The organism is Paenibacillus planticolens (assembly GCF_013141725.1).
GTDB classification, from domain to species: Bacteria; Bacillota; Bacilli; order Paenibacillales; family NBRC-103111; genus Paenibacillus_E; species Paenibacillus_E planticolens.
The window spans coordinates 1-56,422 of record NZ_WHNZ01000015.1 but is presented as its reverse complement, the minus strand read 5'-3'; the positions used below and the strand labels follow the sequence as shown (position 1 = coordinate 56,422).

The 56,422-nt window shown below is 48.5% G+C and carries 57 protein-coding genes, 16 tRNA genes and 2 riboswitches (1 of these 75 cut by a window edge); of the genes, 14 read left to right on the top strand and 59 right to left on the bottom strand.

Translation table 11 applies throughout. The features are described 5' to 3' along the window. The 4 genes in view from GC097_RS06510 to GC097_RS06495 are tightly spaced (at most 32 nt apart) and all read left to right on the top strand, a layout consistent with a single transcriptional unit that may run on beyond the window. Positions 1-1,012, top strand: partial view of a GerAB/ArcD/ProY family transporter gene (locus GC097_RS06510; RefSeq protein ID WP_171682522.1) — the 3' portion only. Its footprint begins 77 nt before the window's first position; 1,012 of the gene's 1,089 nt are visible here — the last part of the coding sequence; its start codon lies off the left edge, out of view; it ends in the stop codon at positions 1,010-1,012. Further along, positions 1,009-2,199, top strand: a complete 1,191-nt coding sequence (locus GC097_RS06505) for a Ger(x)C family spore germination protein (protein WP_171682521.1) — start codon at positions 1,009-1,011, stop codon at positions 2,197-2,199. The genes GC097_RS06510 and GC097_RS06505 overlap by 4 nt, the downstream gene beginning before the upstream one ends. After that, on the top strand, positions 2,196-2,432 hold the full coding sequence (locus GC097_RS06500) for a hypothetical protein (RefSeq protein WP_171682520.1): 237 nt from the start codon (positions 2,196-2,198) through the stop codon (positions 2,430-2,432). Before GC097_RS06505 ends, GC097_RS06500 begins: the two co-directional genes overlap by 4 nt. A 32-nt stretch (positions 2,433-2,464) precedes the next feature. Beyond that, complete coding sequence (locus tag GC097_RS06495) at positions 2,465-3,541, top strand: GerAB/ArcD/ProY family transporter (protein ID WP_171682519.1); 1,077 nt, start codon at positions 2,465-2,467, stop codon at positions 3,539-3,541. A 50-nt stretch (positions 3,542-3,591) separates the two neighbouring features. Here the strand turns inward: GC097_RS06495 and GC097_RS06490 are convergent, their stop codons facing one another. Continuing rightward, complete coding sequence (locus GC097_RS06490) at positions 3,592-4,248, bottom strand: CAP domain-containing protein (protein WP_171682518.1); 657 nt, start codon at positions 4,246-4,248, stop codon at positions 3,592-3,594. A 6-nt stretch (positions 4,249-4,254) separates the two neighbouring features. After that, positions 4,255-4,388: riboswitch (cyclic di-AMP (ydaO/yuaA leader) on the bottom strand. 301 nt (positions 4,389-4,689) lie between these two features. Here GC097_RS06490 and GC097_RS06485 point away from each other — a divergent pair. Next, a complete protein-coding gene (locus tag GC097_RS06485; protein WP_171682517.1) occupies positions 4,690-4,917 on the top strand; it encodes an alpha/beta-type small acid-soluble spore protein in 228 nt (75 codons plus the stop codon). Between the two features lie 83 nt (positions 4,918-5,000). On the opposite strand, the gene GC097_RS06480 is transcribed toward GC097_RS06485, so the two are convergent. Next, positions 5,001-5,837 carry an ATP-dependent DNA ligase gene (locus GC097_RS06480; RefSeq protein WP_171682861.1) on the bottom strand — a complete coding sequence of 279 codons (837 nt, stop codon included), beginning with the start codon at positions 5,835-5,837 and terminating at the stop codon, positions 5,001-5,003. Between the two features lie 198 nt (positions 5,838-6,035). On the opposite strand from GC097_RS06480, the gene GC097_RS06475 reads away from it, so the two are divergent. Beyond that, the gene (locus GC097_RS06475) at positions 6,036-6,206 is read left to right on the top strand and encodes a hypothetical protein (protein WP_171682516.1); all 171 of its coding nucleotides are present in this window, start codon (positions 6,036-6,038) and stop codon (positions 6,204-6,206) included. 23 nt (positions 6,207-6,229) lie between these two features. Here GC097_RS06475 and GC097_RS06470 read toward each other — a convergent pair whose 3' ends face one another. After that, a complete protein-coding gene (locus GC097_RS06470; RefSeq protein ID WP_171682515.1) occupies positions 6,230-6,541 on the bottom strand; it encodes a hypothetical protein in 312 nt (103 codons plus the stop codon). Positions 6,542-7,093: 552 nt separating this feature from the next. On the opposite strand from GC097_RS06470, the gene gdhA reads away from it, so the two are divergent. Continuing rightward, positions 7,094-8,464: an NADP-specific glutamate dehydrogenase gene (gene gdhA / locus GC097_RS06465; protein ID WP_171682514.1), complete on the top strand. Its 1,371-nt coding sequence runs from the start codon at positions 7,094-7,096 to the stop codon at positions 8,462-8,464. Between the two features lie 89 nt (positions 8,465-8,553). Here gdhA and GC097_RS06460 read toward each other — a convergent pair whose 3' ends face one another. From GC097_RS06460 to GC097_RS06410, 11 genes are all read right to left on the bottom strand, one after another. Then, entirely contained in the window at positions 8,554-9,960 is a 1,407-nt protein-coding gene (locus tag GC097_RS06460; protein WP_171682513.1) for an MATE family efflux transporter, read from the bottom strand. A gap of 178 nt (positions 9,961-10,138) precedes the next feature. Then, complete coding sequence (locus GC097_RS06455) at positions 10,139-10,960, bottom strand: undecaprenyl-diphosphate phosphatase (protein WP_171682512.1); 822 nt, start codon at positions 10,958-10,960, stop codon at positions 10,139-10,141. 13 nt (positions 10,961-10,973) lie between these two features. Further along, positions 10,974-12,311, bottom strand: a complete 1,338-nt coding sequence (gene mgtE, locus GC097_RS06450; protein ID WP_171682511.1) for a magnesium transporter — start codon at positions 12,309-12,311, stop codon at positions 10,974-10,976. Beyond that, complete coding sequence (gene ftsW / locus GC097_RS06445; protein WP_171682510.1) at positions 12,308-13,462, bottom strand: putative lipid II flippase FtsW; 1,155 nt, start codon at positions 13,460-13,462, stop codon at positions 12,308-12,310. The genes mgtE and ftsW overlap by 4 nt, the downstream gene beginning before the upstream one ends. Before the next feature lie 37 nt (positions 13,463-13,499). Beyond that, positions 13,500-13,940, bottom strand: a complete 441-nt coding sequence (locus tag GC097_RS06440; RefSeq protein ID WP_312875622.1) for a hypothetical protein — start codon at positions 13,938-13,940, stop codon at positions 13,500-13,502. 203 nt (positions 13,941-14,143) lie between these two features. Further along, positions 14,144-15,526 (bottom strand): sensor histidine kinase, encoded by a 1,383-nt coding sequence (locus GC097_RS34140; protein ID WP_171682508.1) that lies wholly within the window; start codon positions 15,524-15,526, stop codon positions 14,144-14,146. A 4-nt stretch (positions 15,527-15,530) separates the two neighbouring features. After that, positions 15,531-16,235, bottom strand: a complete 705-nt coding sequence (locus tag GC097_RS06430; RefSeq protein WP_171682507.1) for a response regulator transcription factor — start codon at positions 16,233-16,235, stop codon at positions 15,531-15,533. Positions 16,236-16,340: 105 nt separating this feature from the next. Continuing rightward, complete coding sequence (locus GC097_RS06425) at positions 16,341-16,751, bottom strand: MerR family transcriptional regulator (protein WP_171682506.1); 411 nt, start codon at positions 16,749-16,751, stop codon at positions 16,341-16,343. A 26-nt stretch (positions 16,752-16,777) separates the two neighbouring features. Next, on the bottom strand, positions 16,778-17,758 hold the full coding sequence (locus GC097_RS06420; protein WP_171682505.1) for an aldo/keto reductase: 981 nt from the start codon (positions 17,756-17,758) through the stop codon (positions 16,778-16,780). A gap of 375 nt (positions 17,759-18,133) precedes the next feature. Next, a complete protein-coding gene (locus tag GC097_RS06415) occupies positions 18,134-18,928 on the bottom strand; it encodes a TrmH family RNA methyltransferase (RefSeq protein WP_171682504.1) in 795 nt (264 codons plus the stop codon). An 8-nt stretch (positions 18,929-18,936) separates the two neighbouring features. Beyond that, on the bottom strand, positions 18,937-19,596 hold the full coding sequence (locus tag GC097_RS06410; protein ID WP_171682503.1) for a potassium channel family protein: 660 nt from the start codon (positions 19,594-19,596) through the stop codon (positions 18,937-18,939). 165 nt (positions 19,597-19,761) lie between these two features. On the opposite strand from GC097_RS06410, the gene sspI reads away from it, so the two are divergent. Further along, positions 19,762-19,965: a small acid-soluble spore protein SspI gene (sspI, locus tag GC097_RS06405; RefSeq protein WP_127453137.1), complete on the top strand. Its 204-nt coding sequence runs from the start codon at positions 19,762-19,764 to the stop codon at positions 19,963-19,965. A gap of 56 nt (positions 19,966-20,021) precedes the next feature. On the opposite strand, the gene GC097_RS06400 is transcribed toward sspI, so the two are convergent. From GC097_RS06400 to GC097_RS06380, 5 genes are all read right to left on the bottom strand, one after another. After that, the gene (locus tag GC097_RS06400) at positions 20,022-20,750 is read right to left on the bottom strand and encodes an MtnX-like HAD-IB family phosphatase (RefSeq protein WP_171682502.1); all 729 of its coding nucleotides are present in this window, start codon (positions 20,748-20,750) and stop codon (positions 20,022-20,024) included. A 72-nt stretch (positions 20,751-20,822) separates the two neighbouring features. Continuing rightward, a complete protein-coding gene (locus GC097_RS06395) occupies positions 20,823-21,917 on the bottom strand; it encodes a Gfo/Idh/MocA family protein (RefSeq protein ID WP_171682501.1) in 1,095 nt (364 codons plus the stop codon). A 21-nt stretch (positions 21,918-21,938) separates the two neighbouring features. Beyond that, a complete protein-coding gene (locus tag GC097_RS06390; RefSeq protein ID WP_171682500.1) occupies positions 21,939-22,568 on the bottom strand; it encodes a ThuA domain-containing protein in 630 nt (209 codons plus the stop codon). A gap of 36 nt (positions 22,569-22,604) precedes the next feature. Next, positions 22,605-23,765 (bottom strand): Gfo/Idh/MocA family protein, encoded by a 1,161-nt coding sequence (locus GC097_RS06385; protein ID WP_171682499.1) that lies wholly within the window; start codon positions 23,763-23,765, stop codon positions 22,605-22,607. Positions 23,766-23,820: 55 nt separating this feature from the next. After that, positions 23,821-24,852 carry a LacI family DNA-binding transcriptional regulator gene (locus tag GC097_RS06380; RefSeq protein ID WP_171682498.1) on the bottom strand — a complete coding sequence of 344 codons (1,032 nt, stop codon included), beginning with the start codon at positions 24,850-24,852 and terminating at the stop codon, positions 23,821-23,823. Between the two features lie 262 nt (positions 24,853-25,114). Here GC097_RS06380 and GC097_RS06375 point away from each other — a divergent pair, with 262 nt between their 5' ends. Beyond that, positions 25,115-26,467, top strand: a complete 1,353-nt coding sequence (locus GC097_RS06375) for a putative bifunctional diguanylate cyclase/phosphodiesterase (protein ID WP_171682497.1) — start codon at positions 25,115-25,117, stop codon at positions 26,465-26,467. Here the strand turns inward: GC097_RS06375 and GC097_RS06370 are convergent. From GC097_RS06370 to zwf, 4 genes are all read right to left on the bottom strand, one after another. Beyond that, positions 26,462-27,253 carry a YheC/YheD family protein gene (locus tag GC097_RS06370; RefSeq protein WP_246294002.1) on the bottom strand — a complete coding sequence of 264 codons (792 nt, stop codon included), beginning with the start codon at positions 27,251-27,253 and terminating at the stop codon, positions 26,462-26,464. The two genes, GC097_RS06375 and GC097_RS06370, sit on opposite strands and share 6 nt — an antisense overlap. 203 nt (positions 27,254-27,456) lie before the next feature. Further along, positions 27,457-29,040, bottom strand: coding sequence for a peptide chain release factor 3 (locus GC097_RS06365; protein WP_171682496.1), 1,584 nt, complete (start codon positions 29,038-29,040; stop codon positions 27,457-27,459). A gap of 57 nt (positions 29,041-29,097) precedes the next feature. Further along, positions 29,098-30,168: a metallophosphoesterase family protein gene (locus tag GC097_RS06360; protein WP_171682495.1), complete on the bottom strand. Its 1,071-nt coding sequence runs from the start codon at positions 30,166-30,168 to the stop codon at positions 29,098-29,100. Between the two features lie 104 nt (positions 30,169-30,272). Continuing rightward, positions 30,273-31,808 carry a glucose-6-phosphate dehydrogenase gene (gene zwf / locus GC097_RS06355; protein WP_171682494.1) on the bottom strand — a complete coding sequence of 512 codons (1,536 nt, stop codon included), beginning with the start codon at positions 31,806-31,808 and terminating at the stop codon, positions 30,273-30,275. Positions 31,809-31,999: 191 nt separating this feature from the next. Between zwf and GC097_RS06350 the strand changes: the two genes are divergently transcribed. Next, entirely contained in the window at positions 32,000-32,365 is a 366-nt protein-coding gene (locus GC097_RS06350; RefSeq protein WP_171682493.1) for a hypothetical protein, read from the top strand. 41 nt (positions 32,366-32,406) lie between these two features. Here GC097_RS06350 and GC097_RS06345 read toward each other — a convergent pair whose 3' ends face one another. Continuing rightward, positions 32,407-32,853: a GNAT family N-acetyltransferase gene (locus tag GC097_RS06345; protein WP_171682492.1), complete on the bottom strand. Its 447-nt coding sequence runs from the start codon at positions 32,851-32,853 to the stop codon at positions 32,407-32,409. Positions 32,854-33,007: 154 nt separating this feature from the next. Here GC097_RS06345 and GC097_RS06340 point away from each other — a divergent pair, with 154 nt between their 5' ends. Beyond that, complete coding sequence (locus tag GC097_RS06340) at positions 33,008-33,694, top strand: hypothetical protein (RefSeq protein WP_171682491.1); 687 nt, start codon at positions 33,008-33,010, stop codon at positions 33,692-33,694. Between the two features lie 78 nt (positions 33,695-33,772). On the opposite strand, the gene lepB is transcribed toward GC097_RS06340, so the two are convergent. The 6 genes from lepB to GC097_RS06310 form a co-directional block, all read right to left on the bottom strand. Further along, on the bottom strand, positions 33,773-34,321 hold the full coding sequence (lepB, locus tag GC097_RS06335) for a signal peptidase I (protein ID WP_171682490.1): 549 nt from the start codon (positions 34,319-34,321) through the stop codon (positions 33,773-33,775). 26 nt (positions 34,322-34,347) lie between these two features. Next, positions 34,348-34,995, bottom strand: coding sequence for a response regulator transcription factor (locus GC097_RS06330; protein ID WP_216625674.1), 648 nt, complete (start codon positions 34,993-34,995; stop codon positions 34,348-34,350). 53 nt (positions 34,996-35,048) lie between these two features. Beyond that, complete coding sequence (locus GC097_RS06325) at positions 35,049-36,110, bottom strand: sensor histidine kinase (RefSeq protein ID WP_171682489.1); 1,062 nt, start codon at positions 36,108-36,110, stop codon at positions 35,049-35,051. A 25-nt stretch (positions 36,111-36,135) separates the two neighbouring features. After that, on the bottom strand, positions 36,136-36,798 hold the full coding sequence (liaF, locus tag GC097_RS06320) for a cell wall-active antibiotics response protein LiaF (RefSeq protein WP_171682488.1): 663 nt from the start codon (positions 36,796-36,798) through the stop codon (positions 36,136-36,138). Between the two features lie 189 nt (positions 36,799-36,987). Continuing rightward, positions 36,988-37,620, bottom strand: a complete 633-nt coding sequence (locus GC097_RS06315) for a PspA/IM30 family protein (protein ID WP_171682487.1) — start codon at positions 37,618-37,620, stop codon at positions 36,988-36,990. 34 nt (positions 37,621-37,654) lie between these two features. Further along, positions 37,655-37,954, bottom strand: a complete 300-nt coding sequence (locus tag GC097_RS06310; RefSeq protein WP_171682486.1) for a LiaF transmembrane domain-containing protein — start codon at positions 37,952-37,954, stop codon at positions 37,655-37,657. Between the two features lie 164 nt (positions 37,955-38,118). Next, positions 38,119-38,271, top strand: a riboswitch (cyclic di-AMP (ydaO/yuaA leader). A 12-nt stretch (positions 38,272-38,283) separates the two neighbouring features. Here GC097_RS06310 and GC097_RS34660 point away from each other — a divergent pair. Then, positions 38,284-39,078, top strand: coding sequence for a stalk domain-containing protein (locus tag GC097_RS34660; protein ID WP_281364258.1), 795 nt, complete (start codon positions 38,284-38,286; stop codon positions 39,076-39,078). A 1,223-nt stretch (positions 39,079-40,301) separates the two neighbouring features. On the opposite strand, the gene GC097_RS06300 is transcribed toward GC097_RS34660, so the two are convergent. Then, on the bottom strand, positions 40,302-41,492 hold the full coding sequence (locus GC097_RS06300) for a GNAT family N-acetyltransferase (protein WP_171682485.1): 1,191 nt from the start codon (positions 41,490-41,492) through the stop codon (positions 40,302-40,304). A gap of 176 nt (positions 41,493-41,668) precedes the next feature. Between GC097_RS06300 and GC097_RS33860 the strand changes: the two genes are divergently transcribed. Further along, the gene (locus tag GC097_RS33860; RefSeq protein ID WP_216625673.1) at positions 41,669-41,794 is read left to right on the top strand and encodes a YjcZ family sporulation protein; all 126 of its coding nucleotides are present in this window, start codon (positions 41,669-41,671) and stop codon (positions 41,792-41,794) included. Positions 41,795-41,870: 76 nt separating this feature from the next. Here GC097_RS33860 and GC097_RS06295 read toward each other — a convergent pair whose 3' ends face one another. The 10 genes from GC097_RS06295 to GC097_RS06250 all read right to left on the bottom strand — a co-directional run bounded on the left by GC097_RS06295 (position 41,871) and on the right by GC097_RS06250 (position 51,574). Continuing rightward, positions 41,871-43,172 (bottom strand): molybdopterin molybdotransferase MoeA, encoded by a 1,302-nt coding sequence (locus GC097_RS06295; RefSeq protein WP_246294001.1) that lies wholly within the window; start codon positions 43,170-43,172, stop codon positions 41,871-41,873. Beyond that, a complete protein-coding gene (gene moaA / locus GC097_RS06290) occupies positions 43,162-44,166 on the bottom strand; it encodes a GTP 3',8-cyclase MoaA (protein WP_171682483.1) in 1,005 nt (334 codons plus the stop codon). Before moaA ends, GC097_RS06295 begins: the two co-directional genes overlap by 11 nt. An 88-nt stretch (positions 44,167-44,254) precedes the next feature. Beyond that, positions 44,255-44,869, bottom strand: a complete 615-nt coding sequence (gene mobA / locus GC097_RS06285; protein WP_171682482.1) for a molybdenum cofactor guanylyltransferase — start codon at positions 44,867-44,869, stop codon at positions 44,255-44,257. Next, entirely contained in the window at positions 44,863-45,525 is a 663-nt protein-coding gene (locus tag GC097_RS06280) for an MOSC domain-containing protein (RefSeq protein ID WP_171682481.1), read from the bottom strand. The genes mobA and GC097_RS06280 overlap by 7 nt, the downstream gene beginning before the upstream one ends. 80 nt (positions 45,526-45,605) lie before the next feature. Continuing rightward, complete coding sequence (locus GC097_RS06275; RefSeq protein ID WP_171682480.1) at positions 45,606-46,925, bottom strand: molybdopterin-dependent oxidoreductase; 1,320 nt, start codon at positions 46,923-46,925, stop codon at positions 45,606-45,608. Between the two features lie 455 nt (positions 46,926-47,380). Next, positions 47,381-47,851 (bottom strand): stalk domain-containing protein, encoded by a 471-nt coding sequence (locus GC097_RS06270; protein ID WP_171682479.1) that lies wholly within the window; start codon positions 47,849-47,851, stop codon positions 47,381-47,383. 122 nt (positions 47,852-47,973) lie between these two features. After that, positions 47,974-49,005 carry a sensor histidine kinase gene (locus tag GC097_RS06265; RefSeq protein ID WP_171682478.1) on the bottom strand — a complete coding sequence of 344 codons (1,032 nt, stop codon included), beginning with the start codon at positions 49,003-49,005 and terminating at the stop codon, positions 47,974-47,976. 8 nt (positions 49,006-49,013) lie between these two features. Then, positions 49,014-49,733 carry a response regulator transcription factor gene (locus GC097_RS06260; protein ID WP_171682477.1) on the bottom strand — a complete coding sequence of 240 codons (720 nt, stop codon included), beginning with the start codon at positions 49,731-49,733 and terminating at the stop codon, positions 49,014-49,016. A gap of 113 nt (positions 49,734-49,846) precedes the next feature. Next, positions 49,847-51,082: an MDR family MFS transporter gene (locus GC097_RS06255; RefSeq protein WP_171682476.1), complete on the bottom strand. Its 1,236-nt coding sequence runs from the start codon at positions 51,080-51,082 to the stop codon at positions 49,847-49,849. 108 nt (positions 51,083-51,190) lie between these two features. Next, positions 51,191-51,574 (bottom strand): hypothetical protein, encoded by a 384-nt coding sequence (locus GC097_RS06250; RefSeq protein WP_171682475.1) that lies wholly within the window; start codon positions 51,572-51,574, stop codon positions 51,191-51,193. A gap of 232 nt (positions 51,575-51,806) precedes the next feature. Between GC097_RS06250 and GC097_RS06245 the strand changes: the two genes are divergently transcribed. Further along, positions 51,807-52,601, top strand: a complete 795-nt coding sequence (locus GC097_RS06245) for an alpha/beta fold hydrolase (protein ID WP_171682474.1) — start codon at positions 51,807-51,809, stop codon at positions 52,599-52,601. Here the strand turns inward: GC097_RS06245 and GC097_RS06240 are convergent. The 18 genes from GC097_RS06240 to GC097_RS06155 all read right to left on the bottom strand — a co-directional run bounded on the left by GC097_RS06240 (position 52,591) and on the right by GC097_RS06155 (position 56,312). Beyond that, the gene (locus GC097_RS06240; protein WP_171682473.1) at positions 52,591-53,814 is read right to left on the bottom strand and encodes an ROK family protein; all 1,224 of its coding nucleotides are present in this window, start codon (positions 53,812-53,814) and stop codon (positions 52,591-52,593) included. The two genes, GC097_RS06245 and GC097_RS06240, sit on opposite strands and share 11 nt — an antisense overlap. Before the next feature lie 65 nt (positions 53,815-53,879). After that, positions 53,880-54,647, bottom strand: a complete 768-nt coding sequence (locus GC097_RS06235) for a class I SAM-dependent methyltransferase (RefSeq protein ID WP_246293998.1) — start codon at positions 54,645-54,647, stop codon at positions 53,880-53,882. A 138-nt stretch (positions 54,648-54,785) separates the two neighbouring features. Continuing rightward, positions 54,786-54,864 (bottom strand) — tRNA-Leu (locus GC097_RS06230). A 20-nt stretch (positions 54,865-54,884) separates the two neighbouring features. After that, positions 54,885-54,973: transfer RNA gene (locus GC097_RS06225), tRNA-Leu, on the bottom strand. Positions 54,974-54,984: 11 nt separating this feature from the next. Continuing rightward, positions 54,985-55,058: transfer RNA gene (locus GC097_RS06220), tRNA-Cys, on the bottom strand. Positions 55,059-55,068: 10 nt separating this feature from the next. Further along, a tRNA-Gly gene (locus tag GC097_RS06215) sits at positions 55,069-55,143 on the bottom strand. Positions 55,144-55,157: 14 nt separating this feature from the next. After that, a tRNA-Gln gene (locus tag GC097_RS06210) sits at positions 55,158-55,229 on the bottom strand. A 22-nt stretch (positions 55,230-55,251) separates the two neighbouring features. Further along, positions 55,252-55,324, bottom strand: a tRNA-His gene (locus GC097_RS06205). A gap of 25 nt (positions 55,325-55,349) precedes the next feature. After that, a tRNA-Trp gene (locus GC097_RS06200) sits at positions 55,350-55,423 on the bottom strand. 12 nt (positions 55,424-55,435) lie between these two features. Further along, a tRNA-Tyr gene (locus GC097_RS06195) sits at positions 55,436-55,517 on the bottom strand. Positions 55,518-55,554: 37 nt separating this feature from the next. Beyond that, positions 55,555-55,630 (bottom strand) — tRNA-Thr (locus GC097_RS06190). A gap of 17 nt (positions 55,631-55,647) precedes the next feature. Continuing rightward, positions 55,648-55,723 (bottom strand) — tRNA-Phe (locus tag GC097_RS06185). A gap of 20 nt (positions 55,724-55,743) precedes the next feature. After that, positions 55,744-55,820: transfer RNA gene (locus tag GC097_RS06180), tRNA-Asp, on the bottom strand. An 11-nt stretch (positions 55,821-55,831) separates the two neighbouring features. After that, positions 55,832-55,908: transfer RNA gene (locus GC097_RS06175), tRNA-Met, on the bottom strand. Between the two features lie 55 nt (positions 55,909-55,963). Then, positions 55,964-56,036, bottom strand: a tRNA-Val gene (locus tag GC097_RS06170). 15 nt (positions 56,037-56,051) lie between these two features. Then, positions 56,052-56,126 (bottom strand) — tRNA-Glu (locus tag GC097_RS06165). Between the two features lie 15 nt (positions 56,127-56,141). Then, positions 56,142-56,233 (bottom strand) — tRNA-Ser (locus GC097_RS06160). A gap of 3 nt (positions 56,234-56,236) precedes the next feature. Then, positions 56,237-56,312, bottom strand: a tRNA-Asn gene (locus tag GC097_RS06155). Between the last annotated feature and the right edge of the window lie 110 nt (positions 56,313-56,422).

Below are 56,422 nucleotides of genomic sequence, written 5' to 3'. Positions count from 1 at the left end.
ATCGGTTCCTTCTCTCACCATGAAAACCGCCGGCATCGATATGTGGATGACGCCTTTGCTTGCCTCGTTGGCAGGGCTTCTGACCGTTGTTGTCATGTACCGCCTGTATACAAAATTTCCGGGTTTGACCTTTATCCAATATACAGAGTCAATTCTGGGCGCGTACGCGGGGAAAGCTCTCTCCGGCTTATTCATCGTGTCCTTTATCTTTACGAATGGACTCATTCTGCGCGAATACGGGGAGTTCGTGATCGGCAGCTTTCTTCAAGAAACACCGATGGCTCTCGTCATTTTTTGTATGGTGGCTGTATGTGCTTATGCCTTGTATGAGGGAATTGAAGTAATCGCGAGAGTGTCGCAAATCCTTGTCCCTCCGGCCTTGTTCATTATTTTTATGATGGTCGTTTTGATGATACCCGATCTACGTCCCAAGGAAATGTTTCCTATTCTGGGAGATGGCCTGCTTCCGCCGCTCGTGGGGTCCATTGTGCCCTCATCTTGGTTTTCTCAGTTTTTTTTGATATCGTTTCTTTTTCCTGTTCTGAGCAAAAAGCAGCATACGCTGCAATGGTGTTTCATCAGTGTCGGCGTCGCGATGATCACTTTGCTCTTGATCAACCTGACCATCCTATTCATGTTCGGACCGCTTACCGTCCAATTTAATTATCCTTTTCTCAATGCTGTACGTTACATTTCCATCGCTGACTTTCTGGAACATGTGGAATCGCTGCTTATGGCCATTTGGATCATTGGCATGTTCATCAAAGTGGCTTTGGTTTACTATGCCATTGTCCTTGGAACAGCCCAACTGCTCAGCCTGCCTGATTACCGGCCCCTCATCGTCCCAGTAGGTTTTCTCATTTCTCTCTTCAGCTTTTGGGTATCCCCAAACTTCGAGGAGCTGATGCACGCTTTAGGCACCACTATCCCTTTTTTAGCTCTGATCACGCAGCTCGGCATTCCGTCTGTGCTTTTAATGGTTGCTGCATTCAGAAAGGGGCAGCCCGGATGAACGCTATAATCAAGCTGGCTTTAGCTTCCAGTCTCCTCCCTGTGATTTTGACAGGCTGCTGGGATCGGACGGAAGTCAACGATTTGGCGCTCATCACGGGCGCGGCCATTGATAAATATGACGATAAGTCGATCGAATTGACACTGCAGATTTTCATTCCACGGGGTCCCGGCGGCGGCGGAGGGGGATTAGAAAGCAGCAACAAGGGGGGAAGCATTCAAACCTCCCTCGTCAAATCCGCGATTGGCGTTAATATTGCTGATGCGGTCTCCAAACTCCAAGAGAAGATGCCCCGCAAAATTTTCTGGGGACATACGGAAATTATTATTTTCGGAGAAGCTGTCGCCCGGAGAGGCATTCGAGAGGATATCGATTATTTGTTGAGAGCGCCTCAGCCGAGAGAACGTGCATTTATGTATGTTTGCAAAGGAAGCGCGCGGCAGATCCTCGAGATGAACACAAGGATAGAGCGCAACTCCTCAGAGATCATGAGGGAGATTGGCAAGAGTAAAATCATTCTTAGTGTCACGTTGACGGACTTGGCACAAATGCTGATGAATCAATCCGGTGCCGCCGCGCTGCCCTTTCTTGAAATCTTGCAGCCAGACTCCGCTAATAATCGCGACAATACCGAAAGCTTCGTTAATAAAACGGCTGTGTTTAAAGATGATAAAATGGTCGGCAGCATCGATGATCCAACCTCGCGGGGTCTTCTTTGGCTAAGAAATGAGATCAAAACAGCGGTTGTCACCGTGACGCCCGCCGGTACCAGCGGAAATGTCTCCCTTCGGCTGCTGAAGAGCGAAACGAAGCTGAAGCCGTTGATAGAGAACGGCAAGTGGAAGATGAATGTCTGGATTCATACGGAGGACGATGCGCTGCAAAATACGACTGGGCTGGATCTCATTTCCGATTCCAAAGCCGTTGAAGCCGTAGAAGAAGCCATGAATGACGACATTGAGCAGAGGGTTGGCGATGCTTTACACATGGTGCAGCATATCTTGAAGGCGGATATTCTGGATTTCGCAGGAGAATTTCACCGCGCCTACCCGCAGGAATGGAGAAAAATGCAAGAGAACTGGAACGACATGTTCCCAAGCGTTGAGGTGACTGTACATTCTGATGCCAAAATGCTGCGTCCCGGGTTGTCCAACATCAAATCTTCGAAAGCAGAAGAGGAGAAATGAAAGGAAGAGGAATAGACGAAAATGACACCCAAGGATATTCCGATATACATGGCGGCATGCCTGCTCATCACGCTATTTCAGTGGTTTCGGTTGAAGACAGTATCGAAAAAAGAGCGGGCGGCTTACCTGTCTATCTTGGCCCTATGTTGGGTTCTGGCCATCTCATTAGTTATGAATCCTGGCCTGCCCGGCCCGACACAATTCGTGAATGTTATTTTCAAGCCGCTGGGTAAACTCTTAGATCATTAAAGGAGCTTTGGTAGACATGCGGATCAGCGGCAAACAACTATTCTGGATGATATTGACGATGCAGCTGGGCATGACCCTTTTGCTAACCATTAATCCAGCCATCCAGACAGCGAAACAGGACGCTTGGCTCTCAACTGCATGCGCAACTGGGATAGGCATATTCATTGCGTTTGTTTGCTCGCGGTTGAGCTTGCTTTACCCTGGGCAAACCCTGATTGATTTTTGCAGAAGCTTGTTTGGCCGATACATCGGATATCTGATCATTTTTCTTTATTTCCTCTTATGGTACAGCGTGCTTGCGATCATACTTAGGCAGTATTCGGAGTTCATTGCCGCGACGATTTTGCCGAAAACACCTATCCTCGTCCCGATTCTGGGCATGCTCCTCGTTGCCATATATGTGACCTTCTTAGGCATAGAGGCTATTGCCAGATGCTGTGAAATCCTAGGGCCTTTCACCTTGCTTGGCATTGCGATTCCGCTTCTGCTTAGCCTGAAAAATATTCATATCAACAACATCCTCCCCATCTACGTGGACTCCGGCGCTTTGACGATCTTGAAAGGAGCGCTGCCAACCTCAACGTTTCTTGGGGATTGCATCCTTCTTCTCGTCGTCATGGGCTTCGTTGCGAAGCCCAAAACCGGGGTGAAGCCAGCTATGTTCGGGGTAGCCTCAGCAGGCTTATTAACCAGCTTTTCGACTTTCTTAATCGTTTCCATCTTCGGACACCGCACTGCTTCAGGCCAAACCTATCCCTATTTCAATTTGGTTCGTTATATTTCCTATTTCGACTTTTTTCAAAACTTGGACTCCTTTGTTATCGCCATTTGGATCATCAGCGTTTTCACGAAAGTCTCACTCTACTTTTTCGTCTGTACGTATGGAACCGCTCAAGTCTTCGGCGTTCAAAAATGGCGGCGAATGATGTTGTTCGTCGCGCCGGTACTGGTGCTGCTTGCCTTGATTCCGCGGGACTTCATCGATAGTTCAGTATTTTTCCCGCAAAAAATCGCAATCCCTTTCTTGTTCCCTCTCCAAATGTTCAGCCTGCCGCTGCTGATGTGGGGGATCGCGAAGTGGAAACATAAATAAAGCCCTTAGAGTTCCAATCAGGGAAGACTAAGGGCTGCAAATGAATTAGGTTAGTTGCTGATGAACTCCTGTACCCATTCGCCGTTATAATAGGCAACACCGATCTTGGTGTAGTTCGGGCTAAGAATATTTTGACGGTGACCTGAACTGTTCATCCACGCATCCATAACAGCTTGAGGCGTAGGCTGACCTTTGGCAATATTCTCGCCGGCATAGGAATAACGAATGCCATAAGAGCTCATCATATCAAAAGGAGACCCATAGGTCGGCGACGTATGATCGAAGTAGCCATTATTGTACATATCTTTCGCCTTGTCCAAAGCCATGGCTGTCAGCGCGCTATCGCTCGTCAGTGCTTTAAGCCCTGCTTTTGCCCGTTCCTGGTTAACTAACGTAACGACTTGGCTGGCATAGGCCGATTGCGATGGCGCAGTCTGAGCTGGCGGAGTCGGTGCAGGTGCTTGGTAACCGCCGGTAGTGCCAGGTATGTTCAGCTTCATCCCCGACCAGATCACGTTTGGATTGGCAACCTGAGGATTTGCTTGAATTAGCGATGTGAGGCTCACGCCATACTTCTTAGAGATTAACCACATAGTATCATTGCCTGACACTGTATATGTTGCCGATGCGGCCATGGCAGCACTTGTGCCCATAAGGACGCTCAGTCCGATAGCGCCGGTAACCACTAGCTTTTTGTAACGTTTCATTAAAAAATCTCTCCTTTTTGCGGCCTGCGAGGTTAGCTGTCGGATTCGGGTCAAAGAGTAATCACCCGGCCGCTTCATGCGGCTTCACCCCAAAGAATGGGTCCCCCGTGCCTCCAAAGAGGCTTCGGCCTTCTGAGTTTTTTGATCCTGTAAAGGTTCCTCCCGATTGTAACACGTGAAAATGCTGAAAACATGGCTCAAATTTTTCCACCCCTTATAGAATGCGGATGAAAGCGTATTCATTTTTAAGGTGCCACACGCCCCCTTCAGCAACTCGCAACTGTTTATTCTGCGGCGGTGCGGACCCGTGCAATTCCGATTTTGAGGCTGCTAACGGGAATTTCTCCCGCTAAATTCATTCAAAATATTTTCCAAAACGAATGCATAAAAAACAATAACTTCCACAAAATACTCATACACCAAATAAAGGAGTGAATCCAAATGTCTAGCAGTAGAAGCAGCAATTCCTTAGTTGTACAACAAGCAAGATCAGCTCTTGAGCAAATGAAATATGAAGTCGCTCAGGAACTAGGTATTCAGATTCCTCAGGACGGTTATTACGGTTACATGGCTACTCGTGATACCGGGGCAATCGGCGGTCACATTACGAGAAGACTGGTTCAAATCGCCGAGCAGCAGCTAAGCGGCAACAGCAATTTCCGCCACTAAAAGCCAGGCTGCATGTAAATGGCAAGACAGAGCAAAAAGACTGAGCCACCACTTCCTCCTTGGTGATCCAGTCTTTTTGTTTTTCATATCTGCCTGACGAAATCCATAAAAACCGGCGAACGCAGCCTTCCGCTTTTCGTCCAGTTTCGTGTCTTAATTTTGGCCATTAGCCGCGGTTCCATATAAGCAAAATGGTTGTCTTCTTTGAAGACCAAGCGATTTTTGACACCATCCAGCGCCTTCTGGTGCATCGACGTTACCCCTGTTTCAATCACTCCAACGGGGATTTTCGATCCGTCCGCCGAATCAATCGAGGCTAGTAAAGCAAAATTATTTTTCCGGTAGCCCGAAATGTACACATCCGCATAAGTCCAATTGATCACCTTTTGCCACTGTTTGGAACGTTTGTTGACTTCGTACTTGAACGTCTCTTTCTTCGATTTCAGGACGATGCCTTCGAGCCCGCGCTGGCGGATTTGCTCAAAATAATCAACGGCTTTGCCTTCATACACCTTCACCTTTTTATAATTGGCATTTTCAATAAAAGCTTGATCCAATAGCTCCTTACGCTTAAGCAAGGATAATCCGGTGACGTCAATTCCCTTGTATTTTAAAATATCAAATGCGTAAAATATAACAGGCGTCTTGTCTCTCGGCGATAAAAATCTGGCTGACATCGCTTCAAAATCCGGCTTCCCTTGATCGTCCAATATAACCAATTCACCGTCTACTATCGTTCCTTCAGGCAGCGGACACTGGAACAACTCCGGGAATTTATGAGTAACCAGCAGTTTGTCTTTCATATATACATATAGTTTATCCATATTTGAAAGAATACATCTAAGACCATCTAATTTAACTTCTGCCACAAGATGTTTACTATTATAAGGTCTATTATCTTTGGCGTCTTGCAAAAGCATAGGAGCAATGAACATGTATAATCACCCTACGTTAGATCATACTGCACAGTGCTCTGTCTGCCTATAGGGACTTCGAGGAAATCGTGACCTGCGTGATCCATTTTCGACAAAACATGTGAAAACATCCCTCTATAAAGTGACAACCAAATCGATAGAGCCCATTTATAATAAAAGTAGATGATGGGAGGGATGTTCGACATGGACAAGCAATTTATCAAGCGATTACACACGCTGAATCGTCGCGACGAACTGAGATCAATGCTGCTGATTGAAGGGATTAAACTCACTCTCAAACGGAAAAAGGAGCGGGGGTTACTCTACCGGTTTTTGAACAGAAAGAAACCTGCCGTCGCTAAAGGTTGGAACTGAAAACTAAAATGATCATTATGCCATTACGTTAGATTTACAAATAGAAAGAAACCGCCCAGAGGCAATATCCATAATAGCGGGATGCAGTTCCAGATGAGCGCAGCCTTATGTCTTCTGCGGGAGAACATCACCCATCCTGCGATGAGCGCAGTCAGCAAACCTGCCGGATAAAGCAGTATGGCCAAGAAAATAAGCCAGGTCGTTGCTTTGCCAGCTCCATCCGGGGAGTCGAACATCATCACGGACATGCCTGCTATGAACAGCCACAAGAGAACAAACAGGACGTACACGAGTTGCGATAAAATTAATGTCCACAACGTTGCTTTACGGTTCATGGATTTTGCCTCAATTCTGCTTAGTATAATTCTATTAAATAGAAAGTCTGTCTGCCGTGTCAATGAAGAGTTTACTCTGGCGGTTGAGAGGAACTACAGTCCGCTATTGTGCCAATTATAGCTTCATGTGAGCTATTGAGGGTAAATAAGACCCTGTAATTCCCACAAACACCTGATTTCAGGGCAATTAACTCAAATAGCGTCCTGTAGTTCTCTCAAGCATAAGCGATGAGGCACGGCAAAGCGCACAAGGGGCTGTTCCGAAGTAGATTCTACTTTCGGGACAGCCCCTGCTATTTTTCAATCGTCGCCCAGCGTCACCTTATTGTCATGTCTTTGTCTACTGTGCGCTGAATTTTGTAAATATGCACGAAAACATTTGGACACTCCTCTTAAAGCATGTCATTTTACATCTTACCCAATGGGCGCTAGTTTAACCCATCCAAGTAAGCTTACATGACATGTAAATTTTGATTGCTCAATGGCTTCGGATCATGTAAAACTATAATATTAACTATTTTACTATATTAGATTGAGAAGGCGGATGAGACTGTGATAGTTCAAGTAGACAATGAGACAGTTGCAAGAGAATATGTACACAACGTATACGAAACTGTAGTCAAACGAAATCCTTTTGAGAATGAGTTCCATCAAGCTGTGAAGGAAATACTGGAGTCTCTGATTCCCATCCTGTCCAAGCATCCAAAGTACATGAAGCACGGTATTCTTGAGCGTATCGTGGAGCCGGAGCGTTTAATCACTTTCCGCGTGCCATGGGTAGACGACCAAGGGGTTACGCAAGTAAATCGTGGTTTTCGTGTTCAGTTTAACGGTGCGATCGGCCCCTACAAGGGTGGCTTGCGCTTCCATCCCTCTGTTAACGCCAGCATTATTAAATTTCTTGGCTTTGAACAAACCTTCAAAAACTCCCTTACCGGCCAGCCGATCGGCGGCGGAAAAGGCGGCTCCGATTTCGACCCTAAAGGAAAGTCCGATAATGAAATCATGCGTTTTACCCAAAGCTTCATGACAGAGCTTTACAAATATATTGGTCAAGACACCGACGTTCCCGCAGGCGATATTGGCGTAGGCGCCCGTGAAATCGGCTATATGTTCGGTCAATACAAGAGAATTCGCGGTGCTTACGAGGCTGGCGTATTGACAGGCAAAGGTATCATCTATGGTGGTAGCTTAGCGCGTACTGAAGCGACAGGATATGGGTGCGTTTACTTTGTAAACGAAATGCTGCAATCCAAAGGCCTTAGCTTTGACGGCAGCACTGTAGTCGTTTCCGGCTCAGGCAATGTGGCTATCTATTCCATGCAAAAAGCGACGCAATTAGGCGCCACTGTCGTTGCTTGCAGCGATTCCAACGGCTACATATACGATAAAAAAGGAATCTGTCTGGACACCGTCATACGGTTGAAGGAAGTTGAAAGAAAGAGAATCAGCGAGTATGTAAAAGAGCATCCAACCGCAACTTATCATGAGGGTTGTAACGGCATCTGGTCCATTCCATGCGACATTGCTCTTCCAAGCGCAACGCAGAATGAAATTGATGAAGAATCCGCGAGACTCCTTGTCAGCAACGGCGTACAAGCAGTTGGCGAAGGCGCAAATATGCCATCTACTTTGGAAGCGATCGATGTGTTCCTGCAAGCAGGCGTCCTCTTTGGACCGGCCAAAGCTGCGAATGCAGGCGGTGTTGCCGTATCAGCGCTGGAAATGTCGCAAAACAGCATGAGATACTCATGGCAGTTCCACGAAGTGGACGACAAGCTTCATGCGATTATGAAAAATATTTACAGAAGCGCTGTCCAAGCGGCTGAAGAATACGGTCACCCAGGCAATCTGGTTGTGGGCGCCAATATTGCAGGCTTTAAAAAAGTGGCGGATGCCATGATTGCACAAGGCGTTATTTAATTAACCGCAATGATCGAATAAAATTATAATGCAAACAAGCGTCTCTGCTCCGGTTCGTCGGATCAAAGACGCTTGTTTTATTTCCACGTTTACTTTCCGCTTGCGGGCTCTATCAGGCGGTGCTTGTACCACCGGTCCCCGCGATAACGCCACAGGAAGATGGCACCGCGCACGCCCCACTCCAATTGCATGGCCGCCCACACCCCGAGCACCCCGTAGTTTAGCGTGATACCAAACACATAGCCGAGCACGACCCGAAACAGCCACATAGTCAGCATCGAAGCGATGGAAGTGAAACGAGAATCCCCCGCTGCCCGCAGAGCGCCCGGCAGCAGAAAGCTGATCGGCCATAGCGGGATTTGGGCTAGCATGTTGACCAGCATGATGAGATACAGCTCATCCATGATTTCGGCCGGCGGGCGGAACAGACCAACCAGAGGCTTAAAGAACGGGAGCAAAATAAGCCCAGTCACCACAAGAGAGCCCGATGCCAGCCACAGAAAGGACTTCGTAAACTTGCGGGCATCCTGAATATTACGTTTCCCTATACATTGCCCTACTACCGTGACTAATGCTGTAGACAGCGCGATGGCGGGAATTTGCAAGAACATCGCGAACACGGAACTAATGGCGTTCGTTGCTATTGCATAAGTGCCTAGGCTAACGATGTAGATTTGGGTTAGCATTTTGCCCCCGTTAAAGAATAACTGCTCCGAGGCGAACGGCAACCCGATGAACATGATTTTCTTAAACATCGCCATGTTCCAATCCATCAAATCCTTAAGCCGGATTCGCAGGCTTGTATCCAAACGAAGAAGATAGAACAACGCACAAGCCGCTGCCAAATATCGGGAAATATTCACAGCTACGCTGAGTCCCATGACACCCATCTCCATGAAGTGGACGAATAAGATGTTCAGCAGTACGTAGGAGAGGTTCATGACCAAGGACAACCCTAATGTCACTCTAGTCCTGCCAATGCCCCTCAGCGCCCCGCTGACCGCCTCCTTAAACGCAATCCCAAGGTAAGATAGCCCGCTTCCGACCAAGTAAGTGCCGGCGTGGGAGAACACCTCCGGATCCGCCGTTCCGAAGAGAAATTTCAGGATCGGATGATAAAACAGGAGGACAACCAAGCTGAGCGCCAACGCAGCCAAAGTCACTGCCGTAAGCGAGGCTGCCGCTGCCTTGGATACCATCTTGTCGTTCCCGCTTCCCTTGTACTGTGCCACCACCACCGTGCCACCGGTCGCCAAAGCGACAAAGACGTTAATCAAGAAAAGATTGAGCGAATCCACCATACTGACTGCGGAGATCGCCGCCACGCCCGATGAACTGATCATTGCGGTGTTCACCAAGCTTAAACCGACGAGAAAAGCCTGATCGATGAGAATCGGAAGAAACAGCGCTATGACCTGTCGGTAATCGATAGACTCTCCCGATAAATATTTGTTCAAAACATTGTGGCATCGATCCTTCATACGAATCAGTATCATTAAAAGTCACTTCCTGTCCAAAAACATCCGAAGTCGCTGCAACATACTTACTGTATCATAGAATGAGAGGTTTTAGTTTACAAAAGCTTTAAAAGTACCCCATTTTCCACATTTTGGAACACTAAAACAAAAAAATCCCGACTAGGCTTTTAGCCACATCGAGACGATCTTCATTATGTCAAAAGGCATATAGGGATAAAAGAATGATTGCACCAACGATCCAACAATAGTAGGCAAAAGGCCTCATAGCTTGAAACTCATGTTTCTTAAACCATTTCATTAGGGCCCAGACGGCAAGTAAAGCAAATATTCCCGACAACACCCCGCCAATTAAGGACATACTCAATAATCCATCCATACCGTTCTTCAGTTTCGGGACTTCCAAAATGCTTGCACCTACGATAATTGGTGTGGCCAAAAGCATCGAAAAACGCGCAGCGGCTTCGTGCCTCAGTCCCATCCAAAAACCGGCAATCATACTCGACCCGGATCTTGAAAAACCCGGAACTAGCGCTAACGATTGAAACAAACCGATAACAAAAGCTTGTCCTATTTTAAGATCTTCAACTTCTTTGGTTCCCTTCCCGGAAGCCTTTTCTCCAACGTACAGAAGGATGCCATTGATAATAAGAAAAATAGCGGCACTGGTCACACTGCTGAACAGATGCCTCAATGTTTTTTCAAGAAGCACGCCAATTAATGCCGCAGGCACGGTTCCCGCTATAACAAGCAAAAGAATTTTTCTAGATTTTGACCGCCCACCTGAAAATAAGGAACGCAGCATATTCACCCAATCACGGCTGAAGAACAGAAGCAATGCGATAGCTGTTCCTAAATGCAGCATGACAACATAGGGCAAGAAATGCTCCTTGAGGAATTGCGGATCCAGGTTCCAATGAAACACGTAAGGAGTTAAAACACCATGCGCGACACTGCTTACGGGAAACAGTTCTGTAATTCCTTGGATAATGGCAAAAATAACGGTTTGAAGAAAATCCATGCTAGTTCTCCTTCTATAAATGTAGTATTATTTTGGCAATTGTGAAGTATATGATAAGGCCCGTACCATCCACTAATGTGGTGATAAATGGGCCGGAGATGACGGCAGGATCCGCTTTCAATTTATGTAAAATTAAGGGGAGAACTGCTGCGACAAAGGATGCCCACAGAACGATCGTCAAAGACGTAATGCCGACAACAAGTCCAATGTTCCACTCAACCCCAAGAAACCAAGCCCGAGCACAAGCAATGAGTGAAATGGAAACCCCCGTCATGAGACCTGTCGTGACTTCCTTCCTGATCACTTTAAGAATGTCACGGAATTGCACTTCTCCAACCGCTAGTGCCCGCACAAGCGTAGACACCGTTTGTGTCCCCGTATTCCCTCCCGTACCAATTAGCAGCGGAATGAAGAAGGCCAGTGCAATAACCTCTGACAGTGTTTCCTCATAGTGTCTCAGAACAGTGCCGGTATAGGCTTCGGCGACAAATAAAACCAACAACCAAACGATTCTTTTTCTATACAGCTGAAAAACGGAAGATTTGAAGTACGTATCTGTTAATGGCTGGCTTCCGCCTAGCTTTTGAATATCCTCCGTTGCTTCTTCATGAATGACATCAATTAAATCATCGACTGTGATGACCCCAACTAAGCGGTTTTGCTCATCAATCACGGGAAGGGCGACCAAATCGTAACGCGATAGCAATTCGGCAGCAGCTTCTTGTTCCATGGAGGCAGGCACATAAATGACATCTTTCGTTACAATTTCTGATATTTCGGTCTTGGGTTCTGCCAGGATGAGTTCCTTCAAAGAGACAACGCCGAGAAGCTCCCCTTTATGACCCGTTACATAAACATAGGAAGTGATCTCTGCTTTATGTCCGATTTTACGGATATGCGTCAGCGTTTGCTCGATTGTCCACCAGCTGCGGGCAGCAATATAATCAACCGTTGCTAAGCTGCCCGCGGTGTCTTCGGGGAAGGTCATCAACGTTTGAATCTTTTTTCGATAATTTTCAGGGAGATGATTTAAAAGTTTTTCCGCTTGATAACGGTGTATCGCCAGCATCATATCCGCCACTACGTCGCTTGACATCATATTTAACACCTGCGAAGTTATGGTCTCTTCAAAATGATTTAGAATTCGGTACTGCACGATGGGGTCCAAATACTCCAAAATCTCAGCGGATAATTTCGGAGGCACTCTCCCCATCAATTTGAATTGATCAGCTTTTTCCAGTTTTTCAACACCGTTTGCCAGATCAAAAGGTCTGAACAATTCAACATAGGTGATTAAGGAATTGTCATCGGAATCCATGAGTTTACTTTTCAATTCTTCGAGCTGAATCATGCAGATGTACTCCTTCGGTTATGATGATGTGAATGGAGGAGCTCTTCCTTTTGCCTACGATTATTATCCCTTGATATACCTAATAAAATTCCAGTGCTTGCCATGCATAGAACCAAGGACGATCCGCCATAACTGATAAATGGAAGCGGTACCCCTGTGACAGGCAAGCTGCCGGTTGCAGCCCCAAGGTTCAGCAGGAATTGAATACCGATCATCGATATCAATCCCATTCCCAGCATCATGCCAAATGGATCGTTGCTTTGAATTGCCGCCGCAAATCCTCGCCAGAAAAACAGAAAGAAAACGATGAAAAACAACGTAGTGCCGACAATCCCTAATTCCTCTCCGATAACAGCAAAAATAAAGTCCGTATGCGCTTCCGGCAAATAAAAAAGCTTCTGAACGCTTCGCCCTAGTCCTGTCCCCGTTAGGCCCCCATGTCCTAACGCATAAAGGGACTGAATGAGCTGGTACCCTGAATCGGACTGATTTTCGAATGGATTTAAAAAAGAATGAATCCGCTTGAGTCGGTAACTTTGACTTATCGCAAGATAAATAAACATCGGGACAAGCCCCAGACCCAGCATAAACAGATGGCGCAAATCTACGCCGCCGATCATAATGATCGTGCCTGCAATAAATGCCAAAATGAGCACGGTGCCGAAATCAGGCTGCATCATGATCAGAGAAATAATTAAACCGACCATGATTAACAAAGGAAGCAATCCTTTTTTAAAAGATCGGATCTCCTCGCCTTTTTTGCTGATCAAAGTGGATAAATACACAATAATGGATAATTTCGTGAATTCAGCCGGTTGTATGTTAAGCCCGCCCAGCACAAACCATCGTTTTGCTCCGTTAATGTTCGTACCTACGAGTAAAACTAAAACAAGCAGCAAAAACGAGAAAAGTATCATGCCTGGGCCAGCTTTTTTCCAAATGGAATAAGGGATATTCATAAAAATGAGCATTAAAAATAATCCGACTCCAGCAAATATGCCCTGTTTTAGCACGTAATGCCAGCTGTTATCATGGGTAAAGATAGCCTTGGGCGAACTAGCGCTAAAAATCATGACCAGGCCAAAGGCGACCAGTAAAACAGTTAAAAACAGAAGCAAAAAATCCGGACGGCCTCTTAATTTACGATTCAAATCATGAAACCCTCCATATTAACCGTTTCCTTGTATTTCACATTTTCTTAGCAATTTTATCCAAATCAAGTTGTCCTTGATACCCTTTCTTGGTCCATAGCTTTAATGTATCGTTATTCCATTCATAGATATCCAATCCGTTTTCTCCCGCGCCTAAGGACCATCCCAGAATGATCTCGGGTCGACCGTCATTCGTAACATCCGACAATCCGGCGTAATCCAAACCATAACCAAAACCTTTTGCATCCCAAATGATTCGCCACTCTTCGTTATGCTGCTTCAGCAATGCCGCTTTAAGCATTTTGTCCTTGGTGACATTCTCCTCATAAACAACCATTGCCTCATCGATGCCGTCTCCATCCACATCCCCGAACAAAATGCCGCTGCCCGTATTCCCGCCGTCCGGTGCTAACAGTCGGGCGCCTTTAGGCAATAAATTTTGGAGAATTGCACTAAAATTATCCTTTTGTATATTCACTTCTGAGGAAGGAGATTTTATTAAATCCATGGGCGTTGAAGGCATGCCACACCCGCTAATCCACAATAATGAGATTGTTATGAGCCCTGTACAAATCCATTTACTGAACATTCGCTTCTCTGCTCCTTGAAAATCATTGTACTGTTCCATTTTATATTTTTAGGGAAAATAAAAGGTTATGAAAAAGTAAAAATTAATCCCCTTTATTTCGGAAGATAAATCTCAACTCTCGTTCCTTTTCCAAGCTTACTGGTAATTTTCAATTGTCCGTGGTGCAATTTAATGATTTGTTCGGATATGGATAACCCCAAACCGCTTCCGGTTCCATGGATGTTACCTTTGTAGAACTTTTGAAATACGTTCGCCAAGTCCTGTTCCGCGATACCCGAACCCGTATCCTCCACGGCAATGATGATTTGCTGTTGATTCGAGTAAGCGTACATCTTAATGCTGCCATTTGGTCCCGTGAATTTTAGTGAGTTGTCGATCAGATTAATTAACACCTGTTTCAACCGATTTTCGTCGCCCTGAATGATAGGGAGTGTATCGTCAATATCTAAGTCTAACGAAATGCTCTGCCGGGCTGCTCTGGGAGCAAGCTGTTTTCCTATATGCCCAAGTAATTCTTGAATCTGAACCGGCGCAAAGGATAGGGCAATTCGTCCGTTGTCCAATTTAGCAAAATCAAGCAGCTCATCTACCATCCGGGTTAACCTGTCCGTTTCCGTATCGATAATTTCAAGTCCGTCTTTAAGCATGGCCTTGTCATCCCCCTCACTCGAATGCAAGGTTACGACCCAGCCTTTGATAGACGTTAACGGCGTACGAAGCTCATGAGAAACCGATGATATGAAATCGTTTTTTATCTGTTCATTTTGCCGTAGCCTAGCCGCCATTGAATTGAATGTATCTGCCAACGCTCCAAGCTCGTCCCGATAACGTTTATTAGCTTTTATGGAAAAGTCCCCTTCCGCCATCTTTTGTGCAGCCAGCTCAAGCTCCGTGATTGAACTCGTAATCGTTCTTGATAGAAAGATACCGGGAATGGCTACAATGAAAATAACGAGAAGTCCGACTGCAATAAAGATCGCAGAAACTTGGTTAACCGTCTTCACCGTTTCCGTTAAAGAGGTCACAAACCTGACAACACCCACGGTACGATCCTTGGCTTGCAGCGGGTAAGATACCGCTAATATATCTTCGTTGGTTGACGAGTTATTGCCTCTCCACGTCCCGGCCTTTCCGCTGCACGCCTCTTGCACATCCTGATATTCGAGCATATTCTCACTGGTAAGAAGTCCGGTTGAGTCTTGAAGAAGTTGTCCGGTTGAACTTATAATTTGGACTTGCGCGGCGGAATTATGAGAAAATCCACTCAAAAGGCGTTCCGACTGCTTCTCTAAATCTTCGTCAGCAAAATATTGATGATAAAAAGAAGCGGACAGCTCTGCTTGATTCATCAGGATGCGTTCAACATTGTGAAAATAATAAAAGTTCACCAAAGCAATCAGCATACATTCCAGAATGGCAACCGTAATTAGAATAATAACGAAATAGCTTCCTACTACTCTTTTTTGAATACTCACCCCTTCAAACCTCCTGTTTCCAGCGGTACCCCAATCCCCACACCGTTTCGATCAACTTCGGCTTGGAGCAATCATCTTCAATTTTTTCCCTTAGTTTTCGAACATGAACATCTACGGTTTTGGTATCACCCATAAAATCTTCTCCCCAAACAAGGTTCAATAGCTCATTTCTGGATAAAGCTTTATCAGGGTTATCCATAAAGGTTTTCACCATTTGATATTCCTTCGGTGTTACTTCAATGACACAGTCATGTTTAAATAACAGCTTCGCATCCAAATCTAGGCGGATCGAGCCGGCTTGAAGTATTTTTCTTTGTGGTTCCGCCACTTTCTGGGTACGGCGCAATACCGTTCTGATTCTTGCTACGAGCTCTAACGGATTAAAAGGCTTTACAATGTAATCGTCAGCACCAAGCTCAAGCCCCCGAATCTTATCCAAATCTTGTGTACGTGCAGTCAGAAAAACAATGACGATGTCCGAATCGATTTCTCTTAGCTTCCTGCAAAAATCAAACCCATCCATATCGGGCAGCATAATGTCCAGAACGACAACATCGGGCCGACTTATAGCGAGGCTCTTCAAAGCCTGTTCTCCTAAAGCAGCTTCGGTGACTTTAAATCCTGCTCTGTCTAAATTAATCGCTACAAAACGTCTAATATTGTCATCGTCTTCAACAATGAGCACTTCGTTTCGATATAAAGTTTCCATGACTTCCTCCTAGAACTTAAAAATTTCAATGCTAAAACACAAAAAAGCTCTCCATATTAAACGAGAGCTTTGGGAGGTTCAGATCCTTTGTACTGCTAAGTACATTTATTTGTCAATAGAAGAATGAGCGTTTACAACCATTCTACTCAATGTTTTTTCTTTTTCAACTATAGTCTGTTCATATCTGACAATTTTATCATCTAGCCGTTCCAACACTTTCTTCATATCTTCCATTCTGATGATGAGCTGCTTGCGCTGCTCGTTTAGCAGTTCTTTTCTAGCCTCCATGGTCCCATCACCTTGCTGAAACAACCCGACATACTCAATCAAAATTTCAATTGGAAGACCTACGCCTCGCATGCATTTTATAAATTCAACCCACCTGCAGTCTTCTTCGGTATAATCCCTAATTCCGCTTTTATTACGGTTTACACGTGGAATAAGGCCGATTCGTTCATAATAGCGGAGTGTATCGTGTGACAAATCAAATTTTTCACTTACTTCTGCTATCAACATGCCGATTCAACTCCAATTTCAGATTATCAAACTGCACCGATTACCGCGTGGGGAACATACGGCTCTTCCAGCGATGCAATTTCTTCGGATGTTAACGTAATCGAAAGGGCAGCTGCTGCATCATCGAGATTGGACATTTTCGTAGCACCGATAATGGGAGCTGTTACCGGTTCTTTCTGCAGCAGCCAGGCAAGTGCGATTTGAGCGCGGGGAACGCCGCGTTTTTCCGCTATGCCTGCAACACGCTCCACAATCAATCGATCCGTACTTGCAGTCGCATCGTATTTAGACTTCTGCACTTGATCGGTTTCGGAACGATGCGTTGATTCAGACCAATCGCGCGTCAATCTTCCTGATGCAAGCGGGCTATAAGGGATCACACCGATTTTCTCCGCCTTGCAAAGCGGCAGCATCTCCCTCTCTTCTTCACGGTAGATGAGGTTTAAATGATTCTGCATGGACACAAATCGAGTCCACCCGTTTTTTTCAGCTGTATGCAATGCCTTTAGGAACTGCCAAGCGTACATGGCAGAAGCGCCGATGTATCTGGCCTTCCCAGCCTTCACAACATCATGCAGCGCTTCCATCGTTTCTTCAATAGGCGTATTGTAATCCCAGCGATGAATTTGATAAAGGTCTACATAGTCTGTTCCTAATCGCTTAAGACTCTTATCAATTTCACTCATGATTGCCTTCCGGGAAAGACCGGCGCCATTCGGACCTTGGTGCATACGGAAATGAACTTTTGTCGCGAGGACAATTTCATCACGATTAGCATAATCCTTCAGAGCTCGTCCGACAATTTCCTCGCTTGTTCCGTCTGCATACACATTCGCCGTATCAAAAAAATTGATGCCAAGCTCAAGAGCTTGTTTTATAATAGGGCGGCTTCGCTCTTCATCAAGTACCCAGGGATGAACCCACCGCTCTGCTACACCAAAGCTCATACAACCAAGACAAAGCCGAGATACATCCAAGCCCGTATTGCCAAGTTTCACATATTGCATTCGATTGTTCCTCACTTTCCACTCGGTATTTTTGCCTTCGTCTGTAGTTTACTCCTTGGAGTTAACTCCAAGTCAAGGGTATATCGGGCAACAGGAGGGGCGCAGCCTAACGAAGGGAACTCCATTCCCTTATTTCAGGCGAAAAGCGGAATTTCGGAGGGGAAGGAGAACTACAGGGTCTTATTCCACCTCAATCATCCTCATATCTGTTCAGAATAGGGGAATAGCGGACCCTAGTTCCCGTTTCCTCGCCTCAAGCGCTATTTTGGGCAAAATAGCACCCTGTAGTTCCCTCCCTCTACCTGTTTGCGAGGCATTAAGATTGGCCGTCTCCAGATGAAAAAAGGAGCAAGCTCTCGCTCACCCCTTCATCAGTCACATCAACCGCTGCCGCGAAGCCTCAAAAAGCAGCACCGTCGCCGCCATCGCAACGTTCAGCGACTCCGCCTTGCCCTGCATCGGGATGATCACCTGCACATCCGACTGCGCAGCGACTTCCGGCGACACGCCCCGGCCCTCGTTGCCGAGAATCAGCCACGTCGGCTGCCGCAGGTCCGTGTCGTAGCACGAGCGCTGCGCCTGCAGGCTCGTGGTCACCAGCCGCACGCCGCGCTCACGCGCGCGCGGCAGCAGCAGCCCCAAATCTGCCTCCACAATCGGCAGATGATACATCGATCCCATCGTCGAGCGGATCGTCTTGGGATTGTACAGATCGACCGTGCCGCGGCCGAGCACGACCGCTTTGGCACCTACCGCATCCGCGCTGCGGATGATGGTGCCGAGGTTGCCGGGGTCCTGAACGCCGTCCAGCACCACCACAAGATCATGCTCGCCCGCGAGCAGCTCGTCCATGCCGAGCTGCGGTCGAGCCACGATAGCCAGCACGCCTTGCGGCGTTTGCGTATCCGTGCATTTCGCCAGAACCGCCTGGCTGACGCCGACCCATTCCACCGCGCCCGGCGTGGCAAGATCCGCAAGACCACCCGGTACGCCTTTTTCCAAGCTATAGATAATCGTTTCGACGGAAGCTCCGGCATGCAGCGCTTCCTCCACGAGATGATGGCCCTCAATGATATACTTCCCCTGCTTATCTCTACCCTTACGCTCCAAAAGCTGTGCCCATTCTTTCACGCGGGCATTTTGAACAGACATGATTTCCGTATGTGTCATTTTTATACCTACTCTGCAAAAGTCACTTCAAACGTTTGAAGATTCGAATTTTTACCGACAACGACCAAAATATCATCGGACCGAAGCATTTCTTCCGCGCTCGGCGGGATAATCAATTTATCATTTTGCTTAATGGCTATGACATTGCAGCCGTATTTGGCCCGAATATCAAGCTCTCTAAGGCTTTTGCCCACCATATGGCGGGAAGTTTGAATTTCCACGATACTGTAATCCGCAGACAACTCTATATAATCAACAATATTAGAGGAAATCAAGTGATGCGCCACGCGCTGCCCCATATCTCTTTCCGGATAAACGACCTTGTCAGCGCCGATTTTCTTAAGCACCTTGCCATGCAAATCGTTCACAGCTTTCACAACTACCGTAGGAATGCCCATTTCTTTAAGAATTAAAGTAGTCAAAATACTAGCTTGAATATCCTCCCCAATCGCTACCACGACAACGTCAAAATTACGAATCCCGAGCGCTCTGAGTGCTTCCTCATCCGTTGAATCCGCTTGTACCGCGTGCGTAACAATGGCTGAAATTTCTTGAACCGTCTCTTCACGAGAATCGATAGCCATAACCTCAAAATCTAATTGTGACAACGTTCTGGCAATGCTGGACCCGAATCTTCCCATACCGATAATGGCAAATTGTTTTCTCATAGGTTGACGTTTCCTCCAGTTTCCCAATGTATTTAAAAATTATACCATACTCGCGGCCTGCAGGCTCACTTTACAAGGAAAAGGTGGTGAAATGCGAAGGATGAACCGGCATCAACTTGCGCATATTAGTATCGATAACGAAAGGGAAGCGAGGTCCACGAACGAATGAATATCACATTAAGACAGGCCATCGTCCAGAGAGTCCAAAATAAATCCAATGATGAGCTTCAAGAAATTATTGAAGACTCCATCGGCGGCGAAGAACGGGTATTGCCGGGGTTAGGCGTACTTTTCGAAATCATATGGCAGCATAGCGAAGCAAATATTCAAAATGAACTTGTCGAAACTCTAAAAGGGCATTTGCCTTGACCTCATGAATTCACAGTCGGCTAGGGGGCTGCTGCACGCAATCCCTTAGCTGGTAACTAAGCTTCGGGAAACGTACATGCAGCGGGAAATCTTCCGCTTAAACGGCGGTCTGCTGTGCCATTTGCATAGCGTTCCCAGTTTGAACTTAGCACGTTCAAAATATCATGGAAAGTTTCAAATGGGTAAAAAAGCGTCCCTTCCTCCATCAAATACCCGGCAAGACTAGCCCTGGCGAATATCCAATCGGCAAATCCGGATCCATAGTAATCGCTGCTGCCATCTCCGATATAAATGACCTGCCAGCCATCCTCTTTTAACTGCTTCACAACGCTTGCTTTGCAGCAGCCGCACCATTTGCACGCCTCATTCGAATTTTGCACGCCAAACTGAAACTGTCCGTCCGGCAAATAATTTATCGGGTTCGCGATCACTTGACTAACCTTCACTTGCTCGCGGCTTAAGATCCGCTCAATATAGTATTGCATACCGTCGCTGAGCACCGTAACCGGCACTTCTTTCTGCTCACAGAAATCGATAAAGCGCTGCGCCCCGTCCCGTAAACTCACACGCTCAAGCACCCGGTCTACCTGCTCCTGCCGGCCCTCAAGCAACGGGTAAGCGGCGTTGATCCAGGCCAGAGAACCTGCCTTTTTCGCACCAAAAAGCCGCGAGGCCTCCACCACTTGAGGCTGAGTCAACACATCCATGGCGAGCATCAATTCATCCCCCACGTCCTGCTCCATCAACGTTCCGTCAAAATCGGTTACGACCGCTATTTTTGGCATTCCTGACATCCTCCCTATCTGTCAAAACAAAAAATCCCCCTCTAAACAAAGAGGAGGATGCAATTACGATCATTATAGCACGGAATCAGGCAGCAGCGGGGCTGGCTTTTCGCAGCTGCTCTGCATCACGTAATGCTTGCCTTCGTTCGATGCATCGTGGAAGCCATGCATCGCCTCAAGCACATGGTAGGCCAGCTCACCATTCGCACGATGCGCTGTACTTTCGCCGCTGATTAGCGCTTGAGCCATGGCCGCAACGCCCAACCCGCGATGGTTCTCTTTGTAACCATGGGACAGAGGGATCGGTTCCCAGTCCGAACCATTTTTACGGATCATCACCTGACCGCCAAATGTGTTCGGATCCGGGACGCGCAGGGAGCCGTGGCTGCCGTAGATTTCAATGTTCGGCAGCTGCGTGCCGCCCATAATGTCGAAGCTCGTGACCAGCGTTGCAATTGCGCCGCTATGGAAATCAAGCACGCCCGCAATATGCGTTGGCGTTTCGACCGTGATCTTCTGTCCGCGTTTTTTCTCGCTCTTAATCGTCCGCTCCGGGAAGCTAACCCCAGTCGAGCCCGTTACGCGGCGAATAGGTCCCAGCAAAGCTACTAACGCTGTCAGGTAGTAGGGTCCCATATCGAACATCGGGCCGCCGCCTTTGGCATAGTAAAACTCAGGATCCGGGTGCCAATGCTCATGGCCTTTGCTCATCATGAATGCCGTTGCGGCAATCGGCGTCCCGATCCACCCGTCATTGATCAGCTTCACGCACGTTTGAATACCTCCGCCGAGGAACGTATCCGGCGCGCTGCCGACCAGCAATCCCTTGCGGCGCGCCGCTTCCAGAATGCGCAAGCCCTCTTCGCGGGTTACAGCGAGCGGTTTCTCCACATACACGTGCTTGCCTGCTTCCAAAACTTGAAGGCAGACCTCGGCATGTGCACCCGGAATCGTCAGATTGATGACAATGTCAATATTCGCATCGTTCAAAAGCTCCTGAACCGTATACGCATGTGGAATCCCATACTCCTCCGCCCGTGCCTTCGCTCTGTCCACGTCAATATCCGCGCAAGCAATCAGTTCCAAATGCGCAAAGCTTGGAATATTTTTCATATAAACTGCACTAATATTTCCGCAACCGATAATGCCAACCTTCATCTTATTCATCTTCCCGTCTCCCCCTCTTCGTTAGCGTGTTGCCCACAGCAGACCGCGCCGCATAAGCTCAAGTGTTTCCGGCATCCGTACAATGTTCGCTTGATGGCCAAGCGAGTTGTAATATACCTTGCCTGCGCCATAGGTTTTGGTCCAAACGACCGGCATCTCCACATCGCCGAAATCAGTGACTGCATGAACCTGAATAACGGGATCAACATGCATGTAATATTTTTCGGAGACAACGACAAAATCTTCCATACCCTCCGTCAAAGAATGCTCACGATCCTTAATCCGCACGGTATAGGTAACACCTTCATTCCCCGGATGAGCGACCCATTGACCGCCGACCATGTACTGATATTCGACTTCATTCCGGAAGGAATCAGCCATTCCGCCGTGGCAGCCGGCAATCCCGGTTCCGCCCTCTTTGACCGCTTCAAGCAGTGGCGTCAGCTGCTCTTTCTCGATTTTCCCCATCGTCCATACCGGAACAATAAGATCGATACCCTTCAAGCGCTCCGCATCTTTAAAACTGTCCAGCGTATCGGATACCTCCACGCCATAGCCTTCCTCACGCAATAACCCGGCAAAAATGCCTGCCACTTCTTCCGGTTGATGACCATCCCAGCCGCCCCAGACAATCAATGCTTGTTTACTCATTATGTAAGAGCCCCTCTCCCCTTGTAGGATAAAACCTTAAACCTCGCTGATTTTCACCCAACGGCGCTGCTCAATGGATTGATCCACGGCTTCCAGCACCTCTTGACACTTCACGCCGTCCACGAAATTCGGAAGGGGTTGACGATCCTCTGCAAGAGCGTTCATCAGCTCAACAACCTCGTGCACGAACGTATGCTCATATCCGATGGTATGTCCGGCCGGCCACCAAGCATCCATGTACGCATGGGACGCGTCTGTCGCCAGAACACGGCGGAAACCCTGAACATCCTCATCATCACTTGTAAAATAGACCTGCAGCTCGTTCAATCGCTCAAAATCAAACTTCACGCTGCCTTTACTGCCATTAATTTCAAAAGAGTTCGTACACCGGTGACCCGGTGCAAAACGCGTCGCCTCGAAGCTGCCCAGCGCACCGTTTGCAAAACGCGCCATAAACAGCGTCGCGTCATCGACGGTGACCGGTCCATGCGGCGCATCCTTGCTGCCTTTGGCGCTCAGCCCTGTCATCGAGCTCGGCAGCGGACGCTCCTTCACGAATGTCTCGCTCATGCCGATGACTTCCGTCATATCGCCGACCAGGAAGTGCGCCAGATCGATCAGATGCGCGCCCAAGTCGCCATGCGACCCGGAGCCGGCAATCTCCTTCTGCAAGCGCCACACCAGCGGGAAGGTCGGATCTACGATCCAGTCCTGCAGGAACCAGGCGCGGAAGTGATAAATCTGGCCGAGGCGGCCGCTAAGGGCCAGCTTCTTCGCGAGCTGCACCGCAGGAGCAAAACGATAGTTGAAGCCCACCATGTGCTTCACCCCGGCTGCTTCAGCCGCCTCCAGCATCTCCCTTGCATCCGCAAGGGTCAGCGCCAGCGGCTTCTCGCAGAACAGATGCTTGCCGGCCTTTGCCGCAGCAAGCGCGATTTCCTTGTGCGCGTCGCTGGGCGCATTGATATCGACAATGTCGATATCCGGATGCGTGACCAGCTCGCGCCAATCCGTCACGTACCCTTCCCAGCCGAACTGCTCGGCGGCCGTTTTGACACCGTTTTCATCGCGTCCGCAGATGAGCTTCATTTTCGGCACCGCCGTCTGCGGGAAAAACATATGTAAATCTTTATAAGCATGACTGTGCGCCTTACCCATAAATTTATAGCCGACCATACCGACATTGAATGATTTCATACTTAGAAAGCCTCCTTAAGCGTATAATCGATCTTTATCCACGGTCATAACTCACCTATGAAATCGTGCTGCTTTTGGATGATTGCCGAATAACCAAACGTGTCTGCAGCTTCACATTGGAAGGCTTTGCGCTTTCCCCCTGTATAACGCGTGTCAGCACACCTCGTGCCGCTTCTTTCCCCATCTCATAGAAAGGCACATTAATACTGCTTAACGGCGGATCGCTCAGTTTGGCGGCATCGGAATCATCGCATCCGACAACGGCGAAGTCCCGCCCGGCCACCCAACCTTTTTCCCGGAGCCCTTGCATGAGACCAATCGCCATGCGATCGTTGGCGGCAAATACCGCTTCTACCTGCTCACGCTGCGCCCAGAGCCGATCTGCCGCTTCGTAGCCGCTTTTGCGGCTGTAGTTGCCTTCCAGCAGCAGCTCGGAAGGGACCTCCAACCCGGCATCGCGCATCGCACTCAGATAGCCTTGAAGTCTGTCTCCGGAATTGGAATACTCCGGCGAGCCGTTCAAGAAGGCAATCTTCCGATAGCCCTCATCCTGCAAATGCCGAACTGCCTGGTAGCTGCCATCTACGTGATCGGCGTCCACCTCATGAAAGGCCAAACCCTCAAAGTGCTGATTCACCAAGCAGAACGGGTGCCCTTGATCCTGCAGCTGCCGGAGCGATTCCCGCTGCTGCGGGGTATCTCTTGCGCCCAGAATGACACAAGCATCCACTTTCTGAGACCGGTAGAGCCTTGTGTAGTCCAGGCTTTCGTCCGGTTTCAGCAGCGACAACAGCATGTCGTACCCTTGCTCCCTTACCTGCTCGCCGATGCCGCTTAATATTTCCGCGAAATAATACGCTGAAAAAAGATGCACCTTAGGCATATAAGGAAGTACCACGCCTAAATTTCCACTGCGTCTTCGAGCAAAGCTTTGGGCGATGGCGTTCGGATGGTAATTCAGCCGGCTAGCCGCTTCCAGCACGCGCGTTTTGGTAGCAGGCTTCATGGGTCCGAGCCCATTAAATACACGGGAAACAGTCGCTTCGGAAACTCCTGCTAATTCAGCAACCTCTTTTCTAGTCACCATGTAGAAGCCTCCATTTCTATTCATATATTCTTTTATGTACACGCGTACATTTTCTCATTCAAGGACCGAATCTGTCAATACGTTGCGGACAAAAAATATATGAGCCGCATTTCGACAAAGACGTCGGTTTTCAGTCAAAGAATCACGCAAAAAACGACTAATTTCTGTAAAATGTCCTAATTTATAATATTGTCTATCCCTTGCCTTTCGTTTTATGATTAAGGGTACATGGACAACTATGATGTGGGAATGAGTGATCGCAATGAAAGTAGCCCGGCGCCTTTTTCACTTGGCCTCATCGAGAACGATCGGTGCTCTGCGGAGCACGAAAAAAGCGACTCGAAGTCACCTTCAAGTATTAATCAATAAAGCCGTTCGAAGTCACAGCCGAGCTGTGCGCAACGCCCAAATTCAAACCGTTCTTATCCTGGATATTGACCGTTTTCAACAAATCAATTTCTCAATCGGCTACGAAGCCGGCGATTATCTGCTATCGGAGGTCGCCTCCCGCTTGCAGTCAGTACCTAATTGCTCCCTCCTCGTTCAATCAGGGGATGATGAATTCGTGCTGGTCCTGCACGCCGTCCATCAGGAACAGTTGTCCCAAATCATACAGCAGATTGAGCAGCTCTTTCATCGGCCGTTTATGATCCATGAGCACGAATGTTACATTAACGTCAGTATGGGCATGAGTGCTGTGGCATTGTCGCCCGCTACCGTTGAACAGGCGTTGAAGCAAGCCGATCAAGCCCTTCAAGCCGCCAAACATACCGGCAAAAATAAGCTCGTCACATACCATTCCATGCTTAGCACATCTCCTGCTCGCTCCATGGAGATGGAAACCGAGCTGCGCAAGGCTATTTTAGAAAATCAGCTCATCTTGTACTATCAGCCGCGTCTTGAACTCTCTACCGGCAAAATCATCTGCCTGGAAGCTTTAGTACGATGGAACCATCCGAATCTCGGCATGATTCCCCCGAACGAGTTCATTCCGCTTGCAGAAGAAAGCGGTTTGATTCTGCCGCTCGGCGAATGGGTGCTCCGCGAGGCTTGCCTCCAGAAAGTGAGATGGCTTGAAGCTGGTATTTTAGACTACCAGGTTGCCGTCAATATTTCGCCCTGCCAGTTTCAGGATGAAGCCTTTTCGGATAAAGCCATTCAAATCATTGAACAGACCGGCATCGATCCCGCATATCTGGAATTCGAAATTACGGAAAGCTCCATCATGCAAAACATGGATACTACTGTAGCTATATTGGAAAAACTTTGCAATAAAGGTATTTCCATCTCGATCGATGATTTCGGAATCGGCTACTCCTCATTGAATTATTTGAAGCATTTTCCTATCCACTGTTTAAAAATAGACCGTTCTTTCGTGAAAAATATACATAGCAATAAAGATGATCTGGCGATTACCAACGCGATTATTCACCTTGGTCACGCCCTTAACGTGCAAGTGGTTGCAGAAGGCGTAGAAGAGTTGAGCCAGCTTGAAATCTTGCGAGAAACTACCTGTACGACGATTCAAGGCTATCTCTTAAGTCCGCCGGTTTCAGTATACGAAATTGAGCGCAGCTTTCACAGGTATGACAACAGGCCGGTTATGATATCATAACCGGCCGTTTGCTCTGCCGTACCTCTGTATTTTCGAGAAAATGCGCTTATCCCGCAGTCTGCGGAAAATATAAGGATCCGGACTCGTATTGACTTCAAGAATCCATGGATGGAGCTCTTTGTCCAGGGCGACATCCACCCCGATTTCCTTAACGCCCCGATATTTGGCATGAATCGCTTTAGCCACACGCATCCCGAGTACATGCAGCTTTTGGATATATTGATCCCGCTCTCCGGCAGACAAATAACTGTGCAGCAGCGTATCCACAGGCTTCAAAGTTCCCCCACTGTGAAAATTCGTAACGATTTTGCTAGGATGTGCCACTCTTCCGATCACGCCTGTTGTTTCCCAAGACCGGCGCGGCGATTGCTGCACCATAATCCGCAAGTCGAAGCGGTTCCCTCTATATTTCAGCAGGTGAATTCCTTTTTGGACCAGGTACTGTTTTTTTCCTGTTTTCTTAATAATTGAGGCATACATATCGTCGAACGTTTTGAACCGTTTCAAATTGACGCCCAACTGATAGGAATAGGGCATGATTTCTCCCCCGCCCTCCGACATTTCCACACGGATCACACCGTTACCGAACATGCCGACATTGGGCTTGATGTATACCATTTTATGCTGATTCAGCATTTGCTTCAGCGTCTCTGACGTCATCCATTTTGTCGTTGGCACATATTCCTTTAGGGAAACATTAGCCTCCACCGCTTTGGTTTTGCCAATTTTGCTCGTGACATAACGGGAATATCTGATTTTAGTCCGTTTCTTTAGGATCATTCTCATGCTTTCCCTCCTGCTTTAGTCTATAGAAGCCGGACAGTGATCGCGCTGTGGCCTGCCAACTGAGCTGTCTGACCTTCATTCATAACCCGTACTTATTGTATGAAGCAAACCGTTCATCGGCAACCATGGATAAACGACCAATAAAGAAGAGACTGCACGCCAGATTTTACTCTGGCATACAGTCTCTTCTACGCATTACAGCATTATGGAGCACTCGTTAAAAACTGCGCATTCGGATTCTTCTCCATGGAAGATCTCAGCGCATATTCGCTTTCGAACAACCCGACATAATTCCCTTTTTTATCCTTCACAAGCTGTGAATTAATACGGAATTTACCCGGATCGATCTTCTCATCGATAATCCAACGCGCGAACTGATAGTTCTGGCGCTGCAGTTGAATGTCTACGCCATATTCCGATCTCATTCGGTGCTCTAGCACCTCGAACTGCAATTGGCCGACGACGCCCAGAATCATATCTTCGAAGCCGAACGTCGTAAACACTTGGATCATGCCTTCTTCCGTCAATTGATCGATTCCTTTGAGGAACTGCTTTTGCTTCAGCGCATTTTTGATCGAAACCTTGCTGAACAGCTCAGGTGAGAACGTTGGCAGCTCGTCAAACACGATCTCTTCCCCTTCGCTCAGGGAATCTCCGATACGGAATATACCCGGGTCGAACAAGCCGATGATATCGCCAGGAAACGCTTGTTCCACGATATCGCGGTCCTGTGCCAAAAACTGCTGCGGCTGAGCCAGCTTGATATCTTTGCCCATGCGGACATGCTTAACGGCCATGCCGCGCTCGAATTTTCCGGATACGATTCGAAGAAACGCAACGCGGTCACGGTGAGCCGGGTTCATATTCGCCTGAATTTTGAAAACGTAGCCCGAGAATTTCTCCTTCGTAGGCTCGATTACGCCTGCCGTGCTGTTGCGCGGCTCCGGTTTCGGCGCAAGCTGAAGGAAGTTCTCCAAGAAAGTCTGCACACCGAAATTGTTCACGGCACTACCGAAAAACACTGGCGTAAGCTCGCCTTTTAGCACCTTCTCCATATCGAACGGATCTCCGGCTACATCTAGCAGCTCAATGTCATTGCATAGTTGCTGATGCAAGAATTCACCGGCAATTTGACGGACAAGCGGATCTTCTACCCCTTCGACCTTGCGCACTTCAATTTCTCTGTGATCCTCGCCGTTATACAGCTCCAGCTGCGACTTGCCGCGATCATATACGCCGCAGAATTGCTTGCCTGACCCAATCGGCCAGTTCATCGGATAGGATCGAATGCCGAGTACTTCTTCCAGCTCTTCTAGAAGCTCGAACGGATCGCGGCCCTCACGGTCCAATTTGTTAATAAACGTGAAGATCGGAATGCCGCGCATCCGGCAAACCTGGAATAGCTTCTTGGTCTGTGTTTCTACCCCTTTGGCCACGTCAATCAACATCACCGCGCTATCGGCGGCAGTGAGTGTCCGGTACGTATCCTCACTGAAATCTTGGTGACCGGGCGTATCCAAAATGTTAACTCTGTGACCTTCGTAGTCGAACTGCATCACACTGGACGTGACGGAGATTCCGCGCTGCTTTTCAATTTCCATCCAGTCGGACGTTGCGTGTTTGCTCGCTTTGCGCCCTTTGACAGTTCCGGCTAAGCGAATGGCGCCTCCGAATAAGAGCAGTTTTTCGGTCAAGGTTGTTTTACCCGCATCCGGGTGAGAAATAATCGCGAACGTACGTCGCTTAGCGACTTCCGTTTCGAGGAGCTTTGTGAGTTGCGTAGTCATCTGTTCGTTTAATTCCCTTCTTCTTTTACATGGGTAGTGCTGGTTGCTGCTTATTGATTAAGCCTGGGCTTTCTGCAAATCGATACTCCAATTCGCTTCCTCAAGGAACGTTCGGTTGCTGAACTCCCTGCCGCGAACGACAACCTTATCGGCAAATACTTGCACATAGATACCCTGAGCTTTATTTTTGGCTTCCTGCTGGTATGCACGGTTCAGCGTTCTGCCGACCGAGGCATTATGGAAATAATGGAATGTTTCCTGCACATAATGCGGAGTCCCATTCTGGAAATCTTGATGGCGGTGTCCGCAGAAGACGAACACATTCTTATATGGCTTCAGTGTCTCGCGGAACTGGATCGCGCGGATTAATTGGTGAGTTCCCCCATCCGTACCGTTCGGCGGCAGCGGTTGATGCGTCATCACGAACAGAGGTCTGCCCGGCTGATACAGCGCTTTAACCCGTTCTTTGAACCAGGCTAGCTGCTCATCAGAATACCATGCTCCCTCGCCGACCTCCGGCCTCTCCTGCACGTAGGCTTCTTGGGAAAGCAGCAGAATGGAGTGGCCTTTTGTCGTAAAATCATTATAGAGCGTCTTGTAGCCGAAAAATTTCTTGAACTGCTCCCGGCTGACCTCATCGCTTTTACCGTTCGGCACGGCCGCTTGATCCCAGTTGTTCGCTTTATTGATCCAGATCGTGTAATAGTCGTGATTTCCCATGTTCGCATGAACAGGCGGAAGTTTATACTCATTTACAATGGTACGCAGCTCCTTATAATCTCGTTCCGTTCCCGAATCCGTCAAATCGCCTGTTAACATAATGGCATCAACAGGGCCGTCGAAATGCGTAATATCATCAAGTGCCTGACGCAATTTCTTACCGGTCAGTGGATCGCCAACGCTGATATGAAGATCGCTTAGTATAAAATAGGACATCAACGGGCCTGTCGGCAGCGGTTCGGCCGAAGGTTGCGCTGCAGCTTGAGAGGGCTCAGGGTTTTCGGAAGACAAAGCAGGCTGATCCTCCGCCATAAACTTTTTCTTCACCATTTGACTAAAAAAAGCGCTTAAACCAACCAATGCAGCCCCGATTGCAAGCAGCCATCTTATAAAAGCTCTTCGCGACATGTACGCACCTCAAGTATAATAGTAAGGATTTACTCCGTAAGTTCTATTATACCACAAAAAATCCAATAGGCGTCAGCCGCCTATTGGACGTTATGCACGTATGCTTAAGTTAAGACCGTTGTTTTCTGAATGGCTTCCCAATCGACTTCGCCTTCGTTTTGACCGTTGATCGGCCACCACTTGAAACCGTCGTCCGTTAGCAGCTTCGTCGCCTCTTCAGGTCCCCAAGAGCCGGCAGGATACTGCTTAAGATCATCCGTTCTCTCATTCCATGCCGCAGCGATGCGATCCACGTAAGACCAAGCAAGAGCTACTTCATCCCAACGTGTGAAATACGTAGAATCTCCGCGCGCCGCATCATACAGCAAACGCTCGTAAGCTTCCGGCGTATTAATGCCGATTTGGCAGCTTTGGCAGAAATCCATCGCAACCGGAACGATTACGCCTTCGGATCCAGGCTGCTTCGCATTCATTTTCAAATAAATGCCTTCCATCGGATTTACGCGGAATACAAGCAGATTCGGCTCCATCACATGCTTTTTGGCCAAATAAACATTGTTCGGAATGTTCTTGAATTCAACAACGACCTCTGTTGTTTTGACCGGCAGCCTTTTCCCTGTCCGGATGTAGAAAGGCACTCCAGCCCAGCGGAAGTTATCGACGTGAACGCGGGCAGCGAAATACGTTTCTGTCGTCGATTGCGGATTCACCGAATCTTCTTCGCGGTAAGCCGCTAAAGCTTTACCTTTGCTCGAACCGCTTGCATATTGACCGCGAACAACATTCGCCCGAACGTCATCGCCGTTTTCGAATAAACGCAAGGAACGCAGCACCTTAACCTTCTCATCGCGGATATCTTCCGGATGCAGGCGGCTAGGCGGCTCCATGGCCATCATCATCAGCATCTGCAGCATATGGTTCTGCCCCATATCGCGCAGGGCGCCGGAGTGGTCGTAATAACCGCCACGCTCTTCGACACCGACGGTTTCACTTAACGTAATTTGAATGTTTGCTATGTATTTATTATTCCATAGCGGCTCGAAGAAGGCGTTAGCGAAACGCACAAACTCAATATTTTGCACCATTTCTTTGCCGAGGTAATGATCGATGCGGTAAATATCTTTCTCCTCGAACACTTGGCGGAGCTGACCGTTCAAAAGCTCAGCCGACGGCAGATCGTAGCCGAATGGCTTCTCGATGACAAGACGATGCCAGCCTTTGGTTTGAAGCAAGCCGCCTTCGCTTAAATTGTAAGACACATTGCCGAACAGCTCCGGCGCCAAAGCCAGGTAGAATAAACGGTTTCCACCTGTTTGGTATTGCTCATCCAGCCTTGCGGATAAAACATTCAGCTCATGGAAGCCGGCAACGTTATTGATGTCCAGCGACATGTATTCGAAACGCTGGGCAAAGCGCGCCCATTCCGCATCGTCCGTAATTTTGTAACGGGCGAACTCTTGGATGGAATGCTTCACATCATCACGAAATTGTTCATTCGTCCGCGGTCTGCGAGCCAAACCGACAACTGCAAAATTTTCTCCTAATTTCCCTTCACGATACAAGCTGTAGAAAGCTGGAAATAGCTTTCTTTTAGCCAAATCGCCAGTTGCCCCGAAAATATAAAACACAGCTCCACTCATCTATGCATCATTCTTTCTTTATTAGAATTAGTTAATATGCTTAGCATACCTAAAATTGTCAAGCTATTCAACTTTTCTGAGAACTTTCTCTGATAACAATTTCTTATAAAAAACTAGACATTCGTCTATACCGAAGCACAGCCTCGCGAATAGGCTACAGTACATACAAATACGGAGGTGCCAAAATCCTTATGCAGCCCATTCATCCTATCACCGAAAAAGCCTGCAAAAGCCTGTACGGGAAGCCAGTCCTTCTTTTTCTTAACGATGGCTCACAATTTTTCGGAGTATTGAGCCGTTTTGAGAATAATACGCTCATTCTGAATGACGAGGCTCGCCCGAATCTGAATTCAACGACATCCAAGAAAAAAGCCAAAGCTAAGACAAAAACCAGAACGAAAAATGTTAAAGTGGCGGAAACAGAAGCGTCCAGCCCAAATCCGGCGCTTGAGCCATTAAACTTCTTCGGAACGCCAATTTTCGGCGGTCCAGCCCCTGCTCAACCGAGAGCTGTCGATATTCCGCTCGACCGGGTTGCCGCTATGTTTAGCGAATGAAGAAGAGGCTGCTGATGACTTACTCATCTGCAGCCCTTGTTTCACCTGGTAAGCTTCTTTCTCATCTTGTAGCAGCTTAATTCGGAGAAATACTCCTGGATTTCATACCCTTTGCTTAAGTAGAAACCAATGGCTTTGGGATTACTGTCATCAACAAAGAGCTCTGCGGTGCGACAGCGCTCGCTTTTGCCGTAGTCCTCCGCCGCTTTCATAAGCTCTTTTCCCATACCTCTCCCCTGCTCACGGGAATCAACGGCCAACATATCGACGAACAGCACGTTCGATTTGCGAAAGACCGAAATGAAGCCGTAAGGCTGTTTATATCCTTTAGCTGCCACAAATGTTTTGTTGTGGTTCAGCCGCTTGCGAATTTCTGAAAATGTGATCGAAGTGCCTGACTGATATAGTCTGGAAAAGGGGACTAACTGTTCAACAACCAAACGATGAATCGCCCGATCGTCATTTGCAGCTAACCGTTTGCGAATCATGCGGCATCGCCTCCACAAGAAGCAATAATGCTATCTTATGTCGGTCCGCGCAGAAATGACTCAGCTCCTTGCTCTAATTCATTGTGACAAGTACCAATTTACCCCAATTCCCACGAATGCTATACTAGACTTAAGCGAAAAAGAGGTGATTGATATGTTCTATGCTTATCCACCAATAACGGCAGTAAATAGCTACCAAACCCACAAGGATTATTACCGGGTTAGCGGTGTCCGCGGCATCGCCGGCGGCAAATCAACTACGGTTCGTGTGCCCCTGGACCTGCCTTTTGAGGGCTCACCCTATCAGAAATTCGCTAAATCAGCAGCCCAAGGGGTAGCCGGATTCGTTCAAACGGCGCAAAGCGCCAAAGCCTCCGCTCAATCCTTGGTCATGGCAAGACCGGCTGACAACAATCGTGAAACCATCTTAGAGCCTATTCGTGAGTTTGTAGATACATATAATCAACTTCAGACCTCTTTGCAGGAGTCGCCTTCGTATATGAATCGCTCTCTTCTTACCGGACTGGAGCAGGCTGCCAAACCCTATTCGCTGAAAGAAATCGGGATCGTCAAGCTGGATGATGGCCGCCTCGAACTCCACGAAGACGAGCTGCAAGGCCAACTCAGCAGCCTTTCGGGTTCCTTTCGAAAAAGCCTCGACAGCTTAACCGGCTTCGCCGCTTCCTTGGCTGCTACACTTGGCGAGATTCAGCAATTACCGTCCGAGGCGTTATTCCAAATGTCCAGCTCTGACCTGAAACCTTACGGTCAATACCGCTCAAAGCTGCAAGCCTATCTGCCGGTTCCGATGAGTGGAATGCTGCTTGATACGCTGATGTGAACCTTCTGCTCAACCAAAAAAGCGACCCTCCTGCGTGAGCTTATGCACCTGCATGCTCACCCATAGGGCCGCTTTTTTTTAGAATAGTTTCTTCCCTAGGACATGATCGAGCGGAACGTATCCAATGACTCGGCTGTCCATACTGTTATTCCGGTTATCTCCCATCACGAAAACGTGATCCTCCGGAACCGTCCACTGCTTGTTTCCGTTCGCTCTCATCGCTTCATTCAAATACGGCTCGTCCAACAGTTGGCCATTGCGGTACAATTTATCGTCTTTCATCTCCAAATGATCCCCAGGCTTCCCAATCACACGTTTGATCCAGACATGCTTGTCATCGCCTTTGGTAAATAAGCTGAGCAGCGGGCTGTCGAGCAGGTCGTTCTTGAACGTCCGCTTCATTTCCACCCTAGAGTCAATAATCACAATATCCCCATAATCGGGCTCATAATTAAACGTATGAGAAAGCTTCGATACGTAAACGCGCTGACTGTCGTGCAGCGTCGGGTCCATAGAATGTCCCATTACTTTCGTCGACTGGAACACGAAAACGCCAAGAAATACGACTAAAATAAAAGAAATGGCAATGGAACCGAACCAGCTCCACACTTGCTTTAAAAAGTTCATCCTTATCGCTCCCTTGTACCTTGTTGCTACTCAGCCAAGCCGTGCTTAAAGGCATAAATCGCCGCTTGCGTCCGGTCTTCCACACCAAGCTTGGCGAGTACGTTCGTGACGTGAAATTTCACTGTTTTCACACCGATAAATAATTCATCCGCCAACTCCTGGTTTGACTTCCCTTTGGCAATCAAGCGCAGGACTTCCATCTCCCGATCGGTGAGCTCCTCATGCGGCTGCGCTGCCGCCTTAGGCTGCCTGAAACGGTTCATAATCTTAGAGGCCACCTGCGACTCCAGAATGGACTGCCCTTTGGCCGCGGCTCTAATCGCTTGGGCAATTTCAGAAGCGCGCGATGTCTTGAGCAAATAACTAAAGGCACCAGCTTCAATCACTGGATACATTTTCTCATCATCCAAGAAGCTAGTCAACACAATGACTTTACATTCCGGATAGAGCTGCAGCAGTTTCCGGGTCGTTTCGATCCCATCCATGCCTTCCATGACTAAATCCATCAACACGACATCCGGCCGGTACTCCTGAGCCAACCGAATCCCGTCGTGTCCATTGCTGGCTTCACCGACCACTTCAATGCCATCCTCCGTTCCCAGAACGGCGGCAAGTCCGATCCTTACCATTTCATGATCATCGACTAGCAAGACCTTAATCAAGGTATCGTCCATTTGCTTCTCCTCTCGTCAGCAAAACTGTTTGTATCCCTTCCAATTCACAACCGCTATCCGATTTCCGCAGCATCCGTAGCCAGAATTGGAACGCGAATCTCGATGCGCGTTCCCCGATCAGGCGCTGTAATAATATCAACGGAGCCGCCAATTTCGTTAACCCGCTCCTTCATGGATACGATGCCGTAAGAGGTAAGCTTCTTCGCATCCAATTCAAACCCGACACCGTCATCCCGTATCGCCAACCGGACGCCGTCGGGGCGGTGCAGCAGCTTAACCTCCAGCTTGTTCGCTTTGGAATGACGCAAAGCATTGGAGAGCGCCTCCTGTACGATACGGAATAAGTGGTCCTCAATTCCTTTATTTAAACGAATCTCTTCGTCCATATCCCATGTAATCGCCATCGGCACCTTAGCCGACAGCTCTTTAAGAAGCTCTACAAGCCCTTCGGATAATCGTTTCCCTTCCAAGTGGATCGGCCTTAAATGCAGCAGCAGCGCTCTCATCTCCGATTGCGCAACGGAGGCCATCTCCTCGATCAAATGAATTTGCCGTTTGGCCTTCTCAAAGTCCTTGTCCAACGTCCGGCCAACGGCCGTAGCGGTCATGGAGATCGCGAACAGTTGCTGGCTGACGGCATCATGGAGCTCCCGCGCCAACCGCTGCCTTTCTTCAATAACAGCCGACAGCTTCGCCTTTTCCGCAAGCTCGGCGTTATTGTTGGATAAACGCTGCAGCGAAGTAACCTGCTCTTCCCACCGTTTCATAATGCGCCCCAACTGTTCGCCCAGTCGTCCGATTTCGTCTTCGCCGTTCTGAAACCCTTCGCGGGCGAATGTCCCTTTTTCCAGCAAAATCATCGTTTCCATGAGCGGCTCCAGGCGGCGTGTAATCCGTGAGCTGTTCCAATAACCGTAACCGGCGCCAATCCCGCCGATGATGACAATCGCCATAAAAACAAATTTCACACCCTCCTGCCAGCTCGTGAAGGGGGTGATCAAATCGCGTGAATTCATAAAATAAATGATAGCGCCAAATACAAAAAAACTAAAAACAATCGATTCAGCCATACTGCGCCATATCATGTTCGTTAATCTTCGTTTATAGCCGTCCAATATGCGCTGAACCTCCTCCGGATCCTTACATCACTTTGATTTTAATATCTCCTACGATAAAAGAAAGCACTAGTTTCACACGGTGATCGCAGCTATCATAATTGGACGACTGCCAATGCAATTTGTTCATTACACCCGACTCTCGCTCACTCGCGACCTGAATTTGGCCGAAAGTGACCGAAGACGCAACCGAAACCCCGATATCATCCGGTACCTTAATATCAACATCTCCTACAACGCCTTGCAGGATGAATGTCGTTTCTTTTTGCTCCAAAATCGCGAGCGAGAGATCAATATAGGTCTCTCCAATAATGTACCACGTCGAGCTATTGCGCATGATCCAAGGCTCACGCCCCAGACGTACGCTATCCATCAGCTTCTGCTTCTGAATGTAGGTTTCATCTTTATGCACTTGCTTGGAACGTATGAAAAAGAATCCTAGCGAAATCAACACGATCGCGAAAACGATCGTAATATGATCGCCAAACAGAATCACAGCCCCCACGCCGATGAGCACAAAGCCTTTACGCTCTTTGCGGGAGCGGACCCGATGGATGCCCAGCAAGACGAGGATGATCGCAAGAATGGGGAAAAAGCCTATCGTATGATCCAGAAGCAAAAAAAGACCGGCGCCAATCAGCACTAGAGCTGTATTCCGGTTGCGGTTGTTTTTGGTTTCTTCTCCCATCGCTGCACCTCCTCTGGCTGCCGAATAATTCGTTCATATAGATTCCTAGCATACCATAAGAATGGACAGCCTCCAAGACGCAAATCGATGCAAATCCTTGCCCGGCAAGGATTTCGCATGAAGGCGGAGGCATAAGCCACAGGCTGCGCGGCAAGCATTCCCCGCGCAGCCTGCCTGTTGGCGCGCCGGCTATTTCTTGCCGCGCGCCTCTTTCTCTTCGCTGGAGCACTGGCGGCCCCAATCCTGCTGGAGCTTGCGCAGCTCCTGCTGTAGGTTGCCGCCGGCCTCCTTCAGCGTCTCGCGCGACACGCGCCCCGCGACGCGGAGGCCCTGCAGCGCTTCCCGGCCGAGCTCGCGGCCGGTCGTTTCCAGCTCGCGCCATGCGTCGCGAGCTTCTTCCTTGGACATCCCGCTCCGCGGCTGTCCGGTTCCTGATGCGCGCCCGGCACGCAGCGCCGCAAGCTCGTCTGCGAGCGCCAGGCAGACGTCCTGGCTACTCGCGTACTGCGTGCGGTACTGCTCGCAAGCTGCTTCCTCGCGCAGCTTCTCTTGCAGCGCAAGCCGCGCTAGCTCTTCATCGCCGGCGCGCATGGCCAGCTCCGCCTGCTCGGCGCGCAGATGCGCCATTTCCTCGGCGCTGACGCTTTGCCTGCGCAGCTCGATCGTTCGCTGCAGCGCCTCCTGGTAGCGCTGTTCCAGCTCGGCGACGCCCGGAGACGGCGTATTGGAACGGCTGCCTCCCCGTTCATGCAGGTCCAGCTTGCTCGCTGCCTCTTGCCAGGCGATCTCCGCCATTTTACCAATCCGATTGAATACGCTCATTATGCCACACCCCTTAACTTCCTATCGATTATCGTTAGAATTGCGCCGAATCGTTTTGTTTCTTCAGCAAACAATAGCCGTAGTACATTAACCACAAAGCAAAACCAATTGCGATTAGACCTGACAACTTCGTAATTAATACCAAAGCGCCAATTCCGAAAATAACCCAACCAATCTTCTTCCCGTTTCTTATCCCCACATAACCGAGCCCTACCATAGCCACGGGAACCAGCATCCCCATGAAATGAAAATGCATGCCAACTTTATGCATAAGGATGAGAAAGCCTACAGCTATTAAAATTAAGGCCCAACTTTTCGATCGGTTCATGCTCATTTACCGCAACCGCCCTTCGCGTAATCTTGATGCTTCTATCGTAGCCGAAAAGGTTTTCTGCCAAAACGGACTCCCGACTGTTTTTGTACCTAGACCTAAGTCCAGTACGCGCTAAGACTCCTATCCATATTTTGGGCGTTGTTCCTCGCAGTCTATCAATGATAAAATATTTGAAGCCGAGTCCGGCGCACAGACAAAGTGCCGGTACGGGGGACGATTTACATGGGGTGAATATTTGCTCGGTACACCGAGCAGACTAGGGAGAACCTTCTTCCCGAACCCGTCAACTAACCTCGGAGGCTCATTTGAAGGAGGATTACCAATTGCATATGTTAACTAAAGGGTTAGCTTGCCTTGCTGTGTCCGCCACAGTTTTGGCAGGGGGCTTTCTTTCCCCATTTACGGCGCATGCTCATGCCGCCGCGAGTATGGACGTGAAAGTGCAAGTCAACGATGACCTGGTTCAATTTCCCGATGCTCAGCCTTTTCTGGATGACAACCATTCCACACAAGTACCGATCCGTTTTGTAACAGAGAAGCTGGGTTATGACGTACAATGGGAACAAGAAGGCAACCAAATCAAAGTTACACTGAACAACGACAAACATTCCATTACATTGGTTTCAGGTCAAAAAGAAGCCCAAATTGACAGCACACCTGTCGAGATGGACACACATGCCGAGTTCCAAAACGGGCGTGTGTACGTGCCTCTTCGTTTCCTAAGCAATGCTGCTGACATTCCCGTTCACTGGGACGCAAACAGCAAATTAGCGATTCTAAGCAAGGATGGCAATTACCACGCGCCGGATTATGCGTTATTTGAGTCCACTGCCTATTCGGCAGATCCAGCTGAGAACGGTGGCTTTGGAGCAATGGATTACATGGGTAATCCACTAAAAATCGGAACCGTGGCTGTAGATCCATCGGTCATTCCACTTGGATCTAAGCTCTATATAGAAGGTTATGATTTTAACGGCCTTCCTAAAGGCGGCATGTACGCGTACGCAACAGACACAGGCAGCTCCATCAAAGGCAACCGTGTTGATATCTACGTTCCAGGCTCCAAGCAATCCTTACGTTCCTTTGGCTTCCAAACCGTAAAAGTATATAAACTGAACCCGTGATGATCACGGGTCTTTTTATGTTTGCTAGCCAATATCTTTGCTCTAGCCCGAATTTCAGAACAAGCTTCCCAATACACCTACTCATCGAAAAAACTTGCTTCATCCAACCCTTACCTTCAACTAGTAATCAACTTGATACCGGATTAACTTGAGATCCGCCTGATTTTAGGGAACTCTGTTCCCTTATTTCGGCGAAAAGCTGAATTTCGGGTGACAAAGGGGAACTGGTGGGTCTTATTTCACCTCAATGATCTAGCAAGCTGCTTGGAATGGCGGATTAGCGGACCCTAGTTCCCTGTCTATCTTCTAAACGGCTATTTCTAGCAAAATAGCACCCTGTAGTTCCCCTACCTATCCGCAAGGCTTCTGAGACTGACCGCCGCCGCATACTTTCAGCTTCTAGCTTTGGTCGCATTTTCAAGTTTGACCCCAGCAAGTAGCTCCCGCAAAACCGGATAATTAATGAAAATTACGGAGAAGGGAACATTCTTCTACCTACAATAATAAGCAAACCTTCCCTGTACCGATGAGTAACCTCCTTACACAAACTTCTTGATGCTCCCCCTTTCCCCGTGATACCTGAAGAAAGTGCAGGTAATTTGAATGCTTAAGTGCTATTTTGCTAACTTTGATGTAAAAGTGCAGGTAATTTCGGTGAAATGAGTCAATTGGGCCATTTCTAGTGAATTTACCTGTACTAAATGCAGGTATTGATTGAAACTGCATGGAGGATGCTGATTTTTGATGTACTTTCTGCAGTTGAGCTGAGTAGCACCTACAATTGGCAATGTGCGTGGAACAACTGTACTCAGACGAACGCAGCATATGGAGCGAGAATCGTCTCTACCTTCTTGTGCTCGGAGATAAATAGGCAGACTAGTCTACTTATTCCCGCTAACGTCGAGGTAGCTGCATATTCCCGACCCATCACCCTCCGGACACAGCAGCCGTTATCCCGCGAAAAACGTCGCGTCATGCTGCTTGATGGACTCCAGAGACCTTATTTGCCGATTTCCGGGCGAAATCTATCCACAAGTGAGCAATAACAGCGCTCGTGTCTGTTACATCTTCTAAGAGGCCCTCTTTCATCGAATAAGGGCATCTCTGTCCGTTTACGAAGAGCGCGCCGCACTTACGCTCATAACGTCTGATGGAGTAAGCACAGCTTACCCCAAAACAAAAAAAGCCCCGGCCATCAAATGACCGGGAACCAACCGCATTCTTTAAAAGAAATCCGCCAAATAAGTCGTCCGCCGGCCAATCGCCGCTTCCAACCGCGAAACAAGCTCCTGCGAACCTTGAAGCCGCTCGATCCGAGCCAGAAAGCCAGCCTCCTGATAGCCCATGAACAGAGCAGTCAGCGTCTGGATACTGCAGCTCAGAATAAGCTCCTCTGCCGGCAGCTCTCTCTCCGCTAGCTTGGTTACATGCGCTTTTTCCCCGCTGCCTGTGAAGTTCAGACAATAAACGCCGTCATTCCAATCAGCATGCGGGTCCGAAATACGCAAATAGACGGGATCTGCCTCCGTACGCGTTTCAAACACATACTCCGCCAAAAAAGCTTCAACATCTACAATACGTGCTGAGAAATACGTAATTTTCTCTTGCTTGAACTTAGGGTCATGCACCAAGAAAGGAAGCTGATCATCCGACGGCGCTTTGATCTCAACTTTGGTGATCATTGAATCATGATCGGCTATGAATTTCCACAAGCCGCGTCTTGCGTCCTCATTCAAAAATACCATTTCATGTATCGTAGCCGTTGAATCCTTCACTTGATAAAAAACATACCCCGTATGCTCACCTTGCGCATTGACATAGAGGGCTACCGTACCGTCTTTTTGCTTAAAATGCTTGGTGTTCCACCATTCAGCATCCCGCTCCAACATGCCGTTGAACTGCCCCGCGTACTTCTCGTAGATCGGATTTATAAGCTCCATATCCTTTGTCACACGAATGACCGAACTGCCTTCTGAGGCCTGAAACCTGGGAAGCTTATCCGCAGGAATTTCATATTTCAGGTAATCGATGTACGCTTCCCAACCGTATTTCCGATAAAACTCAAATTTGAACGGCGCCAGGAAAGAGAGCGTCTGTCCTTGCTCTTTCATGACCTTGAGCGCTTGAATAAGCAGCTTCGCGACCATGCCATTGCGTCTGTATTCCGGCCACGTCGCTACTCCCGCAATTCCGCCCATAGCAAAACGCTGGCCATTCACCCATGTGTGAAAATCATGAATATGAAGTTTGGCCGCTAACTTTTCTTCAACAAAATAGCCCCAAATTTTCTTCGGGTCAGCCAAACGGTCCCGCTCTGCTTGCTCTTCTGCACTCAGTTTATATTGAAAAGCAAACTGGGATAATGCCATGCTCTCCGAAATTTCCTCTTGATGCAATGTGCGAATTTCATTCATATGTATCACCTCATGTACAATTATACCTGATATTCAATTGCGCCTCATAGAGCCTAATTAGGCTTCTGCGCTAAGGAAATCGGGGCATAAGTCCAGTCAACGAATATCTCTGTGTCATATGATGTTGATGTATAGTGAATCAACCCACTTAAATAAATCAGACCGGAGGGGATACTATGTCATACGCAGCTGGTTGCGGAACTGGATACGGTGCTGGATACGGTGCTGGATACGGATCCGTTGGTGTTGTTCTTGTCCTTTATGTTCTTCTCGTCATTATCTTAGCAACTTTCGCTATCTAATCTTCCTGATTATTCCTTGTAAAAGGCCTGCCTGCGCCAGCTTCTTTAACAGAAGTTGGTACAGTCAGGCCTCATTTTATTGGATCAGATAAATAAGTACACATTCGTCCCTTGCAAAGCCTCTGCCTCCGGCAGGCAGCTGAATCAAACAGTCCGCATCTTTAATGGAAACCATAATGCTGGATTTATCAATGCCTGAGGGCTTTACACGCAAACAGCCTTTCTCCACATGCTTTGTCCCTCTAACATACCGGGGGTAAGCCGAACCTTTATCGTAAGCCACATCCAAATACGCCGTAACGGCTTCCTCATAGGGGGCCAGAGAGCCCGCCATCGCTTTAATCAGCGGCTTCGCAAACAGCTCAAAACCGACAAACGATGCGCCCGGATTACCGGAGAGAGCCAGCAGCAGCTTATTCTCCCATAGGGCTGCACTCGTCGGAGTGCCGGGCCGCATCGCCACTTTATTGAAGAGCAGCTTGCCCGTAAACCGGCCAAACACATCCACCAGAACATCATAGTCCCCTACGGATACCCCTCCGGAGGTGAGGACAAGGTCGACTTTGGCTAAAGTCCCCTGCAGCGCTGCCTCCACCTCCTCCGCATTGTCCGACAGCGCCTGCATGATCACGGCTTCCCCTCCCGCTGCTTCCACTTGAGCGGCAAGCATGTAGCTGTTGCTGTTGCGAATGCGTCCGGGCTGAAGCGCATCCTCTACATTTAAAAGCTCTGAGCCGGTTGAGAAAATGGCTACTCTCGGCTTGCGGTAGACAGAAACATGGGAATAGCCGAAGGTAGCTAATATCGCGGCTTCTCCAGGCCCAATCCGTACACCTTGCTCCAGCAATAAATCTTTAACTCTTATTTCCCCGGCAATAGGAGTTATATTACTCCCAGCAGACACATTCTTCTTAATGCTTACTTGAGATGAGTTCATTCCCGCGTCTTCTAAGGGCAGAGCGTCGGTCATTTCCAGCATGACCACGCAATCCGCACCGTCCGGAACAGGAGCTCCCGTCATGATGCGCGCCGCTAAGCCCGAATCAACCGTGAACTGAGGAACCGTGCCGCTAGGAATACGCTCAATGACGCGCAGCACAACAGGATTTTCCGGGGAGGCCTGCTCGATATCTTTAGAGCACACCGCATAGCCGTCAACGCCGGATCTGCGAAAGTGAGGAACCGGGTGATCGGCAAAGATAGCTCCGGCCAGACGCCTGCCGAAAGCGGCAGATATCGGCACAGATTCGATATCGGTATGTTTGGCATATTCGGAAAGCAAGCTTTGGGCTTCTTCGACCGAAATGATTTTACGCCCAAATTTTAGCTTCGTATCGCTGTTCACTAACGTCTGTTCCTCCCATGAGCTAACCGCCAATTTGCGACATCCGGCGAAGTGTTGGTGTATGAGACTGCGTTTCATTCAGCAAAGCTTGCGCCATCTCGTGATTTTGAGGCTTGATATCCAAGGCGCGGAAAAACAGTTCTTCCATAGCCGCATCATTCCCAATATATTTACGAACATTGAATTCATCTGACCAATATAAGCATGGTTTCACATTGCCGTCAGCTGTAATTCTCAACCGATTGCAAGTCTCGCAGAAATGGTCGCTGATCGGGTGAATCAGGCCAAATGAACCTAATGCCCCTTCAATCCGATAATTTTGAGCAGGTCCGTTGCCGTAAACCGCGTCCGATGCTACAGCATTCCATCCCTTCTCCTTGCAGCGATCCAGTACGGTAGTCAAAGGCAGATAGCGGCTTTTCCAAGCCTCATCTTGATGGCCGATCGGCATATATTCAATGAATCGAACTTGAATCGGGCGATCCAGCGTCATTTGTAAAAAATCTTCAATTTCGTCATCATTCATGCCCTTCATAAGAACGACATTCAGCTTAATCGGAGCAATTCCAACACGGTAGGCTTCTTCAATGCTGGCCAGCACGCGGTTGATGTCGCCACCTCTGGTAATAAGCGAGAACCGGTTGGCTTTTAAAGAATCCAAGCTTATATTTACACGGGTTAATCCTGCAGCACGAAGCTTCTCAGCTCTCGAGGCAAAATAGATCCCATTCGTTGTCAACGCGATATCCTCAATCCCGGGTATTCGGGAAAGCATCCCGATCAGTTGTTCCAAGTTTTTACGGACAAGAGGCTCCCCGCCGGTTAATCTCAGCTTACGAACACCTAGACCGGCAAGCACACGAACAACCTCCGTAATCTCCTCGAACGTAAGCAATTTGTCATCCGGTTCAAATTCCATTCCTTCTTCGGGCATACAGTAGACACAGCGGAGATTACAGCGATCCGTAACTGAAATCCGCAAATAATCGTGCATACGTCCAAAACGATCCATCAACAGCTTCGGCATGAGGCTCACCTTCTCTCTATGCCCATTATGGCATATTCTATTACAAAATCCTAGATTCCATAAAGATAACTATCTGGAAAAATAGTTTTCACGGAAGATTATCTAACATAATCATATATTCTTCCGGCGTATTCACATTAGTGGCAAACACGGTCGGCAGATGAAGCTTTTCGAAAAAATCATTGTTCGCCGGCAGCCAGTCGATATGATCCAGCAGACCCATCAACTGATATTTTTCCTGCTTCAATAACACCTCTGCTTCGGAACCGACTAATCTGGAGTAAACCCCATGGAGAGGCTGAACCTTTCCATCCAAAACAGGGATGACGGCGTCAACATTCGCCGCTTGGCACTGCTGCCCCATAGCAACAGCCGCTTCCGATGACAGAAACGGCATATCGCAGCCGACAATCCACAGGAACTTCTGGGTAGCGGCTTGAGCGGCTGCATGGATACCGCTAAGAGGACCTTTTTGCACATAATAGTCCGACACCCACTGCACATTCATCGTAGAGGGAATCGACTCAATAAGAGGCTTAAATGGCTCCCGTTCGTTCGTTACAACAATCATCTGCTTGCAAACCAATGACATTTCCGCAAGCTGCCTGCAAAGCAGGGGCTGATCTTGCACAGGAAGAAGCGCTTTCGGTCTTCCGCCCATGCGACGATTGAGGCCGCCGGCCAAAATAACGCCTGTCAGCATGTCCCCAGCTCCGCTAATCGTTTCATGAAGGACTGTCTCCAGCTTTCGGACAAGGCTTTCGTCTGAACGAGACGCTGAGCCCCTTCCTCGTTCTTTTTATCGTGATACTTCAGTTGATTCGCATAGGCCAGAGTAACACCGGCATCGTCTTTGGCGACAAGTCTCACATGGGATTTTTTCGAGATGAACCCTTCTTGTAAAACCCTTAAATAAAAACCGGTAAAGCCCGTTTCCTGCATTTGCAGCGGTGTTTGCACCCAGTCCAGGCGCTTCCCTACCTTAAAACAAGGCTGACGCGGCTGCGAGACCTGCACCATGACCTCGTCGATCGCATATATGTCGCCAATACAAACGTCTGTCTCCAGAAAACCCCTGACCGTTAAATTCTCACCGAACGTGCCCGGTTCCAGCTTACGGCCAAGCACTCCCTCCCAGTAAGCATAATGCTCATCAGGATAAACGCACAGAGCCTTATCAACGCCGCCATGCACCGTCAAATCCGCTTGCCCGTCTCCATCCAATTGCGTTTTGGATACATACAAAGATGAGCTGACCGGAAATTTATAAATTCCCGTAACCAGCTCTTTGCCTTGATTATCAATAGTCCGTGGCATTCCCACGTTAACCGAAATGATTTCCATCGTTTTATTCCTCATTTCCCAGCAGGCTTCTTAGCCATAACTATACCAAAAACCGCCCGGAAAGTCAGTTTGGACTTCTGGTCATTCCCATCCCTTTAAGCGTTATTCGATCTGTTCACCCATGCATCATTATCGTAGCCCCTAACTTCCCAATACCCCATATGCTCCTTCTCGATAAGCTCAATCCCCTGAAGCCACTTGACGGATTTGTAAGCATACATCTGCGGCACAATCAGCCTCACAGGCCCTCCCAATTTTTGAGGGATGGGCTTGCCGTCCAGCAGGACAGCCACCATAACATCGTCCCCGCCAGCCTGATCCAAAGACAACGCATCGGTATACACTTTGTCGCCCGAATAAAATTTCACATATTTGGCCTTCTTCTGTACACCTGCCGCCGCTAGCAGCTCCTTGAGCGGGATGCCCTCCCACGTGCAGTTGTAAATCGACCAGCCCGTCACACAATGGAAATTACTAACCTGTACGGTTCGTCTCAGCTTCAGGAACTCTTCCCAGTTCCATACGCCGGGTTTATCGACAAGACCGGATATGGCGAACTGCCATGTATCCGAGGAAAAAGCCGGGATTTCCGTTACCGTATAAATACGGAAATTCCCCTGCGCTCCTCCGCCGACAACAGCGGCGGAATCAGGCAGCGGCGCCGGGGGCGGCAGCATGCTGTTGCCGTCCCCGGCGATATAATCGGCGGTCGCAGAGCCGCCGTTATCCAAGGCGCCTTTTATCCAGCGATAAAAGGCGGGACCGACCGCGATCACAATCACGAGTCCTGCGGCAATCCGCAGGAACGAAGCGCGTGTGATCGGTGAATCCTTCAGCGCGGCGATGACCGCCTGCGCTGTGGAGTGCTCAACCGTGGCCTCAGAGGCCGCCACGGGGTCTTTCTCCGCCGGCTGCGCGGCCGGCGGTTTCGCAGCTCCAGCGGCTTGCTCCAGCCGCTGCTGGCGCTTCAGCCATCGGCTGCGCGAGATGGCGTGGTACACGGCATACGGCACTCCGACCCAGGTGAGCAAGTCATGCAGGAGGAGTGCCGTATTGTTCCAGGCCGGCGGCAGATGACGGAACTGCCACAGGATAACCCCGGACGCTGCCCAGCCGGCCAGCAGCGCCAGCACGAACACCAGATTCGCGCGTTGGTTGCGGCGCGCGCGAATCTGGCGCCAATGCTTGCGAATCATTGGTGTATATAGAGCAATGAGCAAAATAGAAGCGACGCCCAAATATATGTGCAGTTGCTTGAGCGTCACGCGGATGCTTCCCAACTCTCCACGAATTGCCCCAATGCTGAGCACGATGCCTGTTATCGTCAGCAGCAGGAGAATCCAAGCATTCCAGCTATGTATAGCGTTCAAACGCTTGCCAAAAGATTGCTTTAACCAGCCTCTTTTCGATTCCATACGCCCGCTTCCTCTCCATTCATGAGTTATATGTCTAATCATAACGTACAAATATTAAATAAAGCTTACAAACTCGCTAATCTTTCGGCTCAGAAGCGATATCTTGGATCAAGATCCTCTTGAGACTATCCTAACTTAAGGGAACCTCATTCCCTTATTTATGCCAGAAGCGGAAATTTAGGAATTCGACGGGGAACTCCAGTGCCTTATTTCATATCAAACATCCAAAAATATGCCCCCACTCTCGCAATAGAGGATCATAGTTCCCTCTCCACCGATCAAAGGGCTGTTTTTGGCAAAATAGAGCCCTGTAGTTCCCTTGCCTGCCCGCGAGGCATTGTTCAGCATCTACAAATTACTTCATCGTTTTGAATTACAACAGGCGGAGCACGATAAAAAAAGAGGTAAGCGCCGCTCACCCCTTCATTTAACGTAGTATTCACTTTTTCATTGAACTACTTCATCATCTTCATTTCCTTCAGCAGGTATGTATCAATGAACTCTTTAGGGACGTACGCCATGTCGTTTACAATCGTTGGCGCAACCATCAGCATTTCTTTTTTCATACCGACGAGGAATGTTTGGCTGTCGATTTGGATTGTAATTGCGCCGCCCATATCCATGTTCTTATCCATCATCGTTTTATCTTGCATGTTGCTTTTCTCGTCCATCATTTTCTTATCGTCCATCATCATGGACTTCATCAAGGTTATGGATCGATTCATTTCGTTCCATGTTACCTGAAAGCCCAAGGACTCTGCGATTTTACGAAGCGGAGCAAGCTCGCTGCCGTCTTTGGTGATCGTTTCCACACCGCTATAATCGAACTTGGGCATCATCATTTCTTCCGCGTGAGTCAAGCTCGGCAGTGCAAGTGTCCCGACTGTCATCGATACTGCGATTGTTTTTTTCATCCATTTTTTCATTGTTTATTCCTCCTAGAGTTTCATAAAGTTTTCCCACTTCCTAAGATAAAGGACAAAACTTAAGGAACTCTATCGGAACAATTACAAAAGGCTTACAAAAATCGAAAAAGAGATGAACCCAATTAATGAATAGGAATGGTAAACCAGAATGTGCTTCCATGCCCTTCGACTTGCCCCGCCCGGCTATCTACCCCAATCGTTCCTCCATGCAGTTGGACGATTGATTTTGCTATCGCCAGTCCGAGACCGGCGCCTCCACTTACGCGTGTTCTTGATGGATCTGACCGATAGAAGCGATCAAATATTTTGTCCGCATCCTTTTCCTCAATGCCCATGCCTTGATCCTGAATATACAGTTTTAGATACGGAGCCTGCACCTGCGCCTTAATTGCAATGATCCCTCCAATAGGAGAGTGGCGAATGGCATTCCCCAAAATATTAGCCAGCACCCGCTTCATTTCCTGGGGCATAATGCTCACCGGAGGCAGGCATTCGGGCAGATCTACGTTTACCTGCAGCCGCTTCTCTTCCAATTGAAAGGCTAAGCTTTGCAAACCATCTACAAGAAGTTGATCGACATGATACGATTCAGGGGTATAATCCGTTCCCCCGGCATCCAATTGCGAGAGCTTGAATAATTCCTGGATGAGAGCGTCTAATCTGCCTGTTTCCAAACGAATCGTTCGAAGATACCTCTCAAAGGTAGCTTTGTCCTGAATGACATCGTCCTCTAGAGCTTCGACGAACGCTTGTATAGAGGCCATCGGTGTCCTCAGATCATGCGATACATGAGCCACAAGTTCTTTGCGGGAAGCCTCGGCAGTTCGTAATTTGTCGAAGCTGTCTTTCAGCTTGCCGCTCATGCGGTTGAACTGACCAGCGAGACTTTGAAATTCAGCCGGTCCGAGCCGCGGCACTAGACCTTCAAACTGGCCTTCTGAAATGCGGGTGGTTTCCTCTGTAATAGCATGAATGGCTTTTTCCAGTGGACGCGTCATCAAATAGTGTATCCCCATGGACAGGACGGCAGCACCCAAGGTGACGCTTGTCAGCAGCTCGACGTCCTTCCAGTTGAGCAGCATATACTGATAGCAAATAAAAAGCGAAAGCAAAATGATGCCCGTACTCACGCCGCTTGCGATGAGCAAATACATGCGAAGTTTCAGGATGGCTCCCTCCCTTCGAATTTATAGCCGATCCCCCATACGGTTTTTATGTAGCGCGGCTGGGACGGATTCGGCTCAATTTTCTCCCGTAATCGACGAATGTGTACGGTTACTGTCGTTGTATCTCCGTAATAATCTATCTCCCATACTTTGCTCAGCAATTGGTTTCGCGAAAACACTTGCTCCGGATGGGCCGCAAACAAATGCAGCAGCTCAAATTCTTTAACGCTCAGCTCGATATCTTTCTCGTTAACGCGGACACTTCGATGCAGCACGTTGATCTCGAGACCCGGGTATCTCATAATATGGCCTGGTTGCGTTTCCGTAGTCGGAGCAGTCTCCGCGTGGGTTCGCTGAAGTCTGCGCAAAATTCCCTTGACCCGCAGAACAAGCTCCCTAGGGGAGAAGGGCTTCGTCAAATAGTCATCAGCTCCCATGGTAAGTCCCATCAGCCTATCCATTTCGTCGCCCAGCGCCGTCAGCATGATGATAGGGACGTCCTGCTCATTGCGGATTTCTTCGCAGACTTGCCAGCCGTTTTTGCCCGGCATCATCAGATCCAGCACGATCAACTGTGGTTGGTGCCGCCGCCATTGGCGGATCGCCTCATCGCCGTTTGCTGCCGAAACGACTTGATAGCCTTCCCTTTTCAAATAAACGGTGCACACATCAACGATATTCGGTTCATCATCTGCAACAAGAACGATTGACCCCATAGTCCTACCTCCTCAGGCTAGTCTAATTATACCTAATGAAACTTACAGATGTATTACAAAACAATAAAAGCCCGGCATCTTTCATGCCAGGCTTCCCTATCATCCATATTTATTTAAGTTTGCAAAACAGCCTCAATGACACGTTCTTCCTGCTTGCGATTTAAGTTTCGAATATATCTCGTCTGGGCGATACCCGCTGCCACGAGGATAACGGCGAGAATCACGAACATCACCTTGCCGCCGTAGTGGCTGAACACCAATCCTCCAAGCAAAGGACCGAGAGCACGGGATACCTGCCAGTTCATTCCGAAAACGGAGAAATACAAACCTCTGTGCTCTTCCGGGGCAATCACCGAGATCACTTTCTGAATATGAGGCCCGTTTAACATTTCACCAATGGTAAATAAAAATTCAACAAAAAGCAGAATGGCTAAGAAAGGAACGAATCCATAGCCGATGGATACCGCTGCAAACAACATATAGGATAATGCCACGACCAGATACGCGGGAACGTGCTCAGTCCGTTTTGCTATCCAGAGCTGCAAGGCTATAACTACACACCCGTTAAAAGTAATGATGGTCGCGAATACCGACTTATAATTTTCAAAATGCTGCTGCAAATGCAGCGGGAACGTCGATTCCACTTGCGCATATAAAAGGGATACCGGCATGGCGAGAAAAGTAATCCATAGCAGCGATTTATGCTCTGACCATTTGATTTTGACTTTACTCTTGGCAACAATCTGCCCCTCCTTGCTTTTGACAGGCAGGGTCTCCGGAACCTTCCACATAACCAATCCTGCATAAACAAACAGTGTAACCGAACAAGCCAGGAAAATAATTGTCGGATTCATAGTAAACAAGAGCAATCCAAGAAGTGGACCGAACGCCGATCCCATATTCAAGGCCGTATGCAGTAAAGCAAACACTTCAGCCCGCTTCTGCTCCGGCACTACATCCGATATTTGGGCGTTTGCGGCTGGTCCGAACATCGCATGTCCAATCCCGTTTATAATGGAAATAAGGGCAAACTCCCATACATGGCTGGCAAACATGTAACCGCCGATGGCAAAGGCTTGAATAATGAGCGCAGCCAGCATCATCGGTTTTCTTCCGTACTTGTCGCTCAGGCTGCCTGCATACAAGTTTACGAATATTCCGCATAAGGGCTGTAAGCCTACGATCAACATGGATAAGAAGACTGAGCCATCGAGCTTGTCGTACAAATAGAAAACCAGATAAGGTCTCATCATAAAACCCGCCAATGAAGTCAGAATCGTTCCGACGACTCGAACCCATATCGCTGTGTCGTACTTGCTAATCAATGAAAAGAAGGGAATTCTATGCATGTGACCTCCTAGAAGTGTTTGGTCTTCTCAGTTTAGAAGGATTTAGGCAAAAGAAAAAGGTAAAATCTCGTTATAACGGATTTCACCTTTTATGTACTTCCTATTTTCTTACCCTCCGATGCGAATCTTTCGATAAGTATCGATAAACGATAAGACATCTACGCGTTTCCCCCTCTCTTTCGCCACTCTGGCCATTTTCACCAACGTTGTCCAGAATTCGTCAAGGATCGGAGATTCAAATTCATTTTCCTTCGGAGCTTGCATCAGATTATGCTTGTTCGTGTATGAAGAACCTTCATCAGAAATCAAGTACTGAATCTGGCTTTTTTTCCACTGCTCGCCGGTTACGTAGCTTACCCCGATTTCACGCATTTTTTTACGCACAGATGTGACAGGCCGGGATAATTCTCTGGCAATTACAACCGGAGGGCATTCAGATGATAGTCGAATTAACTTATCCAATTCTTGTGTAGACCAAGGTTTCTTAGTCATCGCCATAACCTCACTTCATGAAATGAATGTTTCGTAGTCGCTTTAATTGGTTAACAACGGGTATACTGAGAGAATAGCAACGAATTGTTAGGGAAGTATGAGTTAACCATAATGAAAATATAAAGACATAACTTTTTCGCTATTCTTTTCATTTCTGCGACCTAGGAACTACTTTTTCGAAAAATCGTAGGACTATTTGAGCAAAAAACATCGTAATGGAGGATGAACACGAATGAAACAACCGATTAACGGAGCAGAACAGTACATAATGGAAAAAGGGCAAGGAGCCCCCGTCATATTGTTGCATGGTTTTCCACTGGATCATCGCATGTGGCAAGCGCAAGCCGATGCTTTGTCGGAGCATTATCGCGTTATTACACCTGATTTACGAGGGATGGGTCAATCGGATGTTCCCGCAGCGAACATTTCCATGGAGCACTACGCGGATGACATTTTGGCCATGATGGATAAAATGGGCATACAAAAAGCCGCCTTAGGCGGCTTCTCCATGGGAGGTTACATAGCGTTTGCGTTATTGCGCAAAGCGCCTGAGCGGTTCACCGCGCTTCTCCTCGCGAACACCCGGCCAGAAGCGGACGGTCCGGAGGGCCGCAAGAATCGGATGAACATGGCGGTGTCCCTTTATGACAAAGGAGCCGGCGCGGCCAGAGACGCCATGCTGCCCAAGCTTCTCACCGAACAGACCGTCCAAGATCAGCCTGGTCTCGTGGAGGACTTAAGCGCGGTCATGGCCTCCATGCCTGCCGAAGGTCTTGTCCACGCAAGCTTGGCTATGGCGTTCCGCGCCGACTCTGTCGACCTCCTCGGCAGCATATCCGTGCCGACGCTTGTCATCGCCGGCGAGCAGGATCCGGTTGCGCCACCGGATGTGATGAAAAAAATGGCTGACGCAATCCGCGGAGCCAGCTTTCATGCCATCCCGGCTGCTTCTCATTTGACGCCGATGGAGAAGCCCGAAGCCTTCAACGCGCTGCTGCTTGAATTCCTACAAAGCGTTACAGCCTAACAAGCTGGTCCATGACCATCACGGCTGCTCCCATCGCAAGAGCCTCTTCACCAAGCTGCCCCTTGCTGAAGACAACCTGATACGCGGGGTAGTAGTACGTTTTCCGTATCGCCACTTGTGTAGCGGTTTGGAAGAACAACTCCCCGCCCGCGATGAGCGGTCCCCCGAGAATGACCTTCTCGGGGTGCAAAATATTTAATAAATTGGCGAGTCCTATGCCAAAATAGGTCGCAGCCTCCGTAATGATCTCCACGACAAGGGGATCATTTTTTTTGAGCGCCTCCAGCACCTGCGTATAGGTGACTTGTTCGGGATCCTCCACGAAATGCGACAGAATCGTAGATCTTCCCTGTTTTAGAGCAGAGCGTGCCGCCTTTTCAATCGCATACAAGGATGCGTATGACTCCAAGGCCCCGTAGTTCCCTGAGGCATTGCGGTGCGCCACCCCATCCGTTTGAATGATCATTTGCCCGACGGAGCCTTCCATGTCCACGGCTCCATAGATCACTTTCCCTTCGGAGACCATAGAAGAGCGTAACCCAACCCCGGCATGAATATAAAGCAGATGCTTGAAGCTCTGCGTACGTTGGTGCCAGGACTCTGCCAAAATCGCCGTATTGGCTCCGTTATCCAACATCCCGGGTATGCCTAGCTCCTCAGACAGCAGCCTGCAGATCTTAACATTTTTCCACCCCTTGGCCTGAAAATAGGATGGCTCCAGTATAGTGCCTGACAGCCTGTCCACGGGACCAACGGCGCCAATGCCAATTCCGAGCAGCATCGACTTGGTGATTTCATGCCGCTGCAGCATGCTATGCGCTTCTGCAGCAATGAGCCGGATCAAAACATCCGGCGTCATTTCTGTGGTCATCGTCCAGCTCCGGGTGTCGAGCTTATTCATGCCCAAATCCACCAATACGAGCTTAGACAGCGTCCTGGAGATTTCCAAGCCAAATATATACGCATAGGCCGAATTCTTCTCATACAGAATCGGCCTACGCCCGCCTGTTGAAGCACCGAAGCCGGATTCAAGGATGAAACCTTGACTCGTCAGCTCCTCCAAAAGCCGAGTCAGCGTTGAAACGGTCATCCCGCTTCGCTCTAACAGCTCTGTCTTGGATATCGTCGTCTGGCGACATATCAACTCATAAATTTCTTTCGCTTTCCGGTTCGGAATGCGTTCCGTTATAACACCAGCATTCAAAAGAAACATCCCCCAATGAAAATCTTTCTCACTTACTTCGCCATTAGGGTGTTCAATTCCTGCCTTGTCTTCTTCTATTCCTTCGATCCAATCATTAGCGTATACCCCAAATAATGATGGTATTTATTCACCAACTCATCGTACCTGGCTGTGATTTGCCAAATTCGCGGGTCCATGAACGATTGCTTATCAGATAAGTGCACAGGATCCGGATGCTGAACTTGATCCTCAAACATCATTAGCGGGAAGGGATGCGCGCCTGAGAATTCTACGTCAAATTTAGCTTCCTCCAGCAGCTCCCGCCATTCATCCATACTATAAATTTTACTGACCCCATAGAAGCTGCATAGCGCGCGATGTACGCCGGTCGACATATCCTTGACGCGGATAACTTCCCGGTCATAGAGCTTCCCTCCGGGCTTCAGAACGCGATAATACTCTGCTACCGCCTTCTGCGCATCTGCAAAATTCGTGACGGATTCAACCATCACAACATCAAACGCTTCATCTTCAAAAGGTAATTGGCACACGTCACCCTCTTTAAATTCCACCTGCACCCCTAGCTTCTCGGCTCTTATGATGGCCTTAGCTATCATTTCCGGGCGGATATCAACCGCTGTTACTTCGCATCCCTGCTCTGCAAGGAAACACGCCGTTCTCCCCGTACCGCATCCGACCTCCAAGACCCGCTTGCCTTTCTCTATCGGGTATTGCTTCAATTGCTCCATAGTCTCGCCGAATCCGCCAGGGTGCGCATTGCCCACACCAAGCTTAGCTAACATATCTAGATACTCGATAGCATTTACACCTCCATAATGGCAATTCATTTTCTTTTTTACCATATGGAAGGCTGCTGTCTCTTGTTCAAACTCTGGGTCGAATTTTATAAAAAAGGCTCCTGCCTAAAGCGTGTAATTTCAGCTTCATTGCAAAAGAAAAAGCTCATGAAATCATTTGATTTCATGAGCTTCTGCTCGTTATACCGGCAAGAGGACTCGAACCTCCACCCTTTCGGACTCGATTTTGAGTCGAGCGCGTCTGCCATTCCGCCATGCCGGCTTATTAACTTGAGAAAACAATGGTGCCGAAGACCAGACTTGAACTGGTACGGTAGTCACCTACCGCAGGATTTTAAGTCCTGTGCGTCTGCCGATTCCGCCACTCCGGCTAATTATTTTGTGGAGGCGCCACCCAGACTCGAACTGGGGGTAAAGCTTTTGCAGAGCTCTGCCTTACCACTTGGCTATGGCGCCTTAGTAATAATGGAGCGGAAGACGGGGATCGAACCCGCGACCCTCGCCTTGGCAAGGCGATGCTCTACCGCTGAGCCACTTCCGCATAAATATTAAATACTGGGGATCAAGGATTTGAACCTTGGCATGACGGAGTCAAAGTCCGTTGCCTTACCGCTTGGCTAATCCCCATTATCTTGCTTTGGTAATAATGGGCGGACGACGGGACTTGAACCCGCGAATGCCGGATCCACAAACCGGTGCGTTAACCCCTTCGCCACGACCGCCACAATATTAAGTTTCTTACTTTTTTGGCAGGGGCAGCAGGAATCGAACCCACACCAAAGGTTTTGGAGACCTTTGTTCTACCCTTAAACTATGCCCCTAGAAAAAGTAAATGGAGGCTGATGGATTCGAACCACCGAACTCGGAGAGAGCAGATTTACAGTCTGCCGTGTTTAGCCACTTCACTAAGCCTCCATGATATAAATCCTTACCGGATACCCGATAAACGATCTGGTGCCGTCGAGAGGACTTGAACCCCCAACCTACTGATTACAAGTCAGTTGCTCTACCAGTTGAGCTACAACGGCATATGATGTTGCAAGAATGGTGGCTCGGGACGGAATCGAACCGCCGACACGAGGATTTTCAGTCCTCTGCTCTACCGACTGAGCTACCGAGCCTTACATGATGTTGGTAATAATGGCGGAGCCGACGGGATTCGAACCCGCGGTCTCCTGCGTGACAGGCAGGCATGTTAGGCCTCTACACCACGGCTCCACATTCATTATTGGTTGCGGGGGCAGGATTTGAACCTGCGGCCTTCGGGTTATGAGCCCGACGAGCTACCGGGCTGCTCCACCCCGCGTCATTAAGTATAAGTCAGGAATTCTATTAAATCAAGTCTTCATTAGAATTCATGATGGAGGCTGACGGGATCGAACCGCCGACCCTCTGCTTGTAAGGCAGATGCTCTCCCAGCTGAGCTAAGCCTCCATGGGAAATGCTTGATGGTGACCCGTAGGGGACTCGAACCCCTGTTACCTCCGTGAAAGGGAGGTGTCTTAACCACTTGACCAACGGGCCTTGCTAGAAAGATAGTGGCGGAGAGAGAGGGATTCGAACCCTCGAGACGCTTGTGACGCCTACACGATTTCCAATCGTGCTCCTTCGGCCAGCTCGGACACCTCTCCATATGGCTCCCCGAACAGGACTCGAACCTGTGACAACTCGATTAACAGTCGAGTGCTCTACCAACTGAGCTATCAGGGAATAAAAACAACATTTCTTTCAAGGATTATTCCTTGAAAACTAGATACGAAACTTGCGTAAAGAATATTTGTCATCTACGTTAGACGTAGCGACTAGCTGCTTAGTCAGCT

Bases quoted from the DNA above. Each gene is read 5' to 3' on its own strand.
- GC097_RS06505 (WP_171682521.1), top strand. From the start codon at position 1,009: ATGAACGCTATAATCAAGCTGGCTTTAGCTTCCAGTCTCCTCCCTGTG.
- GC097_RS06500 (WP_171682520.1), top strand. From the start codon at position 2,196: ATGAAAGGAAGAGGAATAGACGAAAATGACACCCAAGGATATTCCGAT.
- GC097_RS06495 (WP_171682519.1), top strand. From the start codon at position 2,465: ATGCGGATCAGCGGCAAACAACTATTCTGGATGATATTGACGATGCAG.
- GC097_RS06490 (WP_171682518.1), bottom strand. From the start codon at position 4,248: ATGAAACGTTACAAAAAGCTAGTGGTTACCGGCGCTATCGGACTGAGC.
- GC097_RS06485 (WP_171682517.1), top strand. From the start codon at position 4,690: ATGTCTAGCAGTAGAAGCAGCAATTCCTTAGTTGTACAACAAGCAAGA.
- GC097_RS06480 (WP_171682861.1), bottom strand. From the start codon at position 5,837: ATGCTTTTGCAAGACGCCAAAGATAATAGACCTTATAATAGTAAACAT.
- GC097_RS06475 (WP_171682516.1), top strand. From the start codon at position 6,036: ATGGACAAGCAATTTATCAAGCGATTACACACGCTGAATCGTCGCGAC.
- GC097_RS06470 (WP_171682515.1), bottom strand. From the start codon at position 6,541: ATGAACCGTAAAGCAACGTTGTGGACATTAATTTTATCGCAACTCGTG.
- GC097_RS06460 (WP_171682513.1), bottom strand. From the start codon at position 9,960: ATGATACTGATTCGTATGAAGGATCGATGCCACAATGTTTTGAACAAA.
- GC097_RS06455 (WP_171682512.1), bottom strand. From the start codon at position 10,960: ATGGATTTTCTTCAAACCGTTATTTTTGCCATTATCCAAGGAATTACA.
- mgtE (WP_171682511.1), bottom strand. From the start codon at position 12,311: ATGATTCAGCTCGAAGAATTGAAAAGTAAACTCATGGATTCCGATGAC.
- GC097_RS06430 (WP_171682507.1), bottom strand. From the start codon at position 16,235: ATGGAAACTTTATATCGAAACGAAGTGCTCATTGTTGAAGACGATGAC.
- GC097_RS06425 (WP_171682506.1), bottom strand. From the start codon at position 16,751: ATGTTGATAGCAGAAGTAAGTGAAAAATTTGATTTGTCACACGATACA.
- GC097_RS06420 (WP_171682505.1), bottom strand. From the start codon at position 17,758: ATGCAATATGTGAAACTTGGCAATACGGGCTTGGATGTATCTCGGCTT.
- GC097_RS06415 (WP_171682504.1), bottom strand. From the start codon at position 18,928: ATGACACATACGGAAATCATGTCTGTTCAAAATGCCCGCGTGAAAGAA.
- GC097_RS06410 (WP_171682503.1), bottom strand. From the start codon at position 19,596: ATGAGAAAACAATTTGCCATTATCGGTATGGGAAGATTCGGGTCCAGC.
- sspI (WP_127453137.1), top strand. From the start codon at position 19,762: ATGAATATCACATTAAGACAGGCCATCGTCCAGAGAGTCCAAAATAAA.
- GC097_RS06400 (WP_171682502.1), bottom strand. From the start codon at position 20,750: ATGCCAAAAATAGCGGTCGTAACCGATTTTGACGGAACGTTGATGGAG.
- GC097_RS06395 (WP_171682501.1), bottom strand. From the start codon at position 21,917: ATGAATAAGATGAAGGTTGGCATTATCGGTTGCGGAAATATTAGTGCA.
- GC097_RS06390 (WP_171682500.1), bottom strand. From the start codon at position 22,568: ATGAGTAAACAAGCATTGATTGTCTGGGGCGGCTGGGATGGTCATCAA.
- GC097_RS06385 (WP_171682499.1), bottom strand. From the start codon at position 23,765: ATGAAATCATTCAATGTCGGTATGGTCGGCTATAAATTTATGGGTAAG.
- GC097_RS06380 (WP_171682498.1), bottom strand. From the start codon at position 24,852: ATGGTGACTAGAAAAGAGGTTGCTGAATTAGCAGGAGTTTCCGAAGCG.
- GC097_RS06375 (WP_171682497.1), top strand. From the start codon at position 25,115: ATGAAAGTAGCCCGGCGCCTTTTTCACTTGGCCTCATCGAGAACGATC.
- GC097_RS06370 (WP_246294002.1), bottom strand. From the start codon at position 27,253: ATGAGAATGATCCTAAAGAAACGGACTAAAATCAGATATTCCCGTTAT.
- GC097_RS06365 (WP_171682496.1), bottom strand. From the start codon at position 29,040: ATGACTACGCAACTCACAAAGCTCCTCGAAACGGAAGTCGCTAAGCGA.
- GC097_RS06360 (WP_171682495.1), bottom strand. From the start codon at position 30,168: ATGTCGCGAAGAGCTTTTATAAGATGGCTGCTTGCAATCGGGGCTGCA.
- zwf (WP_171682494.1), bottom strand. From the start codon at position 31,808: ATGAGTGGAGCTGTGTTTTATATTTTCGGGGCAACTGGCGATTTGGCT.
- GC097_RS06350 (WP_171682493.1), top strand. From the start codon at position 32,000: ATGCAGCCCATTCATCCTATCACCGAAAAAGCCTGCAAAAGCCTGTAC.
- GC097_RS06345 (WP_171682492.1), bottom strand. From the start codon at position 32,853: ATGATTCGCAAACGGTTAGCTGCAAATGACGATCGGGCGATTCATCGT.
- GC097_RS06340 (WP_171682491.1), top strand. From the start codon at position 33,008: ATGTTCTATGCTTATCCACCAATAACGGCAGTAAATAGCTACCAAACC.
- lepB (WP_171682490.1), bottom strand. From the start codon at position 34,321: ATGAACTTTTTAAAGCAAGTGTGGAGCTGGTTCGGTTCCATTGCCATT.
- GC097_RS06330 (WP_216625674.1), bottom strand. From the start codon at position 34,995: ATGGACGATACCTTGATTAAGGTCTTGCTAGTCGATGATCATGAAATG.
- liaF (WP_171682488.1), bottom strand. From the start codon at position 36,798: ATGGGAGAAGAAACCAAAAACAACCGCAACCGGAATACAGCTCTAGTG.
- GC097_RS06315 (WP_171682487.1), bottom strand. From the start codon at position 37,620: ATGAGCGTATTCAATCGGATTGGTAAAATGGCGGAGATCGCCTGGCAA.
- GC097_RS06310 (WP_171682486.1), bottom strand. From the start codon at position 37,954: ATGAGCATGAACCGATCGAAAAGTTGGGCCTTAATTTTAATAGCTGTA.
- GC097_RS34660 (WP_281364258.1), top strand. From the start codon at position 38,284: ATGTTAACTAAAGGGTTAGCTTGCCTTGCTGTGTCCGCCACAGTTTTG.
- GC097_RS06300 (WP_171682485.1), bottom strand. From the start codon at position 41,492: ATGAATGAAATTCGCACATTGCATCAAGAGGAAATTTCGGAGAGCATG.
- GC097_RS33860 (WP_216625673.1), top strand. From the start codon at position 41,669: ATGTCATACGCAGCTGGTTGCGGAACTGGATACGGTGCTGGATACGGT.
- moaA (WP_171682483.1), bottom strand. From the start codon at position 44,166: ATGCCGAAGCTGTTGATGGATCGTTTTGGACGTATGCACGATTATTTG.
- mobA (WP_171682482.1), bottom strand. From the start codon at position 44,869: ATGCTGACAGGCGTTATTTTGGCCGGCGGCCTCAATCGTCGCATGGGC.
- GC097_RS06280 (WP_171682481.1), bottom strand. From the start codon at position 45,525: ATGAGGAATAAAACGATGGAAATCATTTCGGTTAACGTGGGAATGCCA.
- GC097_RS06275 (WP_171682480.1), bottom strand. From the start codon at position 46,925: ATGGAATCGAAAAGAGGCTGGTTAAAGCAATCTTTTGGCAAGCGTTTG.
- GC097_RS06270 (WP_171682479.1), bottom strand. From the start codon at position 47,851: ATGAAAAAATGGATGAAAAAAACAATCGCAGTATCGATGACAGTCGGG.
- GC097_RS06265 (WP_171682478.1), bottom strand. From the start codon at position 49,005: ATGTATTTGCTCATCGCAAGCGGCGTGAGTACGGGCATCATTTTGCTT.
- GC097_RS06260 (WP_171682477.1), bottom strand. From the start codon at position 49,733: ATGGGGTCAATCGTTCTTGTTGCAGATGATGAACCGAATATCGTTGAT.
- GC097_RS06255 (WP_171682476.1), bottom strand. From the start codon at position 51,082: ATGCATAGAATTCCCTTCTTTTCATTGATTAGCAAGTACGACACAGCG.
- GC097_RS06250 (WP_171682475.1), bottom strand. From the start codon at position 51,574: ATGACTAAGAAACCTTGGTCTACACAAGAATTGGATAAGTTAATTCGA.
- GC097_RS06245 (WP_171682474.1), top strand. From the start codon at position 51,807: ATGAAACAACCGATTAACGGAGCAGAACAGTACATAATGGAAAAAGGG.
- GC097_RS06240 (WP_171682473.1), bottom strand. From the start codon at position 53,814: ATGTTTCTTTTGAATGCTGGTGTTATAACGGAACGCATTCCGAACCGG.
- GC097_RS06235 (WP_246293998.1), bottom strand. From the start codon at position 54,647: ATGGTAAAAAAGAAAATGAATTGCCATTATGGAGGTGTAAATGCTATC.